We start from the raw sequence: 57,671 nt of genomic DNA on the forward strand, positions 1-57,671 counted from the left end.
CCAAAGAGTAGAGGTCATTTTTATTTATTATACGCGATGGTGGTCAGCACGCCAATTTTCCACCATTTGTTTAATTTGATCTGGAGTTACATTTTCATTTATTGCTTTTTCAACTAAACTTGGGAACTCTTCGTCGCTTGCAAAGCGTAAGGCAACTAATTGTTTAATAGAAAGTCTAGAATCTAGACGTTGCCCTGTTAATACAAAATAACGAAAGCTTTCTTCCGTTCGAATCAGTCGGTCCTGAAGCTTTAGCGCATAGAGTCTTAATTTAGCAATGATGAATACAAACAAAATGCCACCGATTACTAGTAGTACACTAGTTAATGAGAATTCACGTACAACTTGTATGATCCCAAGAATCACAGTAAGTAAAGCCAATGGAGCTAAAACAAAATGAAAAATTGGATCAATCATCGCATGTTTTTTATAATTCTGTTCCATCCTGTCACACCTTCCTTTCAAATAGTATGTATCTTTGATTCTATTATAATGAAGAATTCTTGAAAGGCATACCTTTAAAGTCCGTAGGGACGGTTCTATTGGTCCCATAATTAAGCAATGGAGCCGTTCAGGTGTAAAACCTACATTCTGACATTGTTCAATGATCAAGTTATGTTAGGCAAAACCCCGATTAAATAGAATAAAATCCTCCTCTTTTAATTCTTCTAATTTCACTATTTCTTTTTCTGCAAAAGGATAGGTTGGATAAGGTCCCTCCTTCTATTGAGCCTTTTAGATTATTATTTTTATTCTAAGAGACAATCATATGTTTATAAATGGTATAATGAATTGTAAAAGGAGGAATTCACTTTGGAGAAACTGTTAATTGAAATCTTAAGTAAATTAAATTCAATAGAAACAAAAATTGATACTCTTGAAAGTGGTCAAAAGGAAATTAAAGAATCGGTTCACCGTATCGAATTAAGTCAACCACAAGATATCGTCGCCTTATTAGAGAGAATGAATAAAACTCTAGAGAACAAAACCGAAGTGTTAAACAAACGTGTGTTCAACGTAGAAACTGAAATTGAGCGCTTAAATAGACAATAAATATATACTCACTGTATCTAGCATATATATTTTGTTCATATTTGCCCTCTGATAGACACGTAAGTCCTGCCTATCAATTAATAAAGGCGAATAAGGTAAAACCCTGAATGCCATCTACATCTACCTCATAATCCATATTTAAATTTCTACTTCTAAACCTTCCATTATTCCCTTTGGTTTTATAAGTATAAAAATCATTTTCTTTTTGGCACTTTTCTAAAAACTTCGTTGTTTTACAATCCTTTATTCTCATATCAACCGTGGTTTCTAGTTGGTCTTCTCTCCACAAAACATTTAATTCTAAAATATAAAAGCCACTTTGTTATTACTTTTCAAGTATAATGAACTGTATTCAGAACATGCATATAATTTTTTCTGTGAGAGGATTCTATACATATGACGAAAAAACAAACAAAAATCGAGGGTAAAAAATGAATAAAAGCAGTTTTGCGGATTATCATGTAAGCGAGGAAATTAAAAGAGCATTAGATGTACTTAGATACGAAACTCCAACAGAGGTTCAACGTCAAGTCATCCCTTTAGCACTTGAAAACCAAGATCTGGTTGTAAAAGCTCAAACAGGAAGTGGAAAAACCGCCTCCTTTGGTATTCCTGTGGCAGATCTGGTTAATTGGGAAGAAAAGAATCCACAGGCCTTAATTCTTACCCCAACTAGAGAGCTTGCGGTTCAAGTCCGTGAAGATATGACGAATATCGGAAGGTTTAAACGAATCAAAGCAGTGGCTGTTTATGGAAAAGAACCTTTTACGAAACAGAAGGATGAATTAAAACAGAAAACTCATGTTGTCGTTGGTACTCCAGGACGCGTTATGGATCATATTGAACGAGAAACACTTGTGTTGGACCAAATAAAGTATCTGATCATAGATGAAGCGGATGAGATGCTTAATAGAGGTTTCATTGATGATGTAGAAGCCATCATTAAAGAGCTTCCTACAGATCGTGTAACCATGGTTTTTTCCGCTACTCTACCTAAAGATATCGAAAATCTTTGCCATGCCTATATGAACAACCCTACTCATATTGAAATTGAATCCAACGGTATAACGGCTGAGACCATTGAACATTACTTAATTGAAGGAAGAGAAGAAGAAAAACTTTCACTTCTTAAAAACATTACAGTCGTAGACAACCCAGACAGCTGCCTGATCTTCTGTCGAACCAAAGAAAACGTGGATACTGTGTATAGCGAACTAGAACAAAGTGGATACCCGTGCGAGAAGCTTCATGGGGGACTAGAACAAGAAGACCGTTTTGCTGTAATGGAAGGTTTCAAGCTAGGGAACTTCCGTTATCTAATAGCCACTGATGTAGCTGCAAGAGGTATTGATGTTGATAATGTGAACCTTGTCATTAACTATGACGTCCCTATGGAAAAAGAGAGTTATGTGCACCGCACAGGGAGAACCGGCCGTGCTGGGAATAAGGGAAAAGCCATTACACTTTCAACACCTTCTGAAGAAAAATTCGTTAAATCAATTGAGAGATATATTGGCTTCGAGATCCCTACTATTGAAGCCCCAAGCCATTCGGAAGTAGCTGATCGACAAGCAGCCTTCGACGAAAAAATGAGCAACAGTAGACGAGTTGTAAGAAATAACAAAACAGCCCGCATTAATCAGGATATTATGAAACTCCACTTCAGCGGCGGGAAAAAGAAGAAGATCCGTGCTGTGGATTTTGTCGGAACCATTGCAAAAATTCCTGGAGTCACAGCAGATGATATCGGGATTATCACCATCCTTGATCATCTGTCCTATGTGGATATTCTAAATGGAAAGGGTTCCTTGGTTTTACAAGCTATGGAGAATGCAACGATAAAAGGGAAGAAATTAAAAGTGAGCAAAGCTATTAAATAATTCATCTTAAAGAAAAGAAACACCTTATCCCCTTAACAAAGTTAAGGGGATTGTTTCTTTGAGGTCATGGGGACAGGGACTTTGTCCCACCATGAGGTTGCGGTTTAAAAGAAAAATCACCTAGCACTTAAATATGCAGGTGATTCGTATAATAAACTCTTGTTATTGTTCAGAAATCTATTATATTCTTCCACTAAGAAACACTGTACCGGAAATTACTGATAATCAGCATCTCATGCTTTTGATATGCATGGTCAGTGTACATTTTTAACATGGGTTAATTGGGTTAAATTATGTTTGAAGGTTGATTTTTAAGGGAGGGTGGAACGAGTAGGTTCTCAAAACAATCTTCGACATGTACGAAGAACTGTTTGAAGGTCTTGAGGGTGGAGTATACCTAACTTACGATTTAACTCAGATCCGTGAATAGAAATGATTTTGGAAGTGCGAACCACTGATGGTTTATATAATCCAGCTTCTTCCCAATATTCTAACTCTACATCGAAATCACTTCTTGGGGACTTACTTGTTATTGGAGCAATAATAACATCAACATCCAATGCTAATTCATTTCCAACGATGAGGACTGGTCGTTGTTTATATTCATTTTTATCTTTGAAGAGTACATTTGCCAACCAAACATCCCCTTGCTTCAAAAGGTTACTCATTATAAATATCATCCTCCTCATTATTCCACCAATCAAAGGTTTTCCCCAAAAGGATGGCTTTGTCTTTGGAAATATATTTTTCAATTATTTTATGAAGTACTTTCTCTCTTTCTATTTCATCCAACATCTCAAGATCTTTAATGATTCTCTCTGAAATAGACATAAGACACCTCCAAGCTTTATTACATTTATTATACGTAAAATACTATTAAAGTTCCAAGGGAGTTTAATGTTTATCTAGCTTTTTCATTTATTTTGGATGGGAAATTTAGAGAAGAGTAATGAAATGAGTAATCGATATCATTGATTCTTAAAGTTATTTGGGTAGTATTTAGCACAAATAATTGGGACAAGGTTTCCTGTCCCCTTGTCCCCCATGCTTCCCTTGATTTAACTTGCTCCCCGACTAAGTACTTGTTCTCTCTTCCCAATAATTCTCATAAGTATATCTCGATCCATTACAAGTGGCTCTAGTCCAACCTCTGCTAACAGCTCCCTTGTATTTGCATCACTAAATTGTAAATCTTTCGTCCAATAATCATAGAACACACTCATTGGCTGATTGAAAGCTTGTTCCTCTGGTGAAAGTTGTCCAGGATAATCTGTTGGGACCATTACTACATTTGGTAGATCAAGATACTCTTGAATTAATTCAAAAATGAGTTGGTTAGTTGGTGGATTTGAATTCGTAATATGATAGATTGTGTTCTTCTTTGCATGTAACAAGGCAGCTGTTAAAACATCTATAACGTAATCTACAGGTACAAAGTTTTGAGTGACTTCTTGATTGCATAGGAATTTAAATGTTCTATTCTGTAGATCCTTTTTTCGTTCCATTCTTCTTTTTATAAGCTCTAAGCCCCTAATAACTCCATATAAAGCAAAGGTTGTTTCGGCTTCTCCCGTTTTAGAATCTCCTATAATAATAGAAGGTCTAAAAATGTTGACATTGAATTGGTCTTTGTATTCAAATACTAAGTGTTCAGCATAACACTTGCTTTCTTCATATGGGTTGATGAATTGATTGTCAACCGGGTGTAAGGTTTCAAATGCATGTAACTGCTGGCCAAGTGTATAGGCAGTACTCACATGGAAGAAATTTCGCACTTTGATTTCCTTTGCTAGCTCTAAAACATTTCGAGTTCCTTCAAGGTTAATCGCAAAGGTTTGTTCCCTAACGTTCTCATCAAATGATAAAAATGCTGCAACATGGTAAACCGTATCAATGTTCTCTTTTAAAAAATGGACTGTGTCTTCGGATAAACCAACATTCTTATAAATAACATCCCCTTCAAGAATCACAAGATTCTTTTGCAAGGATGGAGATACAGAAGAAATTAAACTTTCAGCCTTCTTTAAATTGCGCACAATGGCATAAACATGATGCCCTTTATCTAATAGAGCAGACGTTAACTTCTTTCCTACAAAACCTGTTGCCCCGGTTAATAATATATTCATAGTTTCCTCCAAGTTGTGTTTCATCATGATATTAAAATCATAACAAATAAATAGGTGATCTGAAATAATAACTATATAATCCAGAGCGGTACTATTATCCAATTCTTACTCACACTGCAAAATTCCCCCTAAAGGAGAGGAAAGTTCTAAACCTTCCACGTGTTTTTCCAATAAGTAAGGATTTTAAGAGCTCGTCCAAGCCTTGATTTAATCGTTGGGACGAGGGACCTGTCCCCTCATCCCGACTGAAAGCGACTCATGAGGCATAGCACTACTCAAAATTTAAATCTTCATTTTGCAAGGCTCTTTTCTAAAACTTTGTTGCTTTTCAAGCTAATACATCTAAATACCACCCTATTTTGTACGAACAAACAAACGAAGTAATAATTGTTAGAAAAGAGCAACCCTCTCTATTTTAAGGACTGGACGTTGTATTACCTAGTAAAAATCCGGCTATTGGGATTTTTACGAAGCAACAATCTTTACGAAAACAGCCTTTTGCAAAAAAATCACCTAACACATAAGTGTGTAGGTGATTTACTGATTAAAGAGTCCTTTATACATAAATCCTATTAATCTGAGAAGCACATTACTAAAGTTATTTCCTTCACCAATGCAACATCTTTTCTTTCTTCTAACAACGTAAAGAACTGATATTTAAATTTTATCCCCATCAGGCAATACCTTTTTACTCTCAACCCTGTTTCTTCCATTATGTTTAGCTTCATATAAGGCTTGATCTGCGGCCAATAGAAGTGACTCTTGTTTTTCATCTCGAACGGGACGCGCTGTAGCAACGCCAATACTTACTGTGATATGAGAGGAAACCTTAGAGTTCTTGTGTTCAATTTGCAATTGGTTAATCGTTGTCAGGAGTTTTTCCCCATAATGTAGTGCTTCATGGTAACTAAGCCCGGGTAGTAATATAACAAATTCTTCTCCTCCATACCTTGCTACAGTTGCTTTTTCGACTTCATTGAACATATGTTTAAAAGCTGAAGCTAGTTTTTTGAGGACATCGTCTCCATCAAGATGGCCATAGTAATCATTATAATCCTTGAAAAAGTCTACATCTATCAACATGATCGAGATGGTATCTTGAGTACTAATTCCTTTGTTCCATTCTTGTTCAAACACTTCATTAAAGTATCTTCTGTTCCTAACATTTGTTAGTCCATCAATAAATGATAGTTCCTGAAGTCTTTGATTGGCTTGTTCTAACTCGGATGTTCGCTCTTGTACCCTTTCTTCTAAGGCTTTATTCCACTCTTTCAATTGATAATGTACACCTTCTATATAGGTAAAGGATTTTGCTAATCTCACAGAATTAACAATGGAAATTCCGATAACAAGAACAAAAATCCCTAAGGACACTAACTCGCCTTGTTGAGTCTCCTTATTATAATGTATCATGTCATACACAGCTGTATAACCAAGGAAAATTCCACATACCCCCATTAATAAGAAACCGGGACGCCTGCTCAAGATCTCTCTAATAACATGGATGGTTAGGTAGATGATAATGAGCACAACCAAATAGTTATAATAGTTCATACTCTGTGTGAAAACATCCGGTGGTGTAACTATGACGAGAATTGAAAAAATGACCGTTAAAATTGTAATGACAGTAATGATCTTTCTTGAGAGCCTTTTTTCTGTTAAATAGTAAAAAAACAAAACAAATGAAGGAACTAGTAAATATAATGATAAATACATAAGTTTTATTTGCAGTAGCCAAGGGATATTCGGAAAGATTTTAGTAAAATAAGTTTCTCCTACAAGCAACGTTCGTAGGCAGATCAATAAGCATGTAATAGCAAAGAATAAGGCCGGCTTTTCGTTCCTTCTATATAAAAATATAACAAAATGATAGATACCTAGAAGTAATAAGCCCCCTACCATGATCATTTGAAATGTTAGTCTCGAGTCCCTCTTAGCCATCATTTGATCAGCTAAACCAATTTCAATCGCTCCTCTTATCCCTCCAGACTTATAATGAAAATTAGAGGTATGAATCACTATGTCTAATTTGTTATCTGTGACAGAGAACAACGTATACGCTGGTCCGTATGCAGGGCTTTCCGAATCAAGAGAATCTCCTATCTTTCCTTGAGATCCTACCAATTGACCGTTGATATAAACACGAAAAGCAGACGGTATCTTATAAATTCTAAGAAGATACTCTTTTGAAGGTTGTATCCCGTTAATAAGTAAACGATATGTCCCGTACCCTTTTGCTTCTAATCCATCTATTGACGACCACTGCTTTGGAACAGGTAATAAGGTACCATCTTTTACCTCCTCATTAGAGAAAGAAAGAGGATCTATCAGTTGGCTGCTGTAAAACTCCCACTCCCCAAAAAGGGATATTGGACCATCTTGTTGTAATGACCAATCTTCTAGGTCGAGAGAGCCGCTCTCAACCAAAGGAACTCGTGGATGATCACTATCACTAGCGAGATCAATCAGAAAAAAAGCAGCTATTCCTATTGAAAGGATAATAACAATCATCGGGGTTGTATACTTAAGTCTATTCATTTTTTCACACCACCTTTAAGACAAATCAGTCTTCTCAACATTCTGAACCATTTGTTTAAACTGGTAAAGGTACATTTGCATATTTAAGTGCTTCTTCAGGAGGCATCGGTTTACCATAATAATAACCCTGTATATAATCGCATTGTAAGGACTCTAGGAAAAGAACCTGTTCCTCCTCTTCAACCTGCTCTGCAACTATGACTAAATTAAGTGAGTGAGCCATTGACGTTATAGCTTTAATAATGACCGCTGCTTCCTTAGAATGTAGAATATCTCTGACAAATGATCCATCAATCTTGAGACAATTTAAAGGAATATCTCTTATATGAGATAACGAACTATATCCTTTACCAAAATCATCTATGCTTATTTTGACACCTAGTTGTTGTAGTTGTTTAGTAATTAATACGGTTTGCTGAAGATCCTTCATTGCCATCGTTTCTGTAATTTCTATTTGTAGAAAACTTGGTTCTAAGGAGTTTTCCGTTAAATAACTTTGTAGATTTGAAATAAAATCCTTCTCATAAAACTGAACTAATGATACATTTACACTCATTTTTAAATCATGATTTCCGGACGTATGCCATTGTTTTAATTGACTGCATGCCTCTCGTAAAACCCATTTTCCAATATCATTAATAATGAGCAATTCTTCTGCAATCGGTATAAAAATATTGGGCGGAATGTTCCCTTTCTTTGGATGTCTCCAGCGAAGTAGTACTTCGAATGATTCTACCCTTTTTGTCTTAAGCGATACTTGAGGCTGATAATGCAGTTCAAATTGTTTCTCTTCTAGGGCCTTTCTCAAATCGTTCTCTAATTCCAACTGCTCCAGTATATCCACATAATCGCTTGCAAGAAAGAACTCGTAATTATTTTTGCCTTTTTCCTTTGCACGTGTCATAGCTGCATCTGCTTGTTTCATCAATTCCTCAGCTGCAGCAACCTCACTAGTAAAATAAGTTCCTCCCATACTTCCCGTTATGTATAATTGATGTTCATCAATATAAAAAGGATCTTTTAAGCTGTTCATCATCTCAATAACAAATTTCTCAACTTTCTCCATAGGGTGATTCGTTACTAACAACGCAAATTCGTCTCCCCCTATTCTTGCAATAAATGTATCTTTGTCACTGAACATGTTCAGTCTTTCTGTTACCTTCAATAGAAGTTTATCTCCAGTTGGGTGACCTAGCACATCATTGATGGTCTTGAATCGATCCAAGTCCAAAAACAGCAACGCTAATGGTTTATTTTCAAGGATTAGCTCTTCTAATTTACTCAAAAAAAGATGTCTGTTCGGGAGATTTGTTAAGGAATCATAATGAGAAAGGAATTCAATTTGCTTCCTATTCTCCACCTCATGGGCCCTTTTTTTCTTATCCCTCATTTCTTCTAATATAATGGGTGCTAAATAAACCAATACCAACGATAGAATTGATAACGTCCAAGGTAGGTAAGCAAGATCAATATAAAGACCGTCTGTCAAAAGGATAGTACGTAATTCTTGAGATATAGAAGTGGACTCTATTGTAAAATATAAACTTCCGAAAGCAATACCTATAGCTAAGCTTGCAAATAATAGCGTGCTTAATTTAACATGCTCTAGTTCACGCAAATAACGTAAAAACCTAATCATCGCAATTGAGATCCCAATTGTAAGAATTAAGCCACTTGATAAGAGAGTTAAATTAATAGATTCGAAGTTTTTCACCATTATAAAGTCACGAAAAAAAATCGAAAAATACAATGAGGAACCAAATAATAAAGAGATAAGTACAAGTTTTGTGATTGAGATAGCACTGATCGTAATTGAATTAACCGTCAGTGTCACCATGAATATACTAATAAATAGAAGCAAGAAGAAAACGATAAAATGTAGTTCAATAACCCCTAGAAAAAGATTCACGATATATGGATAACATGCGAATATGCCAATAATTACTGATGGCCAGCTGTAACGCAAAATACTGTTGCTCGTTGGCAGCTTTTTGAGCATCAATAAACTTGTAAAAGCACAGACCGTTCCCACCGCAAAAGAAATATATAAATTGGCAAAATAAACGAAGGTCATAATTTATTTCCTTTCAAAATTAGTTTGAAATCTACTACAAAATCCCTTAGTTTTACTTGAATTTGATATAAAAAGAAATAGCCTATGACCAACTAGAAATAGGACATAGGCTTTTTGACTTACAAGTGCAACTGGCTAACATCTTTACATAAAGTAAATTTAGTCCCTTTAGCTTTGCGTCACTGTGTTTCCACAGCTTTGCCTATTATTAAATTTTATAATATTAGATATCTACTTATAGTAAAATTTTACTATATTCATAGACCTATGTAAAAGACTAATTACAGTCGTTTTTTTGAAACGAAGTAGTAGAAACACACAGATATATTCTTGATCTGATCTTCAAATACCATGGGGCGTTAATTCGATAATATGGTTTATAGAAATGAATACTTTGGTGCAACAATTGCTCTAACACTAAAACTCAACTGGTGCGGTTTCAGGTTAGTTTATACCCCTGGAGATGATGAAGCATAAACAACGTTATCAAAAAGGTTACGGAACCATCTTTAACCAAACCATTGGTAAGAAATCAAGCAATATATGCCCAATCGACAATAGGTTTATAGCGTTCATTAGCATAATAAAAAGGCTGTCCCTACCTAGAGACAGCCTTTCCCCATTTAATACCTATAAATAAAACCTGAGAACTAATGTTGTTTATTCGGCAATTTCTTCTCCGGATTCAAAAACTTGCAGTCCTTGGATTTTGGCTCAGACCAGAGGGATGATCGAAAAAACCGTCCCCTAGTTTTTTTCAAATGGAATATAAGGTTTTATTTAGATACTTCCACGAACTTTAAGAATAAACTTATATTTTAAACTTCTTCACCAAATTCTGTAGATTGTCTGCAATGGTTGCAAGGTTCATGGAGGATGAAGTAATTTCGTCTGACGTACCCGTCATTTGTTGGGCGGCAGCCGATACACTCTGTGATCCTGCTGCTGATTGGTCTGCAATTTGTGAGACGATCTTAATCGCTTCTTTTACCTGTTCTGTCCCTTCCGCCATTTGTTCAATGGCGACAGACACCTCTTCTACCTGCTTGGTGACATCCTGAATGGCCTGTTGAATGGAGGTAAAGGTTTCACCTACTGCTCCTACCACTTTAATTCCTTCGTTAACTTCTCCTGTTGTTTCCTCCATGGATGCTACTGCTTGATAGGTTTCATCCTGAATAACGGTGAGGAGGTCAGTAATTTGTTTGGAGGATTTAGCAGACTGTTCTGCTAGCTTACGAACCTCACTTGCCACGACAGCAAATCCTTTTCCATGCTCACCTGCTCTTGCTGCCTCGATCGCTGCGTTTAATGCTAATAAATTCGTTTGCTCTGCTATATCCGAAATCACCTTCACGATTAAGAAGATCTCGTTAGATCTACTGCCTAATCCTTTGATGACGGCAGACAGTTCACTTACATTTGTATAGATGTTATTCATTTGAGTAATGGAGGAATCAACCGATTTTCTTCCTTCTGACGATTGTTGATTCGTATGGACAGCCTTTGATACAACAGACTTAGTGTGAGTAGCAATCTGGCTAACTCCAGCGGTCATTTCATCCATAATCCTGGAGGTTTGGTCCGTGTTTCTTGCTTGCTCTTCTGCACCTGATGACAATTCTTGAATGGTCTTTGAGACATCATTAATTGTGGAGCTACTCTCCTTCGCCGTAACTGCCAATTCTTCTGAAGAAGCAGCCACCTGTTTAGATGTGAGATGAACACGTTGGATAATCTCTCGTAATCCATGAACCATTTGATTAAAAGAAGTGGTTAACAGACCTACTTCATCCTTATAGAGGTGAGTCCCTTTAACGGTAAAGTCTCCCTCCTCCGCTTTCTTCATAAGATACTGAAGTTCTTTAATCGGGTTTGTAATCATGCGTGCTAGAATAGCGCCTGTTAAAATACAAAAAATAATAGAGCCAAGTATAATAAGAACTAGAAAAACCGTAGCTCTCTTGAAACTCACTTGGTTTTCCTTTGCTAATTCCTCAGCAGCTTGGGCATTCATGTTCTTCAATTCAGATAGAACATCTTCTGCACCCTTCCTTACACTTTTTGCCTCAGTTACATAAATTTTATAAGCGATGTCCTTATTTCCAGCAACTGCTAAGTTAATTACATTTTGGCGAATCTCTCCTAGAAAAGCATGACTCATTTCAAAGGTCTGTATTTTCTCTTCCTCTGCAGGAAGTAGAGAAAGTTGCTTATATTGAGCAATTAACGATTCACTTTCTATTAACTTATCATTAATACTTTTCTTTAGATTCTCTTGGTCGGCCTCATTTGAAATGATAAGTTCTAAAATATATGAGTCAAGGTCACTATTGTTTGTATTTAGCTGGCCCATCCACATGATAGGCAATAAACGATCCTCATACATTTCCTCAGACTTATGAGACATCTCTCTCATTTGAGAATATCCTGTAAAGCCAACCACTAGTAAGGCTACAGTAGATATGGCCAATAACAGAATTAATTTTGCACTAATCCTCAAATTTTTAAACGCTTTCATAATACCGACCCCCGAATTTGTTTAATGAAGTTAATACTATATCTGTTAAAAATTCTAGTTCTTCTATGAAACTAGTTTAACCAAAGTTTTATTAAATAGGTAGTATTAATTTTCTTTGCTGAACACAATGAATAGTGCCCCACTTCCCCTACGTATTATCAACATTTAAAATGGTTACAAAGTGATTGAAAAAACTCTTTTTTCAAGTAAAATTAAACCAAGTTATCGTAAACGGGGGAAATTTCATGTCATAATTTGATATGTGTGATATGTGTCTGGAGATTACATGAATGAAAATCCATGGGGACAGGGACCTTGTCCTTAAAAAACAAAAAATCACCTAACACTTTAGTCTAGGTGATTCCTTTTGGAAGCATGCTTCCTTTATTTACTTTGACACAAATAGATTATCGAAATCGACCTCTTTCATCCGACTCGCAACGTAAGCATCTCTATCTGAATTAACATCCTTTTCGTTTAGAACTTGATTGACAACAGAAACAAAGAACTTTTCCATTTCTTTAGATACCTGTTCTTCTCTTTTTTCTATTAATGTTATTGGATAAGAATGATGGAAATATTTATTTCTTAATATTTTTGCGAATCTTCTAACCTCAGGACGATAAACGTGTTCTTTTTCAACTGCTTGCAAGGCTTTACAAAGGGAAGCTTTTAATCTTCGAACCGTGTCTTTTTTCTCAGATAGAACTAAGAACTTTCTAAAATACTCTGGTTTTGATAAAACATAAAAAACAAATACATTCCGTACTCGCCTATCTTTTATACTCTTTTTAAGCAACTCTTCAAAAGAATATTCACCATAAGCTAAGTATTTTTGTTCTTGTTCAACTCTAACAAAAAAGTCTTCCATCATATGTTGGTTCATTTCATCAGCCTCCTTTTTGTATTCTCTCCCACTTCTCTAAAAGACTATCTAAATCGTTATATCGACTCTTTTTAAAAAGCGTGTATAATAGGTATTCTTCATACAATTGTTTTAATTTCTCAATATTAGCTTTGCCAAGAATTTCAGATTTCAATATATCCTCTACATCTTTCTCAGTTTGTCTTGTGGTAAACAATTTAGATATGATTAAATGCTCAGTGGAAGGCAGATATACTTCTAAAAAGTTAAACTTTACATTAATACGTTGATACTCTTCTTTAACCTCCTCTAACGGAGGAAGTTCCATAACACCTTCTATACTAGAACTAACGGAATATCTGGCTAACAACTTCTAGTTATAGATAAAAGTGACTAGTTAACAAAAGGGTAAAAGAGAATGTAGCCAACAAACAGGCTGTCTTAGAGATACTTTAAGGGCTTCTTGATTTAATATCCACATGTAGCTTATTTTTATCTACTTAGCTACCTAATGTTATAAACTATCATTGAACCTTCATTTAACCCATATAAACTAATCTTAAGACTCCTTTCTTTTAATTTCTAAATTGTATTTAAAATGATGACTCTCACTGATATGATAAATAGGCTGTCTCCACCGAGCCAGCCTTTTTACATCATACCTGTAAAACAAATACAATCTCAGAACTAATGCTGCTTATTAGGCAGTTTCTTCTCCGGATGACCATGCCCTTGTTCTATTCTGCTCATCCTTTGCTTGCTTCTCCTGTAGCTGATCAACGAATTTCTTAGTATCCTCCATTACAACTCCTCCTTCACAACTGGTGATAGGAATTAATCTATCCAAATTCATGGGGAAAAGGACCATGTCTCAATAGGAAAAGACAAAGTCCCTGTTCCTCCTGTCCACAGAACAATCCTCTTGTTCTCTATCTTCTACTAAGGTTGTTTAATGGATTTTATTGTTGGGTTCATCATGAAAGATTTTTTGTTAACCTTTGTTTCTTTTTAGCCCATTCTTTTGTATTTTTATAACAGGGTTAAACCAAGAATAACTAATATATGAGTTCATACAGTTTCTAGAAAATCCCATATATATATTAGAAGCCCATGCTATAACCTCAAAAATGAAGAGAATTCACCACTTATACTCTACAAACAATAACATTCTGTTTCTCCTGAACTAATTGTCCTAAACAATTAGAGCAAAGATTATAGTTGAAATTCATTTTATTATCTGTAGATCGCTGACTCCATTTTATTACTTCATTCGAATTAAACGCTTCTCGACAATATCTACACTGATATTCCTTTAATAAACTAAAGTATTTTCTTAACCAGTAGTATTTATGTGTGTTGGAAAGTGTGTAATGTGCGTCAATGATTATAGGAACTAAATAGGTATCTTTATATTTAATCCTTTTATGTAATGTATATAAACTAGTTGGATAAATCTTTTGAATTACTTTATAAAATGCAGCATCAATTGTAGCAATATAATACTGATAATCCCGATGCCTTGCATAATCAATTATTGTAAGGAGGACTCTTTCTAAATTTTCTATGCCTCTTTGTTCCTTTATTATAGCCAGCTTATCAATTTCAATAATGTTATTTTTATTATTACATATAATTTGGTTTGTTTTAAATGGATAGACATCGTCAATTGGAGAATCGAAGTTATAAGCACGAAAACCGACTGTTCCAATAACCTCTTCATGATTATCCTTTATAAGATATCGATCTACAGGACCTAATAAACATTCAAGGTCGAACCCTTTTTCTTGCCAAGCTGGGATCCATACTGAATCAAATATTCTCAAATCTTCTTGTGTTACAACCTTTTTATACATGATTCCTCCTAAAAAAAGTATTAATAGTAATATTTTACTATATTAAAATCCAATTTCAGGAAGTATTGTTTCTCAAATTTCGACAATACAACATTATATTGTTAACTATTCATCTAGAACTGAAAGGAATAAAGCCAGTTAAAGAGGGACCAACAAGGATACCTCTGCTCTGAAATCAAGATAAGATTCAGAATCTAAATATAACTACAGTTATTCACATACTTTAAGCATGGTACTTTCACCTTATACAATCAATTTTTCCACTCTTTCTTATAAAAGGAGACAAGGGAATAGGGACCCTTTCTCTAGATATGTTTATTAAGACTGGATTAATGATCATATAAGAGCAAGAACAATTAGCAGTATGTGAATGAGGAATCCACGGTTTAGAAATCAACTTAAAGGCACAGTTGATGTTGAATAAGACCTCGTCCAAGTTGTGGATAAAGTCTTAAAGACTGATAATCAGGAGGGATTCGAAATGAAACCTACCGACCACGAACAAGAAATACAGAAGAAAATGAATAATTCTGGAAGTTGGTAAAAAAATGAGTAGAGAATCTTACAAGGAACTTTATGCGATTGCCGAACGTAGAAATGAAGATTGGGAAAGTAACCACTAACGGAAAAAATGATAATGATACAAACTTCTACTGTGGTATGACAAGTGGTTATTCCACAGTAGTTGGAGATTTATAAAGTAATATTCTAGAGAGAGCTACTTTAATTTTTCACTCCATTGTTATGCATGAAGTTCTGTAAAATCCAGTATATGATAATGAAGTTGCTACAAAAATAGCAACAGATGGTTATATGCGCTTATGTCCCTTTACGTTCCTTCAGTACATTTCCACACATACGACGGCTTCCTTTCTTGCAGAAGTAAAAGAGTCCATACCCAATGACTTACAAATAATCGATGTAAGATATTATTCGCGCTTCTAAAAAGTATTGATCCTGAAAAGCTAACTAATAAAATAGTTTACTCTTTTCAAATGCTCTTTCCCACCTGATTAGCCTTGGATCGCTTGGTCTCCTTTTTTTAAATTCATTTAATATAAATTCACCAAAATTCTTGTGAATTTTCCTTGGGTTTAGTTGAGTCCAGAGATAATAATCTAGTAATGCCAAACCTTTTTCTATACCTTCTACTAACCTACTATTTCTAACTAAATTATCTACAGACTCTTCCTCTTCTAGGAAATCTAGCATTGTTCCTTCGTTTGTCTTAAGCGTAAAATACCAATTCCCGTTCCTCTCAAATCCAAAAAGTGTTATGCTTCCTCCTTCTGCTCCTACTTCAAGTATAACTTCAGGTTTAATCTTATCCATTTACGTTTCCCCTACCTTTTAGTTGAATTCAATTCATAACCAACCTATATCTCTAACTCCCTTTCCTCATTTGTGTGACTATTTCTTTAAAATAACGATCCCGATCAGTTTGTTTTTGAGGATTTGGGTGATAAGTGAACAACTCTTTTCTTCTTTTTTGACTTGCATTTCGTTTAGGTATCTTAAATACAATTTTATTTTCAGGGATGGCATTTAATATTAGCTCTCTTCTTGCATTTAACAACACTACATCTTTGACAGTCCATGCTAACCATACCCATGGAAATAGATTGATATAGTTATTATCAATGTCTGTATGTAAGACATCTCTATATCTAGGATTGATGAGTGATGGAAAGTTAGAATTTAATTCACTTGTTTTTCTACTTACAAAGAATTGCTTATATTTGTCTAGTGCTGAAGATAGATCGGAATCTCTCAAGTTAAACAGATTCTGTATTATTAGTTCTCCTTCCAAATTACCAAAGGAGTGTTCTAAGATTCTAACAACTGATCTCATAGTTGGATCAAGTAATAACTTTCCATTTATTTGGACAGAATCTTGGTCACTGTCAACAAAAGTATTCCAAGCTTGTTCTTCTAACAATTTAGAACTACCTGGATTTAACATAATAATAAGACCTAGTTTTTTATTGGAGTTGCCCCATTTCAACCTTGCTTCTGTTCGAAAAATATGCCCCCCTACTTTTTTAAAAGTTCCGTATGCTTGAACTTTATCCATGCCTCTCCTCCAAAATTTAACATTTTATATATTATATTCAGAAGGGGGTTTATTCATACTACTGAGCAAGTAGGGAAATACATAATAAAAAAACTCGCCACTAAGGCGAGCGAGGTTAAACGCTATATACACAATCTCAGAACTAATGCTGTTTATTCGGAAGTTTCTTCTCCGGATGGCCATGCCCTTGACGCTTTCTATTTTGCTCATCCTTTGCTTGCTTTTCCTGTAGCTGATCAACGAACTTTTTAGTATCTTCCATTATGATTCCTCCTTCACAACTAGTGATAGGATTTAATCTATCCATTATTGTCAATAACATGCATGGTGAAAGGATAATGGATGACCGAATGGCTTCTAACGCCTTATTTACTTAGGTCTTAAATGAACCACCAGAACCGTCCCCTTGGCTCAAACCTTTATATTTCGCCCCTTCCACTTCACAGAATGGAAGACATTCACCCTAATAAACGAATACAGGTAAATCCCGACGAAAAACAAAAACAAGATTGGATAAAAAGCGAAAACGGCCCATCTGAAATTACCGACTCGGCTGGCAAACCATGCCGTTTGGATCATATAAAGGATATACAATATTCCACTGAACATGATTGCGGTAGGATTCCAGTCAATAATCGAAGAGATCAGTGCTCCCGAAGTGATGAAGCTACCGGTGATCCAGAAAATCACCATCAGCATGACAAGTGGATGAGTGGACTTAGAACCGACGGCAAAGCTTTTGCACCAGCCCTCGATGAGGCTACCTACTCCTTCTGGGTACATGCGCAAAGAGATAATCCCTTTCCCACCTAGGCAGCGAACCGGGAGATTTTGTTCAAGAAATGCCTCTCCCAGTGCTAGGTCATCCATGATAGCTCCCTCGATTTTTTTATGCCCTCCAGACAAGAAGTAGTCTTCTCGGTTACAGAGAATACATGGACCGAACGAACCTGCCGTTTTAAAACGCGATCCCCAAATCGTAAATAAATTCATCCCTACCACGACGATGATGTTGAATACAACGGAGATGTGTTCATATAAGCGCTCAACGGTATGAAAGGGCTGTAAGGCTGTGATGCCTTTAGCTCCCTTTTTCTGATAGAAATGCAGCAGATTAGTTAACCCATCCACACTTGTAAATTTCGTATCTGCGTCTAAAAATAATAACCATTTTCCTTTGGCCTGCTCGGCACCATGCCAGCAGGCTGATGATTTTCCTGCTCCTGGATTTCGCAAAACCTTTGCACCGTAGCTTTTCGCAATTGCCGCCGTATTGTCAGATGAATCATCATCCACAACCAGAATTTCAAATTGTCTGAAACGCTGTTCCTGCAATGATTGTAGTAGCGGTGAGATCCTGCCTTCTTCATTTCTGGCTGGAATAATGATAGAAAGAAACGGAAGACCGTCCGTAGACCTGGAGGAAGAAACGGGAATCGGCAAAGACCAGAACATGAGGACTCCAATGATCACTGCCGCCAATCCAATCGCGAGATGAATTAATTCTAAATCAGACATAACATCTTCCTCTCTGTGTAAACACAGCTTTTATAATCCGTTAAAAGTTGTTGCTGAATAATCATATAAATTGCCTGTATCGTCTTGTATCAGTTCCTGTGCGGTGATTCTGGCGGATAACAGCACAATTGGAACACCTGCACCGGGATGAGTACTGCTTCCGGTAAAGTACAAGTTATCACAGTGGGTAGCCTTGCTTTGCGGACGATAGTGGTTGCTTTGCTTCAGGATTGGCTGCAACCCAAACGTGGCACCATTATACGCATTGAACTTCGACTTAAAATCCAATGGTGTTGTATGCGTTTCTGTGACAATTTCATTTTCAATGTTTTCAAAACCACGGATTTTCTTTAGTTCATTTAAAAGGTAACTGCGATAATAAGAAATGGTTTCCTCATTCCATTCATAATTTGCTGTTGCGATATCTGATACGGGCATCAGGATATACAATCCATCTTTTCCTTCAGGTGCAAGGGAAGGATCCATTTTGGAAGCGATATATACATAAAAGGAAGCATTCGTTAGCTTCTTACCATCAAATATATCTTTAAGATTTTGGTCAAGGTTTTCGTTGAAAATGAAATTATGTACATGATCAATTTCTTCATATTTCCGGTTCATACCGAGATACATCAGAAAACATGAGCAAGAGTATTTCATACTGTCAATCTTATTATCCGTATATTTCCCTTTGGCAGCTTGATCTTTTACAAGGTGCTTCATCGCATGTGGAAAGTCTGCATTACACACCACATAATCTGAAGAGATATTCTGCCCATCTACGGTAATTCCTACCGCTTTGCGGTTGTGAATGGTGATCTCCTCCACGTCCTTGCCATAGTGAATCGTACCTCCAAGTTCCTTGAAGAGCCTCTCCATGCCTAATGCCATCGTATACATACCGCCTTTCATAAACCATACTCCATATAGAAATTGAATCATTGGAATCATGGTGTAAAAAGAAGGACTTGTAAGAGGGGAAATACCTATGTATAACGTTTGAAAGCTGATTAACTGTTTCAGTCGTTCATTCTTAATATACTTTCCTATAAACGTTTCTGCCGTGTCGTAAGGTTTTAGTTTCACTACTTTCTTCAACAACTGGAGGTTATAAAAATCACTCCTTTTGCGGAAAGGTCGTTGAAGAATGTATTGCTTGGCAATGGCAAATCTTTGGTAAATCTCATTCATATATTGAAAAAAACCGGCCGTATCCTCTTCGCTAATGGATTCAATTGTTTTTGTCAATTTGACAAGGTCAGAGGAGATATCATAAGGCTGGTCGGGAATATCACTGAAATAAGCTCGATAAATCGGGTCCAATTTTTCCATGGGAATGTAATCATCAGGATCGCGGCCGCATAGTTCAAATAGTTCTCGATATATATCCGGCATCATCACAATGGTTGGCCCCAAATCGAATGTGTAGCCCCCATCTAGTTCAATACGATTCATTTTGCCGCCGGGTGTTAAACCTTTTTCATAGATTTCCACTTGATAGCCCGCATGTTGCAGCCTGATCGCACTAGCAAGGCCCGCTACACCCGCTCCAACGACAATCACCTTCTTGCTCATGTAAGTACCCTCATTTCCAAAAAATATTCTGCTTTATGAACTTAAGAATTAAATACATCCACTACACTGATTCAAAGGACAAGAAAGGGACACAATCAACTTGTCCCTCCTTCTGTTTAAAGGCACAATGGCTTCAATTACAGCAGCCACTTTCTTAACTTTTTTAATGCTTTTCTATTCGTGTCGGAATACGGTGGGAATTTACCTTGAAAACGCAGGTAATGATGTGTCTGGTAATCTGTTTTTTCATAACTAAAAGCTAGAAAACCAGCTTTGCCGTGATAAGCACCGTATCCGCTTCTTCCAACCCCTCCAAAGGAGATATGAGGACTTGCGGCATGATGGATCACTTGATTGACACTGATGGTTGGTGAACGCATATGTTCCTTGAACAGCTGAATGTGATTCTTGTTTTTAGTGAATATATACCCCGTCAGTGAATCAGTCTGAAGCCTGCCACTGTATAATAACGTTTGTAAATCTGTATAAGGAATGACCGGAAGAACCGGACCAAAAATTTCTTCCTCCAGTATCGGACTTCCCGGTTTGATATCCGTAATCACGGTCGGAGCGATGAACCGATCGCTTCGATCATGTGCACCTCCATGCCGGACTGTACCCTGCTCAATAAACTCAACAATCTTCTGAAAATGTTCATCAGTACAGATCCGGCCAAAATCCCCGCTTGCCTGTGGCTGATCTCCGTAAAAAGCGGATATCGACGCGGAGATTTCTTCCAGCGCTTTTTCATAAACGGATTGATGAACAAACAGGGTATCCGGTGCAATACAGGTTTGTCCCGCGTTGAGGAATTTACCCCAGACAATTTCTCTGATGGCGGTTTTTGAGAAACCTGTTTCATCCACGATACATGGGTTTTTCCCACCAAGTTCAAGTATCACTGGTGTGAGCTGTTTTGCTGCCTGCTCTGCCACCGCTTTTCCAGTCTTTGTGCTGCCTGTAAAAAAAATCAGGTCAAAAGGGGCTGAAGTTAACAGGCTAGCTGTTTGGGCATCTCCTGTCACAACGTGTAATTGTTCGAGAGGGAATGCGTGATTGATGATGTCTTTTAGCAGTTCCGCCGTTGCCGGTGCATGTTCAGATGGTTTAATCACACAACGGTTTCCGGCGGCAATTGCACCAATGACAGGCATCAAGGAAAGCTGGACAGGATAATTCCACGAACCGATAATCAGTACACTTCCATAGGGTGCTCTCATCCTATTGATTGCTTCTACATATCCCATTTTAAGGTGATGGGACCGGACAGGCCGGTTCCATTTTGCTAGATGCTTACATACATGCTCGATTTCATTTAATAGAACCGCGATTTCAGATGAAAAGGATTCAAATGCCGGTTTTCCCAAATCGGAATGAAGGGCCTGGATCAATGCTGCTTCGTGCTCCAAAAGAATCGTTTTTAGCTTTAAAAGCTGTTTTTTTCGGTTTTCAAGTGAAGGTCTTCCCGTGGAAAACAGTTCTTCCTTCTGCTTTTCCGGTAGTGTCTTCAGAAAATCATTGTCATGCATGTAAGGAATCTCTCTGAACGATTTTATCTCTGACAAGTTGGCCGCTTAAGGTCACCATCGGCATTCCGCCGCCTGGGTTTACAGTTCCTCCGACAAAATATAGATTGCTATAGCGTTCACTCTGTTTCGGATGCTTAAATCCTTTATTTTTCTTACGGTCTGATACTGTTCCGTAAATGGCACCACGGTCAGAGCCATACATACGCCTGATATCTTCTGGTGTCCATATATCCTTTGTCACGATATTAGCGCGCAAATCGTGCAGACCCATTCTTTCTAATTTGATCAGGGTACGCTCAGCAAATTGTTCATAGTCCTGCTGCGTGAAAGGTTTGTGATCCCGAATATAAGGAATATGGGGCAGTACTTTTATATTTTCATGTCCTTCAGGAGCCTGCGCCGGGTCTGTTTTATTGACGTTAACCAAATAAATAACTGGGTCTTCCGGTAGTTCACGACGGTGGAAGATAGATTGCATTTGCTGCTTCATATTTTCTGCGAAAAAGAAGTTATGATGGCGCAGCTGTGGATAGCTCTTTTTCACACCTAAATGCATGACGAGACCGGAGCTTGCGGGTTCGAATTTCTTCTTTAATTTATTCACAAATTGGCTGTCTTCCTCCAGTAATCGTTCGTAAACCGGTATGACTTCCATATTGGAAACAAAGTAATCTGCTGTTAGCTTTGTTCCGTCTTCCAAAACAGCTCCTGTAACTTCGTCATTCTTTTTTTCAAGCTTGACGATTCCTTTGCCCAGGTTAAAGCGAACGCCCACTTCTTCAGCTAGCTTCACTAAGCCATCTGCCAGTTTATTTAAACCGCCGGGTACATACCATACACCTTGGTCATGCTGCATGTAGATCATCATGTTCAGGACAGCCGGTGCATCGTAAGGGGACGATCCCACGTACTTGATAAAGTAGGATAGCATATCGCGGAACTGTTCATTACTGATCCGTCTATCAATTGCTCCATGAACGGTAGAAAACAGGTCAAAGTTCTTAAGAGCCGTAAACAGACCCGTATGTTTCATAATTTCTCTAGTTCGATCAACGCCATGCTGAAAATACGTTTGATCCGTCATATCATATAGTCTTTTCGAATAGTTAAGCAGATCCTGATATTCACGTATATCCTTTTCACTTAAAGAAGGATTCTTCTCTTGCATATCCTTCAAATCTTCATATAAGTCTATGATATTTCCATCAGGGAAAAAGGAGCGCCATTGATGATCTAGCTTTTCAATCTGGACGTAGTCTTTCATAGTTTTCCCACTGGCAGCAAATAATTTTTCAAAGATTTGGGGCATGGTGAGGATGGATGGGCCCAAATCAAAACCGAAACCATCTTGATCTAGCCGGTTCAGCTTTCCTCCAATATGATTATTTTTTTCATATAAGGAGACATCGTATCCTGCTTGTGCAAGTGATATCGCAGCCGACAGTCCTCCGAGCCCTCCTCCGATCACTAGTACACTTTTATTTTTAATTTTCACCTGTTAATGCCTCTCCTTCCCACAAATCAAACCTTCTGATCACTGAAGTATTGATTTGGGCCATTTTTTCTTTTGTCACATAGTTCCGTTTCGTTAGACATTGGTAGCCATTGTTCCGTACAGCATCGAGTATGCCTCTGTATATATGAGCAGACAGATAAACAGGTACTCGGCTATCAGCATCCAGCATGTCTATGTTTACTAAAAATCCTTCATATAACGATTCGGCACGTGCCGCAAGCTTCTCCCATAGGTTGATGAAGTTCTCATTGATTAAGCTATTATGTAAATCATTCTGTGAGTAGTGAAAATAGCTCAATTCTTCTTGAGGTAGATAGATGCGATTTTTCTCATGATAATCCTCGCCAATATCACGCAGAATATTCGTGATTTGCATGGCAACGCCAAGATTGATGACGGCTACACGCAAATCTACCGAAGCTTTTGAAGCGATAATAGGCAAAAGCATTAAACCAACAGTTCCCGCTACATAGTAACTGTATTTTTCTAGTTCATTCATGGTGTTCGGGCTTATAAAAGCTAAATCCATGGATTGTCCAGTCAGTTGGTCATAAAAGGGATTGATGTCCATGTCATACGTATCAAAGACATGCCTAAGAGCCCGCCATAGTGGTTTGTCCACTTCAGCTCCTTCATGGAACAAATCTAGTTCTTTCTTTAATTGTCTCAGCATTCTAGTCTTTTCTATCGCCGAATGTTCTCCATCTGCACATTCATCTGCCGTTCTGCAAAAAGCATAGATTGCATAGACAGCATTCGCTTTTTCAGAAGGGAGTTGTGAAAAGGCATAGTAAAAGCTTTTAGAATGTTTTTTTATCATATTTTCACAATACGAAAAATCTGCTTGCCTTTGCTCTGTATCCATATTCATCTCCTTTTAAATCACCTTCTAGATCAATGAACTATCTTCAATTCCCATAGGATTCAGCCGCTTCCTTGATTTTCAATGCGATAAGTTTCCAAGCCTCTTCTGCTCTTTCTTTTGGGCCTAGATGGGTAAAAGCATGTCTACAGTCTCTAAATAACTCTACTTGCACGTTTACCCCAGCTGCCTTTAATTTCTCAGCATAGCATTCTGCTTCCGGCCTAAATGCGTCGTACTCCGCTATGAGAAAAAGGGCAGAAGCGAGTTTGTCACTCACCTCAGCACGAACAGGTGAAGCAAGAGGATGCTCCGCTTGTCCTTTGTCAGGTACGTAACACATGTTCAAGAAATGTGCTGCTTGAGGATATCGGGCACGCCACTTATCTGGTTCCGGTTTCTCTGCATGTGGTGTGGCAAAATCAAGCATCGGGCAGGACAGTATTTGGAGTAGCGGTTGTTTTTCGCCTTTCTCTTCAAGGTAGAGACAAAGGGCGGCTGCTATATTTGCCCCTGAACTCGATCCGCCAAGCATCATTTTTTCTACATCAATATTTAACTCATCAGCATTTCTCTTCACCCATTGAAAAATGTCATATCCTTGTTCAATCGGTTTTGGAAAAGGATATTCTGGTGCTTTTACATAATTGACATTCAGAACCACACATTTTGCCTGATTGGCTAGGTAACGGCAATAATGGTCATCCATCTCCTTTTCATGCATAATGAACGCTCCACCATGAAAATTGATATATACAGGAAACTTTTTCTGGTTTGCTTCCGACGGATAGTACAAGGAAATGTTGGTAGGTTGAACAGACGTTTCAACGACCCTATCTTTTTTCACTTTCACTTCCTGGAAGGGAATCATAGGTTTCTTTTTTGCTTGATTAGGGAGGAGGCGCAGCAATCTAGCCATCATAACCGTGAACATACGTGTAACCTCACTTTTTTTACCATTTTATCTGTAACGAAGCACATTTATACTCCATCTATCACTGCTACTTTCTAAGAAGCAAAAATCTTCCTCCGTTGTTTTGATTGATTATATGATTTGTCTTAAAAAAAAATCATTTTATTTCTAACATAGAATCTAGTGACCGAGTAAGTTTAATAAACTCTAGCTTTATATTACTCTTTGACATATATTCCACTGCCCCTGGTCCTCCAAGGTAGAAATCGGTATTCTTGCAGGTTCCTGCGAATTGGTCTAATTCGAGCAGGAGACTAGGAACCTGTTCAAACGGAGTCGTGGTGGTTGCTGATAGGATGACACGATCTGGGAGTAGCTTTTGAACGGTGTTTTCAATAGAATTTTGGGCGGGCGATGCGCCGATTAACACGGTTTTCCATCCCTTTACCATAGCCTGCAAAAGAATGAGCATGACCGGAATTTCATGCTTTTCGTGCGGCAGACATGCCCCTAGTAGGGTTGGCGCTTCTTTTCGCACCATAAAATTTCGACGAAGCTCGATTAGAAAATCTCTCAACGTCATACTCGCGATGGCTTCCTGATACTCCTGCCATACTCCTGTTTTCCATCGGTTTCCCATCTCTACTAGAAAAGGGATGGCGACTGAATGGATAAAATACTCTAGTCCTTTCTCATGATAAGCCTTTTGAAGAATATAGTTCATGCCGGCTTCATGACAACTTGTGGCTTCCTTTAATAGTTCCCTTACATACTCATTGGTCGCTTGAGGTTGAGACTTCGTTTGTCTAATAGGAGCTTCAGGTGTTGGTTCTGGTTCTGTCTCATTCTTGTCCACGAGAAAGGCAGCCTGTTTCACCGAATACCCTTGTTCGGTTAAACTTTTTACTGTAAGAATTTTGTTTACATCAGCTTCTGTGTAGACTCTATATCCATTGTCAAGACGTTTGGGAATGACGATTTGATACCGTTCCTCCCATTTCCGAATGACGAGCTTGGACAACCCTGTTATTTCAGAAACTTGCTGAATGAAATAGGAAGGTGTTTCTAAATTCATGGTTAACATACCTTTCTTCAACGCATCGGAAAGACCGGACATCTTTCTTATAAGGCTCTTTTCGTATAGAAAGAGCCTAGTTTATACACTCTCAAGCTACTCGGAGTGGTCTTTTAAAACGAGGATCCCACTCGCTTTATAGATGAAGTGTTCTTCAACTCGTTAATAGAAGCAGCCCCAATGCTAAACATCGCCGCCTTTAATTCGTACTCTATTTGAGTAAATCGCTCGATTAACGCCCTTTCTGACGTTACGGCTTCTGCAAGAATGGAGCGACCAAAGCCAGCAAGATCCGCACCTAGCGCAATCGCCTTGGCAGCCTCTACTCCATTGCCCAGCCCGCCACTAGCAATGAGCGTGCCGGTACCTTCATTTTGTTTAATATCAACAAGACACTCCGCCGTTGGAATGCCTAAGCCACTAATCGCATCAGCTACTGCTCGTTTTAACGGATTAGTGGAGCGATGTTTTTCGACCTGACTCCAGTTCGTTCCGCCTGCACCAGCCACATCTACAAATGAAATGCCCGACTCAAATAACCGTTTCGCCAATTGTCCATTAATTCCCCACCCTACCTCTTTCACACCGATTGGTAGGTGAAATGATCGACATAGCTCTTCTATTTTTTGAAATAACCCACGGAAGTTTGTATTGCCTTCAGGCTGAATTAATTCCTGCAAACTGTTTAAATGTAGGACTAAGGCATCCGCTTCTACTAGATCTACAATTTTTTTGCATTCGTCAATACCGAAGCCATAGTTAAGCTGCACAGCCCCCACATTGGCAATGATCGGAATACTCGGTGCGTATTTTCGAACTTGAAAGGTATAGGCTCTTTTGGGATCTTCGACTGCCGCTCTTCCTGAACCTACGCCAAATGACCACCCTTTTTCTTGTGCGGCGATCGCAAGGTTATGGTTAATGGTCATCGCTTTTTCGGTTCCTCCGGTCATCGAGCTAATGAGAAATGGGGTCGCCACTTTCTTTTCAAGAAAAGAGATATCTACCTTAATTTCTGTAAAATCGACCTCAGGAAGAGCTTGGTGGATAAATGAATAGTGTTCGAAGCCTGTTGTTATTCCTCTTCCATTCACATTATCATTCAGACAAATTTGGATATGATCTGCTTTTCTCTTGTTCACATCATCACGTTGATTCAATGATCTCCCTCCTTCTCACTATGAACATATAATTATGCTTCAATCGTCTGGACACCATCCTGTAAAACACTTTGTAGAGTCGTTAAGTAGATTGCTTTTTTCTTTTTATCACTCACAATGGCTCTCTTCGTATACACTTGATATTCATTATGTTTGACCACTTCCATAATGGCAGCGTAATAATTAGACGCAAGCTTAATCGAAAACGCGCTTTCAGATGGGTAGGAGTCAATGTCAGATAATCCTTCTTCAAACCAGCTCCATGCAAGGTCCATCAGTCCATTGATCATTTTTTTAAACGTAAAATTAACGTTCATCTCTTCAAATTCAGTATGACTATATTGATAGGTAGCCATCCATTCCTCTGGAATATATCGGCGGCCTCTATTTAAATCCTCCCCAACATCCCGAATAATGTTCACAATCTGCATCGCTTTTCCGAGCTGTATGCCTGCCTGTTGCACGGCGAGCGTCGGTGAATCATGAAGAACGGGTAGAAGCATTTCTCCTACAGAACCGGCTACTTTTTCACAATATACTTCTAATTGTTCCATCGTTTGGTAGTGTGTAAGCGTTAAGTCCATTCGCTGACCTGACATTTGCTTTAAAAAGGGTTCTTTACTAAGAGGAAAGCTGTCAAACAACCACCTTAAAGAGGGCCAAATAAAGTGTCCCTCTGCTTGTTCGAGATGTTGAAAATGATCCTCTAGCTCCTCAAGTGTAAAGGGTGAATGTTCAGGATCGTCCACAGCGTCATCTATTAATCTACAAAACGCATAAATGACATACACGGCCTCTTTTCTTGGCGAAGGAAGAAACCGAAAAGCCTCGTAAAAACTAGCAGAGCCTTTCTTCATTAAATTCTCACATTCTAGCATCAGTTTAGAGTGAATCATGCTCCCAGCTCCTTTCTTATTAATTCACTTAAAATTCGAGCCCCTTGTAGTACAATCGGCACCCCGCCTCCAGGGTGAACAGAGGCACCTACGCTATATAGGCGTTCAATGTTATAAGGTGATAGCTGAGGTCTAAATCCTCCTGATTGAAACAGCGTCGGAGCAATACCAAAGCTTCCGCCTTGAAATAAACCATCTTTTATCGCATCTTTTGGCGTACGAATTTCCATCCATCTGATTGACTCTCGTAATCCGGTAAAATGTCGTTGTTCTGCTTTTTCAATTACCTTCTCAACAAGAGCATGTGCTTCCGTTTCCCAATCAATCTCATCACCAGAAGGTACCGGAATGAGAACGTAAAGAACACTTTCTCCAGGAGGTGCTGCCTCTTCGTCTAAGGCGACTGGATTAAAGATGTAAAAGGAAGGATCCTCAGGTAGCTGTTTTGTTTTGAACACTTGGTTCATATTCTTGTCAAAGTCTTCGGGTAAGTAGAATTGATGAGCTTTCATAGTTGGAAAGCGCTTTTCCACCCCTAGATAAACGAGTACACAGCCTGATGAAGCCTTGTAGCTCTTCTTCCGTTCACGCGTATTGATCATGGGATATAAATGAGGAAAATCACCATTGAAAACGACTGCGTCAAAACCGTACTCTTCGTTGTTCACCACTAATCCTTTGCAGACATTCCGTTCAATTTGGATGCGCTCTACCTTTGCTTCTCGATGAATGGTGACACCCATTTTTTCACAGGCTCTTTCTAACACGGGTATAAGGTTGTAATAGCCACCCTTTAAATACCAGATTCCAAAAGCATGCTCACTATAGGCAACCAAACCATACAGTCCTGGTACCTCTAATGGAGAACCTCCAATGTAGAGAGATTGTAAGGAATACGCTTCTTGAAGCTTCGAATGGGAGAAATAGGAAGCATTAAAGCTTTTCAAGTCTTTATAAGCCTTTGAATCTGCTAATAGTTTCATATTTTCAAAAGTAAGGAAATCTCGTTTTCTTTTAAAGCTCTTACTTAGAAAGGCTTTCATTCCGAGACGATACACTTTTGACATATCAGAAAGATAACGAAGAAATTGATCGGACTCTCCCGGGAACTGTCTCTCTATTTCGGCTAGCTGGGTAGGTAGATCACGATACTTCGTATAGGAAGTTCCATCGTTAAAATGAATATCGTATAGTGGATCGCACGGAATGAGCTCCAATTCTTCATCTGGAATCCCAGCCTCGTGAAGGATTTCCTTCAATAAATCGGGCAGAAGGACAATGGTTGGCCCTTGATCAATTCGGTACCGGTCATTTCCTTGAGATGTTAGTCTACCTCCCAAGAAAGCTTCCTTTTCAAATATGGTGACAGTGTTTCCTTGCTTAGCAAGTAAAAGTGCCGTGACAAGGCCACCCACTCCTGCTCCTACAATTCCTATTTCCATAACGGTGTCTCCTCTTTTTGTAACGCTTGATCTTGTGTAAAGTACACTTCTTTCTTTCCATATTGCTTGTTGACTAAATTTGCGCTAATTCGGGCTGATTCAAAAATTGTCGGTAGACCACTTCCAGGGTGAGTCCCTCCTCCGACTAGATAACAATGACCAACATCTTCAAATTGATTATGTGGGCGGAAATACATCATTTGATCTAGGCTGTGCGCCAAATTAAACGTCGCTCCCTTGTATACATACAGTTCGTTTTGCCATTCAAGAGGCGAGATTATTTTTTCCACTTCAATATGAGCGCGTATGTCTTGTAACTCTGGTTCTTGCTCTAAGATTGATAGCATTTGCTCTCTTATCTTCTCTTTTTCAACGTTCCAATCAATATCCGCTGTTAAGTTCGGGACCGGCATTAATACGTATAAAGAGGATTTCCCTTTTGGAGCTAGGGTTGGGTCGAGCTTGGAAGGATTGTGCACATAAATGGACGGATTATCTGATAATCTCATCGTTTTCGTCATCTCTTCCACGTTCTTTTTATAGTCATCCGCAAAAAGAATCATATGATGTGGAAGATCAAGCGGTTTGTTCACACCTAAATACAGCATAAAGGTAGAACAGGATAGCTTTTTCTTTTCTAAATTCTCTTTACGGTATTTCTTCAAGTCTGCTTGATCAAAAAGGTTTGTAACGGCATGACCAAAATCGGCATTGATAATCACGTCATCGCTCATGACGGTTTCTCCATTTTCTAGCCTCACACCTACCGCTTTTCCTCGTTCAACTAGTACTTTTTCTACACCGGTACCTGTATGGATTTTCCCTCCATACTCTCTAATAACGGAAGCCATCGCTTCACACAGCTGATTAACTCCACCAATTGGGTGGAAAAGGCCGTACCGATGCTCAAGATAGGAAAGAATGGTAAAGGTACCCGGACATTCCCACGGGGACATTCCTAAGTATTTCGCTTGAAAGGAAAACGCCCATTTAAGACGTTCATCTTTAAAATATGTAGATAAACGGTTATACACTGTATCTAGTGCATGTAGCTTAGGCAACGCTCTTACCATATTTCTTGTAATAAAATCAGTTAACTTCGTAAAGGGTTGCTGAAGTAACGGGGTGACGCGGTCAAACTTCTCCCCTTCGATCTTCATAAATTGCTCATAACCGGAGAAGTTACCTGGGAACTTTTCTTCCATTTCCGCTAGCATCTTTTCCTTATTTCTCGATGGAGAAAAGGTCAAATCCCCAAATTTTAATGTATATAACGGATCAATTTCCTGTAGATCCATATAATCCTGCAAACGACGTCCACTCATCTGAAATAATTCTTCAAGAATGGAAGGCATCATAAAGAAAGTCGGACCAACATCAAAGGTATAATCACCAAGCGTGAGTTTTGACGTCCTGCCGCCGATATGTGGTTGCTTTTCATACACATGTACCTCATAGTCCCGTGCTGAGAGAAGCATAGAAACAGCTAAACCACCAGGACCAGCCCCAATCACTGCGACCTTTTTCCTCTTTGTCAAGTTAATCAATCCTCCACACTCATTATACAAACATTATACACACTTGTATAATGTTTGTATAATGTTTTCTTCTAAACCTTTGACAAATATTATTCTTCCAAAATTTAGGGATAAATTCTTTGCATGAGTTGTTGTCCTTAACATACTACCTTCACTTTATAGAATTAATATTCCTAGAATTACTCGAAATACCATTTATTCATATCAGCTAGTAATACTTGATTTATAGGACAAGGTGCTGGGAGTTTAAACGTAGAAAGATGACAACGTGGATATTAGTATAATATTGCGGATTAAAGACGTTCTTATACATTGGAAGATGTTGATTACCTAGAAGAACTGAAAAAACACTTAGGGACAGGGACATTATGTCCTTCTGTCCCTTATAGATCATGCTTTAATGAATGAAACCAGCTAAATGTAGAGTGCAAGTACGTTGCTCATTATTCAATCAATGTAAAGTTGATTCCGAATAGTTTCCATAAACTAAAAGAGAAGATCATTGAGATGATAATAGCCAAGATGGGTCGCTTGTAGTGGATAGCTAAGATTGAAAACATAGCAAAATCAAATACCAAGGACCATATTAAGTTCCAGCCATGATGATAACTAATCATACCTAGCATTCTTGAAACTTTCTCAATCAACCCAAATACAATGGTCCAAAAAATAATATACAATATCTTCTTAACTCTGTTTTTTTCCTCTGGAAGATAGGATAAAAACAATAAGGTTAATAGCGGAAAGGATGTAAATGTTTTGACTAAATCTATACTCTTCCTTGTCGGAAGGATCTCCTCTTCAAATGTATGTTCAAACCTCCACATTGGATAATCCACGAACAAAAAACTATAAACTAAATTGCCCACAATCATAAACAAGATAGTAGGATAATAACTGTTAAAGTTTTTCCATTTCACAAATTTCAGAGCAACGATCAAAAAAATAATGGGATAGATAATCTGCATAATTAGAATCCTTTTATTTTTATTCTTTCAAAATAATTGCGATTCCATTCATGGTAAAGCTTTTTTATACTTGCAGAGAGAGGGTTGGTTGTTTCCGTATCATCTAATAATTAATATTCTAAAATTGCTGTTGGAAAAATCATTTTAAAGTTAATTATTTTCCAATTGAATTAAACCTCTATATGACAAGGGAAAACCAAATGTTTAATTAAACGTTTGTTTAAAAGGGTATGATATATTGCTGTTTTAAAATACTAAATCTATAAAAATGATTGACGAATCTAGCACTAAAAAATCACCTAGCACATAACTGTGCAGGTGATTTTTTGTAGAAGCAAACTTCTATTTTATTTATATGTCACGATCAGCTGAGGTGTGAATAAACTTTCTTCTCCACCATAAATCTCTAGTACATCTGACTGAAAATCAGCGGTTGTTGTCGCTCTTAGACGAATTTGCGTTTTCCCATTCGTATGAATGTGAGCAAATGCACTTGCTGGTAAACTGACCTCTGCATATGCTCCATTTGCAGTAGGTGCCGTCATTGTCGCCACTCCAAAACCGGATGCAGTTGCATTATAATCACTTTGTTCTAAAGTTGATGATGTACCAAAGCTTCCTTTTTTCATATCAACGCTTATTGAACCAATGCTACCAGTTTGAGATTTACGATAAATACGCAAAATTACACTTTCTATCGTTTTGTCTGAAGGGATGACTGTATTGAATGACAGGATGGTTCGGTACGTATCTAGATTGTACATCCCTTTGTCACCTAGCTGATGAATCGTTGTGCTTTTACCATCCGCAGTGTAAATCCCTACATATCCGTCTTCAGATGCAACAGAGGTAAACGTATCAGATTGAGGCGTAGGAGTTGTAATCGTATAGTTCTCTGTTTTGGTTCCTTCTTTATTTCCACTTGCATCCACACTGAAAAATTGTAAGCTTGTAGTTTCTGTTAGTCTAATAGATTCCGTATAGACAAGTGACATTGTCGTTGGTGTACTTCCATCTGTCGTGTAATACGTTGTAGCTGTTTCATTTACCTCTAGAGTTACATCCACATAATTGTTATACGTTCCACCAGTTGGCGTGGCTGTAGTGACCGGAGCGGTTGTATCTTCTCCTCCGGCTGTTGTGATGGTATACACTTCGGATTTAACAGCTTCCTTATTTCCACTTGCATCGACACTGAAGAATTTAAGGGTTGCACTGTTATTAATACGAATAGCCCCATTGTAAACAGGCGAAGTAGTTGTTGGCGTACTTCCGTCAACTGTATAGTAAGTAGTAGAAGCCTCGTTTGAAGAAAGCGTAACGTCAACAAAGTTTGCATACGTTCCAGCTGAAGGATTTGCTATAGTAACAGGGGCTTCTGTATCTACATTTTTACCAGTAAGGGAATGGCTGTTAAAGAACGCCCACGTTACTTCAGACTGATTAGGACCTTTCGTATCTGTGTAAGACCCTGCAGTGCTTCCTCCAGACCATGCATGCCCCATTCCATCAATCATGTATTTCGTAAGTATAACCGTTCCGTTCGGATCCTTATAATTTGTTTTCGTAAAGGTACGTCCATTTGCACTTCCATTCTCTGTTGTTGAAGGGGTGTCATTAATATCATTATTGTCTACTCCGTCAAAAGCTAAATCGTTCGTTTGTGCCCATTGAGACAATACTTGGTGTCCGTTTACGGGATACACTGTATAATCTGAGGTGCCGTGAAACACAATCGTTGGAACAACTCGAGCATGAGTCCCCATCGCATCATAGGCTTTAACACCCTGCCCATCAGGATTTGGGCCTCCACCACTCATCGCAGAAAACGCACTTGATGTAGAAGTAGCCGCTTTGTACTCAAGCCCCGCTCCTACCCCAATTGCGGCAAACGTATCCGGATAGGTAGCTCCCATAATCACACTCATTGCAGCACCAGCAGATAATCCCGTTACATATACTTTTTCTGAATTGACTCCGTAATTTGATTTGATATGATTGACGACTCCGTTAATGGATTTCGGTTCTCCATAACCACGAGATTGATGACTCGTTTCAAACCAGTTCCAGCATTTATTTTGATTCGCACTTGATGGTTGGTTTGGATAAGCAACAAGGAATTTCTGTTCTTCCGCTACTATATTCATTGTTGTACCCGCTGCAAATTGATCTGGATCTTGTGTACATCCGTGTAGCATCACGACCAACGGAAGTGGATTGCTGCTACTATACCCCGAAGGGACATAAAGCTTATAAGTCCTTCCATCAGGCGCCGTTTTATTCGTAAAAGTGCCAGCAGCCTGAACAGACGGCATATACGTACTAAAAAAGAGCGCAAACACAGTCATGAAGACAACAAGAGTGACAAATCCTTTTGAGAATTGACGGTTTACAATATTAATACTCTCACCTCATCTTATTTTTTCTTGTACGATGAAACTTTGTATCACCTCACTAAAAAAATTTAACAGGTTGGAATAGTGGATTGTCATAATGGAAGTTAGGGGAAAAGTTAACTAGAACCGTAGCTAGGATATGTTATAGGTTATCAGGGGGAAGTTGCAAACGAGTTACAAGTTGCAAAATGTAGCCTTAGCAACCGGGACGTCAATGACCCTGGCTCATCATAGCAAAAAAAGAGTAACCCATAAATGAGTTACTCTTTCGTATACAATTTAACGCCTCCACATTTTCCCCGTCATCTTCTTTTAACAGAATCAATTACAAGAATAAGAGAAAAAAACAATAGGGCTGAGACAATCCCTACATGAACATTGCCTCTACATCAACCTTTAATCCTTCTAGGAACTTGGAAGTGATGTTTCCTCTTTCTGTTTTCATATCAAATTGCTCATACATGCCTTCATTATTAAGGGTATAGACCGTGATGGAATGTAACATGGGATTTATGATCCAATACTCTCTTACACCATAGTTCATGTAAAGATTAAGTTTGGTAATGAGATCGTGGGATTGATTGGATGGACTTAAGATTTCTACAATCAGATTGGGAACTCCGATATAGTTAGCTTCCGTAAAACCAGATTTATCGCAAATAATACTAATATCAGGGATCACAATCTTTGTCCCTGCCATTTTTTCATTTTTTAATTCAATGTCATATGGAGCGGCAAAAACTTCACAAGACTTACCTTGAAGAAACTTAGAAAACTCGAACTGAATTTTGTTTGATATCCTTTGATGCTTAGTAGATGGAGAAGGTGTCATAAAAATAGTTCCATCTATGTACTCAAGTAATTCCTCATTGCTTTCGCGGATTTTCAGGTATTCTTCTAACGACACATATCCACCTGACTTGTCGTCCATACTTTTACTCACTCCTATTAGAAGCTTTTCTTTATTTAATCTATTTTTTATATTCTTGTGGCAAGGAAAGACAAGTGCAGTGACAAGAATCTCCACCGCAATAAGGGACAGTCCTCTCACTTCCTCAGTAAGCTTACTGTAACTATGTTTGACTTCTAGTTTCTTAGCTTTTCTATTTCCTCTATGGTTAAACCAGTTGCCTCAATAATTGCTTCCAAACTGACATTTAACTGTAACAACTTTACCGCAGTTTCAATCTTTTGTTCTCTTCTTCCAAGCTCTCTACCTTGCGCTTTACCTTCTTCTCTACCTTCTTCAATTCCCTCTGCTCTACCCTCTTTTTTCGCCTTTACTCTCGCTTCATTTAACAGGTACTGACCCAGGACTGTATCTTCAATTGATAAACCCACGACTGAACCCTCCCTTTCAATAATTGGTTTCATTTCTCGAATCAAGGCAATCTCTTCCTTCATTTTATCTTGAAAAAGAATGATCATCAAATGGCGTTTAACATAATATTTTCTTTACTCTTTATGACATAAAATCCTGATAAAAGACCTCAAATTATACTATATACATTTGTTTTATATTCCCATAAATCACCTAAACTCAATTCTTTTAAATAATATGATTGAAAAAATCCTTTTTTAAAGTAATATTGAACCAAGTTATAGGTAAATAAGGAGGATGTTCATGTCATTATTTGATAAGTGCCAAGAAGTTACACGTAAAAGCACTGAACTCATGGATAGTGGTCTATATCCCTATTTTAAAAGAATTGAGGGTAATGATGGACCAGTTGTCCAAATGGAAGGTCGCCCTGTCATTATGGCGGGGAGTAATAATTATTTAGGTCTTTCTGCCGATCCTCGTGTAAAGGAGGCTGCAAAACATGCAATCTCCAAATATGGTACGACCAACTCTGGATCTCGTTTCATGAATGGGACGCTAGATTTACATGAAGAACTAGAATATCAACTTGCTAGCTTTCTTAATAAAGAGGCCTGTATTACATTAACGACTGGCTTTCAAACAAACCAAGGAGCCATTGTCCCTTTAATTGGAAAAAATGATTTTATTATTAGTGATAAGGATAATCATAACTCCATCGTTCAAGGTACACTTATTACAAAGGGATTGATTGGAAAAGACAAGGTTTTCCGCTTTAAACATAATGACATGAAACACCTAGAATCAATCTTAAAACGTTTACCAATGGAAGCTGGAAAATTAATTGTAGTAGATGGTGTTTTCTCTATGAGTGGAGCCATTACCGACCTCCCCGTTATTAGAGAATTAGCAGAACGGTTTAACGCACATATTATGGTAGATGATGCTCATTCTACTGGTGTTTTAGGGGTTGGTGGAAGAGGAACAGAAAGTCACTTTCAACTAGATGATTCTGTAGATCTTATAACAGGTACCTTTTCAAAAAGCCTTGCATCCATTGGTGGCTTTATAGCTGGAAAAAGAGAAGTCATTGAGTATATCAAACACTCCTCTCCGGCATTTATCTTTTCTGCATCTATTTCTCCAGCGCAAGCAGCTGCTGCCTTAAAAGCTCTTGAAATAATAAAAACCGAACCTTATTTAATTGATCGTGTTCACCAAAACAGTTTTAAACTAAGAGAGGGCTTAAAGAGACTTGGGTTTCACGTCTTAAATGGACAAACCCCCATCATACCAGTTGTAGTAGGGGATTTTACGCAGACCATGGTTTTATGGAAAACTCTCATGGAATTAGGAATCTTCACCAATGCCATCATTCCTCCAGCTGTTCCTTATGGAATGGAAATGCTAAGGGTTAGTGTTATGGCATCGCATGAAGATATTCATATTGAGCAGATTTTAGCAGGGTTTGAGAAAGCAAGTAAGCAGCTAAGCCTTCAGGTTTAAGGAAGGCTTTTCTTTTTTGTTTCTATACTACTCAACTACTAGTTGAAGTAATAAAATCGTTAGGTTAACTTGGTACACTTCTATTTGTTTAGGTTTAGCTTTTCTATTTCCTCTTTAGTTAAACCAGTTGCCTCAATAATTGCTTCCAAACTGACATTTAACTGTAACAACTTTACCGCAGTTTCAATCTTTTGTTCTCTTCTTCCAAGCTCTCTACCTTGTGCTCTACCTTCTTCTCTACCTTGTGCTTTACCTTCTTCTCTACCTTCTTCAATTCCCTCTGCTCTACCCTCTTTTTTCGCCTTTACTCTCGCTTCATTTAACAGGTACTGACCCAGGACTGTATCTTCAATTGATAATCCCACGACTGAACCCTCCCTTTCAATAATTGGTTTCATTTCTCGAATCAAGGCAATCTCTTCTTCCATTGGCATGGTTAAAATCTTGTCTATGAATAATAATAACTTACGAATGTTTTCTCTATTTATGCTCTCTTCCTTCATTTTATCTTGAAAAAGGATTGTCATCAAATGGCGTTTAAAATAATAGGTCAAATTCTTTTCTTTCTTACTCTTGATGGCATATAATCCTGCTAAAACGACCAATGCAAATGGGTTATGTGATTGTAAAAGTGTGGTCTCTGATTGAGAGGCAATACGGTAGGTTTTGTAACTGTAAGTTACTTTTGTTTCGAGGAATTCGTAGAAATACTGATCCTTGTTGTAAGCAGCACGTTCACCTGTGAATAGCGCCATCGCATAAACTGGCTTTTCATAAAAATCAATTATACGATAGAAGGATTGAAACATTCGTTTTGGAAAATCTCTCTTGTAATCACCTTGTACTTCAATATGAACGTAAACCCATTGTTCATTTCCATCCTTTAATTGAAGCTTGACTAATTTGTCTGAGGTTCGCTTGTTACTTGAAGACTCGGGAAGTATGGTTAGGAGTTCTTGTTCGAGAAACTCTGGCTGGACCGTAAAGTCTACCATCTCGTACAAATCTGGAGAGAAAAACAGAAGAAATTCTTCAAATAGTGACGTAATGACATCCTTCCACAGATAGTCATAATCCGGATTATTCAATGGATCAACACCTTTCTTTTGACTTCCTTTTTATATTCAATATCGTTATATGAATTCCTTTTCAATCTACAAAAATTCTACAATCGCTGGAGACAGGAACCTTATCACTAGAGACATAGTTCCTATCTCTACTTTCCTAATATAAAAGAAACTACACTAGGGTTCCACTTTAATAGTTTTGGTAGTATAATAAATAAAATTTTGAATTACATTGGAGATATTGATATGGAAAAACAACTTACCACTACCACACAAGAAAAGGAAATGCAGCTTCAGTTAGACGATTGGCTGTCGAGGAACAAGCTCTATACGCAACACGGTAAATGTGCCAGTTATATTCCTGCTTTACAAAAAGCAAATCCAACTGATCTGGGTATTTGTATGATTTCACAGGATGGCACGATATTAAAATCTGGTCATGTGGATACGCCATTCACACTACAAAGCATATCTAAGGTGATTAGTTTTATACAGGTTTGTATCGATCATGGGATTTCTGAAGTGTTAGAGTATGTAGATGTTGAGCCGACTGGGGATGCTTTTAACTCTATTATTCGATTGGAAATGAGTCAGCCTGGAAGACCCTTTAATCCTATGATTAACGCAGGAGCTATTACGGTATCTTCCATGTTAAAAGGAGACTCTCCTACAGAAAAGCTCAACACGATTCTTCAATTAGTAGAGAAGATGATTGGCAAACGCCCAACGATTAACCACGAAGTATTTCAATCTGAGTGGGAAACCTCCAATCGAAATCGTTCGTTAGCTTACTGGCTCAAGGAAACGGGTTACTTGAAGTCAGAGGTAGAAGAAACATTAGAAGTCTACTTAAAGCAATGTGCCATTGAAATGACTGCACATGATTTAGCAATTATAGGACTTGTGTTAGCTCAAGATGGGAAACATCCTTTTACACAAGAACAAATAATCCCTAAAAAAGTAACACGTTTAGCTAAAACCTTGATGCTCACTTGTGGCATGTATAACTACTCTGGAAAGTTTGCTGCCTTTGTCGGTATACCGGCTAAAAGTGGTGTGTCTGGTGGAATTATGGCAGCTGTCCCACCTCGCTCTGCAGAAAAAACGCCATTCTCGAACGGCTGGGGTATTGGAGTCTATGGACCAGCCATTGATCAATATGGAAATAGTACTGGTGGCGTTATGTTGTTGAAGGAACTTGCTGAGAATTGGGATATGGGGATATTCTAAAACTATTGAGAAAGATTTAGGGTGATTGAAGTGGTGGATAAACTACCGCTTCAATCACCCTTTTACATAAACTTTCAAATTTCTTTTTACTTCACTCAGAATCCATAGAGAACTACAAACTAGGTACAATTAAATAGGATATGGTTCTTTAAATCTAATAGTTAATAATAAATTAGTTATTCACCAGAATATCTTTTAGTTTTTCGCTCTCTTCTTTGTCTAATGTTCCTATAGCATTCTTTTCTCTGTCAATAATTGTTGCTGATGCATCGCCTTGATTAAACCATATAAAATATTCAAATAATCTTTCTGGCATGTTTTTATCATACGTGAAGAAAAAAGTGGCTTTTACATCTTCTTTTCTTGTCATTTCAGCCTTTACGTTTTGTTCCCACTCAATTCTTTCAAATAATCCTCTTAAAGCTTTAATCTTTTCTTCCTCTGTAACGATTGTTTCATTGTCATAGTTGTCACCTGTAAAGTTTTGAACATCTACTCTAGTTAGTTGGCTCAAATCAAACTCTTTAGGAACTTCATTTGTACAGCCAATAAGAGTTATTAAAAGATAGAAAAAAAAGATAGAAAAAAAAGATAAAAGAACAAGACTTCTTTTCATTTAATTACCTCCGAAAATTTCACTCTTATACGTACATTCGCCACCTGTCACATAATCCCTCTTAATCTAGCTCAGTATGTAAATAACATTTCAACCCCTTTATTAAGATCTTTCCAAGGTTACTCTGACTTCAATATACATCTATCAAAATCCCCTCCACTTCCTAACAATAAAATTCATGACATTTATCATACCCAATACCGTTTATCTGTCACTATTTACTAGATTCCTAATTTGTCATAATAAATATAAACAATAAACAAATGCTAAGGAGTGATTTGATGTTAAATTCTGATCTAGATATACGTTTAGAACCACGTATTAAGGAATTATATGAATTACATAAGGAACGTTCTGCCAATATCGACTGGAGCTATCATGAGTTTATTCCGTGGGACAAGGCTATGTCGTTTAAACGAGTTCCTTGGGATGAGAGTCAAGTAACCTTACCTGAGGGAGTCATAGTAGCGATCGAAACTGCCCTACTGACAGAAGTAAATTTACCTTGGTATACGTCGCATTTGGATTATACATTTAAGAACTCTATGGAAGTGATTAGTGATTTCGTTCGTACTTGGACCGCTGAAGAGGACCAGCACTCTAGTTTGCTAGAAACCTACCTATTAGTCACGCGTAACGTGAATCCGAAAAGATTACATGCGTTGAGAAAAAGAATAGTAGAGAGCGGTTGGTTTCCAGACTTTACGAACCCGCTAGCAACGATGGCCTATACATCATTGCAAGAGTTAGCCACACTCGTTTTCTACAATAATGTAGCGAAAGTTGCAAGTCCGCATGACAAAGATTTAGCAACCTTACTTCGACGTCTGGCAAAAGATGAAGCCCTTCATTATGCCTTCTATCGTGACACAGTGAAGGCGCACCTAGAACTAGATCCGAATTTCATCGTTTATTTTGAAGATGTGATTATTAATTTTTCTATGCCAGGTGCGGTTATGCCTGACTTCAATGAAAGAATGAAAACCATTGCGATTGATGCCAATTATGGACCACTTCAATACTTTGACCAAGTACTAGATGTCATTGTAACCTATTGGGATATCGCTAACTTACAACCTACTAGTGATGAGGCCAAACAATCACAAGAGAATATCTTAAAATACCACGGACGCCTAAAAAGAATTAGAGATCGCCAACTAGCCAAAAAATAAACGAAAGGAGCTGTTTATCCATGAAGAAAGCCTGTGAAATATGCGAAAAAGAAACAAAAGATAAAGTAAGTTACCTTGAACTTGAAACGTGGGAATTTGATTTCTTGAAGAAAGAACAGAAAGAATTCTATTCTATTTGTTTTGATTGCTTTGACAAACATACCAATCAGTTTATTGACAAAGAAATGGATCTTGAATTAAGAAAGAAACGTGCACAGTCAGTGAGTAGAGAAATACAAGAAGAAATAGAGGAAATCCTAGGCGTGGTTTAATTTGATAAGGCTCTTTTCTAAAACGAAAAACACGTAATTTCGTTGTTTAGAAGAGGCTTAACTTCGGATAAAGTAGGTTAAAAAAACAACAAAGTTTTAGAAAAGAGCCTTTGATAATGACTGAAGTTATGAAATAACCAGTAGAAGGAACTGAGGCTCAGTTCCTTCTACTGGTTATTAATGATTTTAAGGTGAAAATTTACTCTTTATCTTCAAAACTATTTCAATGCCCTCATTGTTTCAAAATATAAATATTCTAGAATGATTGTTTCAAGACACATCTTAAAGTTATATTAAATATTTAACAAATCAAACCTTATGTGACCAGTTAAAGTGAAACATTTAATCAAACGTTTGTTTAAAACAAGTAGAGATATTCCTATTTTAGAAAACTAAGATAACGAAAAAGACAGTGTCCGTATAACCACTGTCTTCATCATCTACCGGTCTGACTCTATCTTTTTTTCAATCATTAGTTGGCTTACTGCAGATATACATCCTTCTAATCTACTATTCACAAGACATAACGAAGTTGTTCTTGGAAAGATTTTAACTCTCTTCCCCTTCCACCGGATTAACCGTCTCATAAACCAAGTCTTGTAACTCTTCTCTATATTCCTTCTCTTGCTCATCTGACCACGCAAATTCCTTTTTCATACATGTCATAACTGACTCCATATGCTCACGAACCCAATCAATGGCAAAGAATAAGGCTCCTGTCCGTCTTATAAAGAAGTCAACTGGTTTATAAATTAGTTCATGGTCAATTGCATATCTTAACGTTGCGTACACAACTGGGTCAAGATTCTCCGCTTTCGCCTTTTCTTTCCCAGTAAGGAAATTATTAAAAACCGTTTCTACATTTGAACCGTATCGGTAGACAAGCTGATGCGCTACTTCTTCTGTTAATCCTATTTCCATTCCCACTTTCGTTTGATGACGTAGGAATGTTTTAAATCCCTTAGAACCACCAACATCTCCACCGGACATTGGTAGATGCTTGGTTTGGGAGTGTGGATATTGCTTACCTTCTTCTTCGTGAAGCTGTTTGATGACTAGATCGATGACGCTTTCTGCCATTTTGCGATAGCCGGTTAATTTACCGCCAGCAATGGAAATAAGTCCTGAATTTGAAACGAAGATTTCATCTTTACGGGAAATTTCCGATGGTGATTTTCCGTCTTCATGAATTAAGGGTCTTAATCCAGCCCAGCTTGACTCGACATCTTCTGCTTTAATCTTAACTTCAGGGAACATGAAGTTAATCGATTCTAGGACGTAGTCACGATCGGCCACCGTCATTTTTGGATGGGCAATGTCGCCCTTATAGACAGTGTCGGTTGTTCCTACATAGGTTTTCCCTTCTCTTGGAATCGCAAATACCATCCGGTTATCTGGTGTATCAAAATAGATTGCCTGTTTTAAAGGGAATCTTTTGCCATCAAAGACTAAGTGAATGCCTTTTGTTAATTGCAAAGTCTTGCCCTTTTTGGATTGGTCTATTTCCCTTAAAGTGTCTACCCAAGGTCCAGCAGCATTAACGATTTTTTTCGCGCTTACTTCTTGAAAGGATCCATCCGTTAGATCTTCCACCTTTACGCCGACTACCTTCCCGTTTTCATACACTAACTCACTAACCTTCATATAATTAAGCGCATATGCTCCTTGTTCAACAGCCTTTTTCATCACCTCAAGTGTAAGGCGCGCATCATCTGTCTTATACTCAACATAATAGCCGGCTCCCTTTAAGCCTTCTCGTTTTAATAGAGGCTCACGTTCCATCGCTACTTCTGGCTTAAACATTTTTCTTCTTTCACTCTTTTTCACTCCAGCCAGAAAGTCGTATACCAGTAGCCCGATATTGGTTGTAAACGGTCCAAACGTTCCACCCTTGTAGAACGGAAGCATCATCCACTCAGGTGTCGTCACATGCGGCCCATTTTCATACACAATGGCACGCTCCTTCCCGACTTCTGCCACCACTCCAATTTCTAATTGCTTCAGATATCGCAACCCACCATGAACGAGCTTGGTTGAACGGCTTGACGTACCTGCAGCAAAATCCTGCATATCGACCACAGCCACTTTTAATCCTCGCATAATGGCATCTAATGCAATGCCAGCACCTGTAATTCCACCACCTATTACTAAAAGATCTAACGCTTCACTTTGGATTTTTTCTTTAATTTCTGATCTGTTTAGATTTGAAAATATCATGATGACCATCCTTTCGATATCATTGGTTATGCACAAAAATGGCGACAAAAAAAGAGACCACAACAGCTCTCTTTTCGTTTTTACTCGAAAAAAGAGTGAAGTGGTCTCTCGATATCTCCAGCCAATGTATTAACTTATCTTTACTATATCATATTACACATAGGATATAAAGCATTTACCCCATAAATGGGCGTTACTTAAATGCTCGTGTAGCAGCTACTGCCTTTTTCCATCCATTGTACAGCTCTTCACGTTTTTCGTCTTCTAATTGTTTAGTGAAGGTTTGTTGGATTTTCCATTGTTTCCTAATTTCTTCTTTTCCGGACCAATAGCCCACTGCCAGGCCAGCTAAGAAGGCCGCACCTAATGCGGTTGTTTCATTAATGACTGGACGATCGACAGGGACCCCTAGGATATCACTTTGGAACTGCATTAAGAAGTTATTCTTTACCGCTCCACCATCGACACGAAGTGATTTTAACTCAATCCCTGAATCGAGAGTCATTGCATCTAATACATCACGCGTTTGATACGCTAACGACTCAAGCGTTGCACGAATGAAATGCTCTTTTGTTGTCCCACGTGTTAAACCGAACATAGCTCCTCGTGCATCACTATCCCAGTAAGGTGTGCCTAATCCAACAAACGCCGGAACGATATATACACCGTCTGTTGAATCTACTTTCGTTGCGAAGGCTTCACTTTCTGGTGCGTGATCTATCATTTGTAAGCCGTCACGGAGCCATTGAATGGCAGAACCTGCTACAAACACACTTCCTTCTATTGCATACTCTACTTTCCCATCAACACCCCAAGCCAAGGTGGTTAAGAGACCGTGTTCGGATTTCACGCCTTCTTCCCCTGTATTCATGAGCATAAAGCAGCCCGTTCCATACGTATTTTTTGCCATTCCTTTTTCAAAGCAGGCCTGACCGAAAAGCGCTGCCTGTTGATCACCCGCAATACCAGCAATCGGAACATTGTGACCAAAGAAATGATAGTCTACTGTATGTGCATACACTTCTGAAGATTGACGCACTTCAGGTAGCATGCTCTTTGGAATGGTTAAAATATCTAGTAGGTCGTCGTCCCATTTTAGTTCATAAATATTGTACATTAATGTCCGTGAGGCATTTGAGTAGTCGGTGACATGCGTTTTCCCACCAGATAATTTATAGACTAACCACGTATCAATGGTCCCAAAGAGTAGGTCCCCGTTTTCTGCCTTTTCTCTCGCACCTTCAACATGATCTAGGATCCACTTTACTTTTGTACCAGAAAAATAAGGGTCGATTAGCAGTCCTGTTTTTTCAGTAAAAAGCTCGTTATAGCCTTTTTCTTTTAGTTCACGGCAAATAGCTTCTGATTGACGAGATTGCCATACGATTGCTTTATAAACAGGTTTCCCTGAGTGTTTATCCCATACAACCGTTGTCTCCCGTTGATTGGTTATCCCAATGGCTGCAATATCCGTTGGATCGGCATCTGACTTACGTAGCACATCCGCGATACAAGCAAGTATGGACGTCCAAATCTCATTGGCATCATGTTCTACCCAACCAGGATTTGGGAAGAACTGTTCAAATTCTCTCTGTGCGGTTTTCACGATTTCCCCGTTTTTATTGAATAAAATGGCTCTAGAGCTTGTCGTTCCCTGGTCCAGTGCTAATATATACTTTCCCATTCGTATTCCTCCCCAAATACTCATATTACCTTTTAAAAAAGAGCTAAGGACCAAAGTCCCTCGCTCTTACATTCTTAATTCTATTATATCTTATTAAAAGATTGTATAAAGCGTTGTATTTGCAACTGCAATTAGTGTCATTAACAACGTGTTAAGGAATGCTGCTACATACACATTACCTGTCTTTCTAAAGAAATAGCGATTAAAAATAGCCGCCGTTAATAATGCTGGAATCAGACCAATTACGATTATAGATGAAAGTGCTTCTGCTGGATAACCTGCTGTACCTGTTCTGAAAAGTAATCCATAGTGATAGCCAAGGTAAAGCACGAGACCACCGATGAAGTGTGCAATGGAGATTAGATACCCTCTAAATCCATCGTAATTAGCATTTGCTGTATTGATGTTAACCGATAGACCTACAATGAAGTAGTAGATGAAGAAGAGTGGTGCATATTTTAGTAATGCAATCACATGCTGATCTTCAAACGTTTTTACTGCGAATGTCCAAATACGGAAGTCTACCTTGAATACTGCATCCACTAAGTAAAGCACACCATATCCAATGACTAGAGCCAGTACGGCTGTCACTAGTGAAGCAATCACCGTTTTAGGACTTGCTTTTACTCCATAATGAGCAAGAGTTGCCCCCTCTGTTTTTCTCCAAGCATAGTGTAACGTGACCATAATAATTAGCGTTAGTAAGGCAACATTCACCGCCCAGAACATAATTGGATTAATAGTTGGTGCACCAAAGAACTCTGTAGTAGCTGTGATTTTCGCTTGATTTCTTAACACAATATACTGAATGATACTTAATGCAAGAACGATCACAGAACCCTTTTTGATATGGCTTCCTAAGCCTTTCACTAGCGAGTAAATGAGAACGATCGCGGATAATGCAATAAAGATCATAATACCTTGTCTAAAGATGGTCATTCCCGGAACATTTCCACTGTATAACGCTGGGAAGAAAATCGCTGGGAATAATCCACTAAATACAGCTATTATTAAGCCTACTAGTCTTCCTCCATCTGTTTTTGCCTCAGGAAGAGCTTCTGGTTTTTTCGTATAGATGCTGTTTAAGAATGGTAATTTTGATAACAGCGTCACAACTGGAATGAATAACATAAAGAATCCGATTAGTGCCACAAATGAGAACCACTCTTTGTACATCCAAGTTTGACCTGTTTCACCTATTGTCACTAAGTCACTATAATCGGCAAAAGCCGTATCATAGAAATCAATCGCATTTGCTGTTGATTCTGCTGAGAAGTGATTCCATGGGTGAGTTTCGTTTGGTTGGTAAACGATACGTTTTCCACCATTTACTTCGTAAAACTTACCAGCTTCAGGATTTTCTGGATTTCCTAAGAATCCTGCACCTTCAGGCGTCCCTACATAGTTTTTCTTAATAACAGTAGCACCTGCTGCCTGTGACTCTGCATCGAAGAAGAATTCATCATATTGACCAGCAATTTTACCTGATGTTCTTGGTCCGTATGCATTGTTAATATCTTCAGCCGTTAGTTCTAAGAAGTAAACCCAACGATAATCAGAACCCACTGTTAAATCTGCAAAGATTTTTCTAACTCCAGATTCTTGGAAGTCTTTTTCATCAAGAATGACTGCATTTGTTGAAGAGAATCCTCCCATAGAGTGACCGGTAACGCCGATAATACCATTCCCTTTTTCATCCTTTAGAACATAGTCTTGCTCATACATATACTGAACTGCATCGTAAATAGCAGTCGGCCAGAAAGAGAAGAACGGAACAGGTTTCTCCATTTTCCCAGTTGAATGTCCATGATCATATTGATCAAGTGCTAAGACCACATATCCTCTCTTAGACATTTCAATGGCTTGCGCATCTTGCATTTCACCAGAGTTGAGGTAACCATGAGTCGCGACAATGGTCGGTCTTGGTTGTTCATCCGCACCATCTGGTTTGTATAATAGACCAGATAGCTCCCCTTTAGGTGTATCAAAATAAATGCGTGATACCTCTACATCCCCACTAGAGCTATTAAAATTTGAAGCTACTAAACTACCAATTAAAACCAGTACTAATGAGACCACCAATACAATGAACGGTTTTTTCTTCATAAAATCCTCCCCTTCCTTAACTTATATCCAATAAATTAAAACAAAAAATAATGGCCAGAAATCTACAAATGGTAGGTTTCAGCTTCATATTCCGAAGACACAAAAGAAGACACATTCAATACGTCCTTAGATAAATTATCCAAAGAATATAAATGTGTCTCCGTCGTCTCTTCACGTATTATTAACTTAATTTTTAGTATATATTACCTTGAAAACGTTGTCAAACCCTATTCCAATGTTTTTATGGTGACAATCACCATAAATCACGATTGGAAGTAGTAACCGCAAATGCCCCACCATTTAGTGCATGCTGTACTTCCTCTTCTGTACGGATGAGTCCTCCTGCAATGACGGGAATTTTTGTTTCCTCACTAATTTCTTTTATAAAATCCGGAATAATGCCAGGCAACACCTCAATGTAATCCGGTTGAATTTTTTGACTTACTTTCAAATTACGTTCTAGCGCATGGCTATCCAGGGCAAACAACCGTTGAATACTGATCACTTTATGTTTTTTAGCAAAGTCAATCACATTCGCTCTAGTTGAAACGAGTCCATCCACCTTCACATTATGTATCAAATATTCCAAACCATATTCATCCGGTTTTAAACCCTGAATCAGATCTGCATGCATAAACACTTTCTTATTATGTTGCTTCGCATACCTCACGATTACTTCAACCTGTGAAAGACGTGTCTCTAAATAGATAATCTGTTCATGATCTGTCTTCAACACTTTCTCAAAATCCTTCATTCGACGAATAGCTGGTATAACTCGTTTAAACAAACAATCACCCTGCAATCTATAGTGTTTATAGTTCCATCATAGCAACCGCTAAATAGCATGTAAAAAATTCTGTCTGATAGTAGATAAAAACTGAAAAATTTGCTATGTAAATGGTAAAATTGTGTAAAGTAAATTCAAAAGGCTCTTTTCGTATAGATTGTTGCTTTAGTAATAATCCCAAAAGCTGGATTTTTACTTACTAGTATAATGTATTCTACTTTTCATCTAGAAAGCCGCTCTTTTCTAAACGATGAATACGTCACTTTATCACTTAGAATAAGCTTAACTTCAGATAAAGTATGTTAGAAAGTAACAAACTTTTATAAAAGAACCACTAAAAGAGGAGTAAGGATATGAATTTTTTTGAAGAAGTACGTAATTCTATTGTTGGAATTAACCATACGCTTACCACTTCCTATGGGGAAAAACCACTTATTTATTTAGATTGGATCGCTAGTGGTCGTTTATATCATCCTCTTGAAGAAAAGATGCTACATACTTTTGGACCAATGGTTGCAAATACTCATACTGAATCGAATTCTACTGGGGCTTTTATGACAAATGCCTATCATGAAGCTCTGCAACTATTAAAAATACATGTAAATGCTGATTCTAATGACGTTATTATTACTGAGGGATCAGGATGTACGGGTGTTATAAATAAGTTTCAGAGAATACTAGGATTAAAAGTTCCAGAGAAATTTAAAAGTTATATAAACTTGGATGAAGATCATAAGCCTGTTGTATTTGTCACTCATATGGAGCACCATTCTAATCATACTAGTTGGTTAGAAACCATCGCGGATGTAGTGGTAGTCGAACCAAACGAACTAGGTGAAGTAGAACCGAATCATTTAAAAGCTCTCCTAGAAACATATAAAAGTCGTCCACTGAAAATTGGTTCTTTTACTGCCTGTTCTAATGTAACAGGAATCATGACTCCTTACCACGAATTAGCGAAAATTATGCATGAGTATGATGGTTTTTGTTTTGTTGATTTTGCTGCCTCAGCCCCTTATGTTGAAATAAATATGCACCCTGCAGACCCTATGGAAAAATTGGATGCTATATTCTTTTCACCACATAAATTTTTAGGAGGTCCAGGGTCTTGTGGTGTGTTAATTTTTGATTCTACCTTATACAAAAATACAGTCCCCGATCATGCTGGGGGTGGGACGGTTTTATGGACGAATCCGTGGGGAGAAAAGAAATATTTCGATGATATTGAAACAAGAGAAGATGGCGGTACACCTAACTTTTTACAAACCATACGTGCCGCTCTCTGTATAAAGCTTAAAGATATAATGATGGAAAACAACATGATGGAGAGAAAAGATTCTTTGTTTTCATACCTTTGGCATCACCTATCCTCGATTAAAGAGGTTAATATATTGGGGCATAAAAGTAAAAATGCGAAACGACTAGGAATGATTTCTTTCTATATCGATAACATCCCTTACAATTTGCTAGTCAAACTCCTTGATGAGAAGTATGGGATTCAAGTTCGTGGAGGATGCTCTTGTGCCGGTACATATGGTCACTATCTATTAAATATTGACCAATCGACTTCCAAACATATTACAGATGAACTTAGTCAAGGTAATTTAACTTCTAAACCTGGTTGGATACGAGTTTCTATTCATCCTACCAATACCTTTGAAGAATTAGAGACCTTTATTACTGCAATAAGAGAAATCATCCATCACTATGACCAATGGAAGAACGATTTTATCTATGATTCGGTTACAGGTGAGTACGAACATAAATCAAAGGTAGACCAATCTAGTTATAATCTTTTTGAATGGTAGGAAGTATTTTAATAGTGGCTCTTTTTAAACGATACATACGGCATTTATCGTTTAAAGTGAGTTTAACTTCATTATAAAACAACAAAGTGTTAGAAAAGAACATTAATATTTTAAAATAAAGAAGGGACAGTATAGGTTAGATTAACTTAACTGCCCCTCTTGTACCACATTTTTTATAGATTGACTATCAGCCCTTCCTCCACTCTTCCAAAGCCGAATCAACAAGTTTTGTTATTCTCTCCATACAATGTAACAATTGTTCCTCAAACTCTCTTACCGTTGTATCTTCATTTAATTGCATTTAGTATATGTTTCCGGAATTTCGGCGTCACCTATGAAGCCGTTCCAGGATTTATCATGGCTCTTATCGTAACAGTGGTTGTCAGTTTGTTCACACAGAAGCCAGCAGATGCAGAGGAAACGGTTAAGGATTTGGCTTCATAAGCATCATAACTATTGGGCCAAAGGAACGGTTATAGCGGTTCTGTTTGTTAACAAACGAGAGAAATCGAGTTCCTTTGGCTTTTTAGCATGTAAAGAATTGTGTTTGATGAATCCTCGAAACAGGGACATTTCCCCAACAGTTATTGGAGTTTAACTAAATCTCTATGAATAGTATCCATTTGTTCTGTTGGCTAATTTCGCTCTCTTAATGACTCCTATTGACTGACCACACAAATCCCTAGTGATTTTCTTTTCTTCTTCAAAAATTAAAAAAATCACCCAGCACGACTCTCCAGGTGATCTTGTACAAAATATATTAAAATCTATTCCTCCACCCTAGGCAAACGAAAGAAATCCTTATTCTCACTGTAATTCCCAGCCAACCTTCCTAGTGGCTGTAGCTTATCCAGATTAATTTTGTAGTTACCTAAGTAGTAGTCTTCTTCGATATGATATCTTACCATTCTCCCGATAATTAAATGGTCACTACCTAACTGGATGATTTGTTCGAGTTGGCATTCCATTTGGATTGGCGCTTCTTTTACTCTTTTAGGTTTGACGACGCTGCTATCTATTGCCGTAACGCCTGCTAGTTCAAATTCATCAACAGTCGTTGGGACGTTTTCAGCGCTCTTCTGCATTTCGTTACCTAAAAAGGTTGGAACTACGTTGATGACAAACTCTTTTTGAGACCTGATATTGACTAATGTATCCTTCTCCGTACCTTGTCGATCTCCTACTCCAGGTCCCACTGAAATACATAGCATGGGTGGATTCCTAGAGGCTACTGTAAAAAAACTGTAGGGTGCTAGATTCAAGACTCCTGTTTCTGATATGGTGGATACCCAGGCAATCGGTCTCGGCACCACAGAACCACTTAATAGTTTATATACTTGATTCACTTCTAATTTTGATGGATTAAATTCCACATGAACATCTCCCTTCTATAACACCTACATTATATGTTAGGATGAAAATTTACTAGAGAAATGCGAGAAAAGGAAATCCCAAAAGTTATTTCCTTTCATCTACAATAAAAGCTACCACCTACCCTAAGGGAGCTGGTAGCTACTATTCTATAATAACTCTAGCTTATGCCTTTACATCTAAAGAAATAACTTCCTCGACTTTAGAAGCTTGATCCTTCGAGACTTTGAAGATATACGAACCTACGATACAAATAAAGAAGTTTAGTCCGAGACCAAGTACGCCCCCGTGAATACCATAGATTGTTTTATTCCCTGTCCATGTTAAAATTCCTGCAAGTAAAGCTCCTGCTAACATCCCCCAGAATACAGATCTCTTCTCTAGACCTTTCCAATAGAGACCTAATACAAAGGCTGGGAATACTTGAACTAGCAATTCAAACTTTAAGATAAAGATTTCATATAGCGTTCCTGGTGGGTTCCAAGCAATCCATAGTAGAAGGAATACAGCAATAATACCAACGACTTTTCCGACCATTACTTTTTTATGCTCGGTGGCACTTGGATTGATAAACTTCCCGTACACATCGTTTGAGATCATAGACGAGAAACTAAGTAATACAGAGTCAGCTGTAGAGACAATCGCAGCTACAATACCACCGAAGAAGATAATCATCATCCAATAGTAGAACGGGTTGATTGCGGCAATATCATTTGCCATCATACCAACTAATTGCTCTGATCCCGCTTTATCAAGACCTGGATACAAGGAAATACCAATGATACCAACTAAGAATACTAGTCCCGTTGTAATCGGTGGCATCCATGCCATTCTTGAAAAAGATCGTTTTAACGTGCGCTCACTTTGAGCAGAATAGATTCTTTGAACAGCGTGTGGGTAAATACTAGCACCTAATCCAACTAATAGTAGGATACTGAACCAGTTAACCGAGACATCCCATGTAGGTACAGCCGTTTTCACAGGTTCCATTTCATGAATATAACGAGTAACATCCGCAAAGTTGCCACCTACTAAATATAATCCTCCAATAAGGAAAACCACAATTCCTACCATTAAAATAATACCTTGCATGACGTCGGTGAAGGCAACCGCCTTCATTCCACCCATCCACTCATACACTAGCATAACAAAGATAAAGGCGAGAACTGCAACTTGATAGGGAATCGTTCCACCCGTCATACCAGAAACCGCCTGACCAATTGCTACTAACTGTTCTAATAAATAGTTTCCTAATCCCCAAAGCATTAAAAAGATACTTAATATCGTAACAGCTTTAGAATTAAATCGGTGTTGAATCCAGTCAGTTGGTGTGACAAAGTTTCTACGTTTTGCCACTACATATAAGCGTGGAGCAAATAGTAGATAAACCCCGATAATAATGGTCATAAACGAAATAGATTGCAACCAAGGAAAACCAGTACGATAGGCAGCTGGGGCATACCCTACAATCGTGTTTCCACTATATTGAGTCGCATATAGTGTGAAAAATAAAGCGATGAATCCTAGGTTTCTTCCAGCCAGATAATAGCCTGATAGACTATGGTGAAGATCTTTTTCTCCACGCCCTGAAAGATACCCAATAACAAGCATCACAATCGCAAAAACTGATAAAATAATAATACCATCTATACCTGCAAACGTAAGATTCATCGTTATTTAACCTCCTTGGCTCTTTCGGCTTCCTCTTCATCCTCTACGATATTCCAATGTGATATGCACAACCAGCTTAAATACCCACATAATACAATGGAAAATACGGTAGAAATAAAGGCCCACAAAGGAAACCCAAGGATGAATGGCTCCACTGCACTCTGCGGGAAGTACCACGGTACAATCGCAAGGACGATGAGGACAAGGACAACCCAAATCCATTTCGTTTGAATCGGTTCTTTTACCTGCTTATTCTTCATTTAAATCCTCCTATCACTTATTATCAAATCATTCTTTTTCTTGCGTTATGCCTCTAGTTGATAATGTATGGTGTGATGTTTTTCAAAGGAGTGAATCTTATCTTCATGTTGTAAACTAGCGTCAATTTCATCTAAACCTAAGATGAAGAGTTCTTTTCTGTATGGATCAATCGTAAAGGTTGCTTCAAATCCTTGGTCATCTACTATTCGTTCATACTCTAAATCAATTGTCAGTTGATACCCTTCTTCTTTTACTCTTGTAAATAGTTCATCCACTTGTTCATCAGATAGAATAATAGGTAGTAGTGCATTTTTAAACGCATTGTTATAAAAGATATCTGCAAAAGAGGGAGCGATGATTACTTTTATACCATAGTCAGAAAGTGCCCAAGGCGCATGCTCCCTTGATGATCCACAACCAAAGTTCTTTCTAGCAAGTAAAATAGGGGCATCTTTATATCTTTCCTGATTGAGTACAAATTCTGGCCTTTCCTTTTCATTCTCATATCGCCAGTCGTAAAAGAGAAATTGACCAAATCCTGTGCGCTCAATTCTTTTTAGGAACTGCTTGGGTAGAATGGCATCTGTATCAACATTAGGTACATCAAGAGGTGCAACAGTTGCAGTAAGACGAGAGAAGGACATCTTATTGTCTCACCTCCTTATTAGACTTGACGTCCCATGTTCTGACATCTACAAAATGCCCTTTAATGGCGGCAGCTGCTGCCATTTCTGGACTAACTAAATGGGTCCGCGCTTTCCTTCCTTGGCGACCTTCAAAATTCCGGTTGGAGGTAGACGCACATCGCTCCTCTGGCAGTACAATATCTTCATTCATGCCTAGGCACATGCTGCATCCTGCTTCACGCCACTGAAATCCTGCCTCGATAAACAGTTGATCAAGCCCCTCTTCTTCAGCCTGTCTTTTTACAAGCTGAGAGCCTGGAACGACCAACGCCTCTACAGCTGGAGACACCTTGTAACCGCTTACGATTTTTGCTGCTTTTCGAAGGTCTTCTATTCGACTGTTCGTACAGGAGCCAATAAACACTTTTGTTACCGGAATATCTGTGATGACTGTTCCAGGCTGTAGTCCCATATATTCTAATGCTTTTTCTGCTGCTTTCACTTGATCTGCAGGTAACTCAACTGGTACAGGAACCCGGTCTGTTATCCCGGTCACTTGCCCTGGATTTGTCCCCCATGTCACTTGTGGAATGACGCTAGAAGCATCGAATTCCACAGAAAGATCAAAGGTTGCATCAGCATCTGTATAAAACTGCTTCCAATCTGTTAATGCTTGTTCCCACTTTACACCTTTAGGTGCGTATTTTTTCCCTCTTATATAGTCAAATGTTTTTTCGTCTGGTTGGATTAGTCCAGCTCGCCCACCCATTTCAATAGACATATTACAAACGGTCATCCGTTCTTCCATGGAAAGGTTGCGAATGGCTTCACCACGATACTCAATAACATAGCCAGTTGCAAAATCATGACCAAACTTTCCAATAATTGAAAGGATTAGATCTTTAGCTGTTGTACCCGTTGGCAAGGAACCGCTTACATTAATCTCTAACGTTTTTGACTTAAATTGTTTTAACGTCTGAGTGGCTAAGACATGTTCCACTTCACTCGTTCCAATCCCAAACGCAAGTGCCCCAAATGCACCATGTGTAGACGTATGACTATCACCGCAAACGATGGTCTGTCCTGGTTGGGTTAAACCAAGTTCAGGAGCAATGACATGGACAATCCCTTGGTACTCACTATGCAAATCGAATACTTTTATACCAAATTCTTTACAGTTATTAGCGAGTGCATCGACTTGGTTCTTTGCTAACTCATCTCTGAAGGGCAATAGCCTACTAGTCGTTGGTATCGCGTGATCCATTGTGGCAAGTGCTAAATCAGGTCGTCGAACTTTACGTTTTTTCATTCGCAAACCGTCAAATGCTTGTGGTGAAGTCACTTCGTTGATTAAGTGAAAATCAATATAAAGTAACGAAGGTAGGTTTTCCTCCTCAACGACCACATGCTGATCCCAAATCTTTTCATAAAGTGTCTTTCCCATTGACTCACCTCCTAAATAATGTTCGCTTTCTCCAACTCTTGTAATCTAGCTGTCGTTAATCCTAATAGTTCTCCATATATCTCAGTATTGTGTTTACCCATTCGCTCTGCTCCAGGCTCTTTTACCTGACCTGGTGTTCGACTGAGCTTCGGTACAACTCCTGGCATCGGAAATTCACCTAGTTCAGGGTGATCTACTTTTATAATCATTTCTCTTTCTTGGTAATGTGGATCTTCTAGTATGTCTTTTGCCGTGTAAATGAGTCCAGAAGGTACCCCTTTTTCCGCTAATACTTTAAGAGCATCTTTTGCTGTCAGTGACTTCGTCCATTCTTCAATTAACGAGTCTAATAACTTCATATTTTCCCCTCTTGCAAGATGAGTAGAGAATCTCGGATCTTGCGCTAGTTCTGGTTGCCCCATTGCTTCACATAATCTAGTAAATACTCCGTCTGCATTTGCACCAATAACGATATATGTCTTATCAGCCGTATAGTAGATATTTGAAGGAGCCACACCAGGCAACACGTTGCCCATTCGCTCTCGAATGTAGCCCGCAAGCAAATAATCTGGAATGAGACTTTCCATGATAGAAAACACAGATTCATATAGTGCCGTATCGACTACTTGACCTTTGCCAGAATGCTCTCGTTCATGAACAGCAACAAGACAACCAATCGTTGCGAAAAGTGCGGTTAACGTGTCTCCGATTGAAACGCCAATTCTAGTAGGTGGTCGATCAGGAAATCCAGTCACATTGCGGAGTCCTCCCATCGCTTCCCCAACACTACCAAAACCTGCTCGGTCTTTATATGGTCCCGTTTGACCATATCCGGAAGTACGAACCATGATTAGCTTGGGATTAATCTCACTCAATTGTTCATAAGATAAATTCCACTTTTCCATCGTTCCTGGCCTGAAATTCTCAATAAGAATATCAGCTTCTTTCACTAACTCCTTTAGGATTTCTTGTCCTTCTTCCATTCGGAGATTTAATGTAATTGATTTTTTATTTCTAGATTGAATGGGCCACCAAAGTCCAACCCCATCCTTTGATTTTCCCCAATTTCTCATTGGATCTGATTTTCCCGGAGGTTCAACCTTGATGACCTCTGCTCCAAAATCTGCAAGTAAACGCCCGCTGAAAGGGCCAGCCAGTAAGGTGCCAAGTTCTAATACACGTAATCCTTCTAAAGGGAGTCTAGTTTCTGTCATGGTTTTCCTCTCCTGTTTAAATTTTCTTAATCTTGTAACCAATTTAATACTTTGTATACAATAAGTCAATAACAATTTATTTTTTATGTTTTTTCACTCAAAATAACACTATTTAACCGCTTTCATTTATAAAATATTGCTGTTTACATATTTTTTGTATACAATAATCATGAGGTGTTTATATGGATGCATACAAATATATAAAAGGCGCTATTATTGATGGTAGATTTGAACCTGGCATGAGGTTAGGTGAAGAATCTCTCGCAAAAGAACTAAATCTTAGTAGAACTCCTGTTAGAGAGGCCATTAAGCAGTTAGAAGCAGATGGACTGGTAGTCCCTCTGAAACGTGGAGTGAGTGTGCGAAATTTTACAACGGAAGATATACGTCAAATCTATGATCTTCGAACTCTTTTAGAAGGGTATGCTGCTAGTCAAGCAGCCATATACCGAACAGAAGAAGATTTAGAGAGAATGGAAATTGCAAACCTTCATTATGAAAAGGCCATTCATAAATGTAAAGCATCGGATCTAGCTAGTATTAAAGAAATTGTTGATGTCAACCAACAATTCCATGAAGTCATTGTGGGTGCTGCTAAAAACGCACACATTCATTTTCACCTATCTAAGGTCGTGGTGGTACCGATCGTCTATCGATCCTTTTATTGGTACAACCAGTTTCAGTTACAGCAGTCCCTCGAATTTCATAAAATTATCCTTCAAGCAATACGTCATCAAGAACCAGAAAGAGCTAGAATTGCCATGCATGAACATATTTACCAAGGAAGAGATCATGTATTAAGGCATTTAGAAAATATAAAACATAACCACCCCCAAGAGGAGGAAGAATGATGATTGAAATTTGCGAAGTTGGTCCACGTGACGGGTTACAAAACGAATGTAAACTGATTCCTACTGCTCAAAAGG

The 57,671-nt window shown here is 38.2% G+C and carries 51 protein-coding genes, 1 pseudogene and 1 riboswitch (1 of these 53 running past the window's edge); of the genes and pseudogenes, 10 read left to right on the forward strand and 42 right to left on the reverse strand.

Going from position 1 to position 57,671, the window contains the following annotated elements:
• Positions 1-27 precede the first annotated feature (27 nt).
• Positions 28-444: a DUF6526 family protein gene (locus LT143_RS17060; RefSeq protein ID WP_246944971.1), complete on the reverse strand. Its 417-nt coding sequence runs from the start codon at positions 442-444 to the stop codon at positions 28-30.
• A gap of 369 nt (positions 445-813) precedes the next feature.
• On the opposite strand from LT143_RS17060, the gene LT143_RS17065 reads away from it, so the two are divergent.
• Together LT143_RS17065 and LT143_RS17070 are read left to right on the forward strand one after the other, a co-directional pair.
• Entirely contained in the window at positions 814-1,053 is a 240-nt protein-coding gene (locus LT143_RS17065) for a hypothetical protein (RefSeq protein WP_246944973.1), read from the forward strand.
• Positions 1,054-1,484: 431 nt separating this feature from the next.
• Entirely contained in the window at positions 1,485-2,933 is a 1,449-nt protein-coding gene (locus LT143_RS17070) for a DEAD/DEAH box helicase (protein ID WP_246944975.1), read from the forward strand.
• 338 nt (positions 2,934-3,271) lie between these two features.
• Here the strand turns inward: LT143_RS17070 and LT143_RS17075 are convergent, their stop codons facing one another.
• From LT143_RS17075 to LT143_RS17210, 29 genes and pseudogenes are all read right to left on the reverse strand, one after another.
• Complete coding sequence (locus tag LT143_RS17075; protein WP_246944977.1) at positions 3,272-3,601, reverse strand: type II toxin-antitoxin system PemK/MazF family toxin; 330 nt, start codon at positions 3,599-3,601, stop codon at positions 3,272-3,274.
• On the reverse strand, positions 3,594-3,764 hold the full coding sequence (locus LT143_RS17080; RefSeq protein ID WP_163180929.1) for a hypothetical protein: 171 nt from the start codon (positions 3,762-3,764) through the stop codon (positions 3,594-3,596). The genes LT143_RS17075 and LT143_RS17080 overlap by 8 nt, the downstream gene beginning before the upstream one ends.
• Before the next feature lie 227 nt (positions 3,765-3,991).
• Complete coding sequence (locus tag LT143_RS17085; protein ID WP_246944979.1) at positions 3,992-5,059, reverse strand: SDR family oxidoreductase; 1,068 nt, start codon at positions 5,057-5,059, stop codon at positions 3,992-3,994.
• Positions 5,060-5,716: 657 nt separating this feature from the next.
• On the reverse strand, positions 5,717-7,597 hold the full coding sequence (locus LT143_RS17090; RefSeq protein WP_246944981.1) for a sensor domain-containing diguanylate cyclase: 1,881 nt from the start codon (positions 7,595-7,597) through the stop codon (positions 5,717-5,719).
• A gap of 55 nt (positions 7,598-7,652) precedes the next feature.
• Positions 7,653-9,596, reverse strand: a complete 1,944-nt coding sequence (locus LT143_RS17095) for a putative bifunctional diguanylate cyclase/phosphodiesterase (RefSeq protein WP_246944983.1) — start codon at positions 9,594-9,596, stop codon at positions 7,653-7,655.
• Positions 9,597-9,794: 198 nt separating this feature from the next.
• Positions 9,795-9,884, reverse strand: a riboswitch (cyclic di-GMP riboswitch).
• 598 nt (positions 9,885-10,482) lie between these two features.
• A complete protein-coding gene (locus tag LT143_RS20800; RefSeq protein ID WP_418909851.1) occupies positions 10,483-11,430 on the reverse strand; it encodes a methyl-accepting chemotaxis protein in 948 nt (315 codons plus the stop codon).
• A pseudogene (locus LT143_RS20805) lies at positions 11,422-12,192 on the reverse strand (MCP four helix bundle domain-containing protein); the annotation flags it as partial. The pseudogene LT143_RS20805 and the gene LT143_RS20800, both read right to left, overlap by 9 nt.
• Before the next feature lie 388 nt (positions 12,193-12,580).
• Entirely contained in the window at positions 12,581-13,078 is a 498-nt protein-coding gene (locus LT143_RS17105) for a hypothetical protein (RefSeq protein WP_246944988.1), read from the reverse strand.
• A 4-nt stretch (positions 13,079-13,082) separates the two neighbouring features.
• Positions 13,083-13,427: a DUF6036 family nucleotidyltransferase gene (locus LT143_RS17110; protein WP_272495851.1), complete on the reverse strand. Its 345-nt coding sequence runs from the start codon at positions 13,425-13,427 to the stop codon at positions 13,083-13,085.
• 330 nt (positions 13,428-13,757) lie between these two features.
• Positions 13,758-13,859 carry a DUF4023 family protein gene (locus LT143_RS17115; RefSeq protein ID WP_246944993.1) on the reverse strand — a complete coding sequence of 34 codons (102 nt, stop codon included), beginning with the start codon at positions 13,857-13,859 and terminating at the stop codon, positions 13,758-13,760.
• A 343-nt stretch (positions 13,860-14,202) separates the two neighbouring features.
• Entirely contained in the window at positions 14,203-14,910 is a 708-nt protein-coding gene (locus LT143_RS17120) for a hypothetical protein (protein WP_246944996.1), read from the reverse strand.
• 969 nt (positions 14,911-15,879) lie between these two features.
• Entirely contained in the window at positions 15,880-16,242 is a 363-nt protein-coding gene (locus tag LT143_RS17125; RefSeq protein WP_246944999.1) for a hypothetical protein, read from the reverse strand.
• A gap of 52 nt (positions 16,243-16,294) precedes the next feature.
• Positions 16,295-16,984: a hypothetical protein gene (locus LT143_RS17130; protein WP_246945001.1), complete on the reverse strand. Its 690-nt coding sequence runs from the start codon at positions 16,982-16,984 to the stop codon at positions 16,295-16,297.
• Positions 16,985-17,126: 142 nt separating this feature from the next.
• A complete protein-coding gene (locus LT143_RS17135) occupies positions 17,127-17,246 on the reverse strand; it encodes a DUF4023 domain-containing protein (RefSeq protein ID WP_246945004.1) in 120 nt (39 codons plus the stop codon).
• Positions 17,247-17,395: 149 nt separating this feature from the next.
• Positions 17,396-18,502 carry a glycosyltransferase family 2 protein gene (locus LT143_RS17140; RefSeq protein ID WP_246945006.1) on the reverse strand — a complete coding sequence of 369 codons (1,107 nt, stop codon included), beginning with the start codon at positions 18,500-18,502 and terminating at the stop codon, positions 17,396-17,398.
• 30 nt (positions 18,503-18,532) lie between these two features.
• Positions 18,533-20,077, reverse strand: a complete 1,545-nt coding sequence (locus tag LT143_RS17145) for a phytoene desaturase family protein (protein WP_246945010.1) — start codon at positions 20,075-20,077, stop codon at positions 18,533-18,535.
• Between the two features lie 137 nt (positions 20,078-20,214).
• On the reverse strand, positions 20,215-21,606 hold the full coding sequence (locus tag LT143_RS17150) for an aldehyde dehydrogenase family protein (protein WP_246945012.1): 1,392 nt from the start codon (positions 21,604-21,606) through the stop codon (positions 20,215-20,217).
• On the reverse strand, positions 21,599-23,101 hold the full coding sequence (locus tag LT143_RS17155; RefSeq protein WP_246945014.1) for a phytoene desaturase family protein: 1,503 nt from the start codon (positions 23,099-23,101) through the stop codon (positions 21,599-21,601). The genes LT143_RS17150 and LT143_RS17155 overlap by 8 nt, the downstream gene beginning before the upstream one ends.
• Positions 23,091-23,987 (reverse strand): phytoene/squalene synthase family protein, encoded by an 897-nt coding sequence (locus LT143_RS17160; RefSeq protein WP_246945016.1) that lies wholly within the window; start codon positions 23,985-23,987, stop codon positions 23,091-23,093. The genes LT143_RS17155 and LT143_RS17160 overlap by 11 nt, the downstream gene beginning before the upstream one ends.
• Before the next feature lie 43 nt (positions 23,988-24,030).
• Complete coding sequence (locus tag LT143_RS17165) at positions 24,031-24,918, reverse strand: alpha/beta hydrolase (RefSeq protein WP_246945018.1); 888 nt, start codon at positions 24,916-24,918, stop codon at positions 24,031-24,033.
• 136 nt (positions 24,919-25,054) lie between these two features.
• Positions 25,055-25,972, reverse strand: a complete 918-nt coding sequence (locus tag LT143_RS17170) for a MerR family transcriptional regulator (protein WP_246945019.1) — start codon at positions 25,970-25,972, stop codon at positions 25,055-25,057.
• A 113-nt stretch (positions 25,973-26,085) separates the two neighbouring features.
• The gene (gene fni / locus LT143_RS17175) at positions 26,086-27,132 is read right to left on the reverse strand and encodes a type 2 isopentenyl-diphosphate Delta-isomerase (protein WP_246945020.1); all 1,047 of its coding nucleotides are present in this window, start codon (positions 27,130-27,132) and stop codon (positions 26,086-26,088) included.
• Between the two features lie 32 nt (positions 27,133-27,164).
• On the reverse strand, positions 27,165-28,028 hold the full coding sequence (locus LT143_RS17180; RefSeq protein ID WP_246945022.1) for a phytoene/squalene synthase family protein: 864 nt from the start codon (positions 28,026-28,028) through the stop codon (positions 27,165-27,167).
• On the reverse strand, positions 28,025-29,470 hold the full coding sequence (locus tag LT143_RS17185) for a phytoene desaturase family protein (protein WP_246945024.1): 1,446 nt from the start codon (positions 29,468-29,470) through the stop codon (positions 28,025-28,027). The genes LT143_RS17180 and LT143_RS17185 overlap by 4 nt, the downstream gene beginning before the upstream one ends.
• The gene (locus LT143_RS17190; protein ID WP_272495852.1) at positions 29,461-31,008 is read right to left on the reverse strand and encodes a phytoene desaturase family protein; all 1,548 of its coding nucleotides are present in this window, start codon (positions 31,006-31,008) and stop codon (positions 29,461-29,463) included. The genes LT143_RS17185 and LT143_RS17190 overlap by 10 nt, the downstream gene beginning before the upstream one ends.
• 443 nt (positions 31,009-31,451) lie before the next feature.
• Positions 31,452-31,976, reverse strand: coding sequence for a CBO0543 family protein (locus LT143_RS17195; RefSeq protein WP_336296631.1), 525 nt, complete (start codon positions 31,974-31,976; stop codon positions 31,452-31,454).
• Positions 31,977-32,323: 347 nt separating this feature from the next.
• Positions 32,324-34,324: an extracellular catalytic domain type 1 short-chain-length polyhydroxyalkanoate depolymerase gene (locus tag LT143_RS17200; RefSeq protein ID WP_246945029.1), complete on the reverse strand. Its 2,001-nt coding sequence runs from the start codon at positions 34,322-34,324 to the stop codon at positions 32,324-32,326.
• Positions 34,325-34,739: 415 nt separating this feature from the next.
• Complete coding sequence (locus LT143_RS17205) at positions 34,740-35,303, reverse strand: Uma2 family endonuclease (RefSeq protein ID WP_246945032.1); 564 nt, start codon at positions 35,301-35,303, stop codon at positions 34,740-34,742.
• 155 nt (positions 35,304-35,458) lie between these two features.
• A complete protein-coding gene (locus LT143_RS17210; protein ID WP_246945035.1) occupies positions 35,459-35,800 on the reverse strand; it encodes a hypothetical protein in 342 nt (113 codons plus the stop codon).
• A 196-nt stretch (positions 35,801-35,996) separates the two neighbouring features.
• On the opposite strand from LT143_RS17210, the gene LT143_RS17215 reads away from it, so the two are divergent.
• Entirely contained in the window at positions 35,997-37,199 is a 1,203-nt protein-coding gene (locus tag LT143_RS17215) for an aminotransferase class I/II-fold pyridoxal phosphate-dependent enzyme (RefSeq protein WP_246945038.1), read from the forward strand.
• An 80-nt stretch (positions 37,200-37,279) separates the two neighbouring features.
• Here LT143_RS17215 and LT143_RS17220 read toward each other — a convergent pair whose 3' ends face one another.
• Positions 37,280-38,287 carry an RpnC/YadD family protein gene (locus LT143_RS17220; RefSeq protein ID WP_246945040.1) on the reverse strand — a complete coding sequence of 336 codons (1,008 nt, stop codon included), beginning with the start codon at positions 38,285-38,287 and terminating at the stop codon, positions 37,280-37,282.
• 225 nt (positions 38,288-38,512) lie between these two features.
• Here LT143_RS17220 and LT143_RS17225 point away from each other — a divergent pair, with 225 nt between their 5' ends.
• Entirely contained in the window at positions 38,513-39,496 is a 984-nt protein-coding gene (locus LT143_RS17225) for a glutaminase (RefSeq protein WP_246945043.1), read from the forward strand.
• Positions 39,497-39,668: 172 nt separating this feature from the next.
• Here the strand turns inward: LT143_RS17225 and LT143_RS17230 are convergent, their stop codons facing one another.
• Positions 39,669-40,112, reverse strand: a complete 444-nt coding sequence (locus LT143_RS17230; protein WP_246945046.1) for a hypothetical protein — start codon at positions 40,110-40,112, stop codon at positions 39,669-39,671.
• A gap of 281 nt (positions 40,113-40,393) precedes the next feature.
• Between LT143_RS17230 and LT143_RS17235 the strand changes: the two genes are divergently transcribed.
• Together LT143_RS17235 and LT143_RS17240 are read left to right on the forward strand one after the other, a co-directional pair.
• Complete coding sequence (locus LT143_RS17235) at positions 40,394-41,284, forward strand: acyl-ACP desaturase (protein WP_246945049.1); 891 nt, start codon at positions 40,394-40,396, stop codon at positions 41,282-41,284.
• Between the two features lie 20 nt (positions 41,285-41,304).
• The gene (locus tag LT143_RS17240) at positions 41,305-41,556 is read left to right on the forward strand and encodes a hypothetical protein (protein WP_246945050.1); all 252 of its coding nucleotides are present in this window, start codon (positions 41,305-41,307) and stop codon (positions 41,554-41,556) included.
• A 549-nt stretch (positions 41,557-42,105) separates the two neighbouring features.
• On the opposite strand, the gene LT143_RS17245 is transcribed toward LT143_RS17240, so the two are convergent.
• The 4 genes from LT143_RS17245 to LT143_RS17260 all read right to left on the reverse strand — a co-directional run bounded on the left by LT143_RS17245 (position 42,106) and on the right by LT143_RS17260 (position 48,350).
• On the reverse strand, positions 42,106-43,773 hold the full coding sequence (locus tag LT143_RS17245) for a glycerol-3-phosphate dehydrogenase/oxidase (RefSeq protein WP_246945053.1): 1,668 nt from the start codon (positions 43,771-43,773) through the stop codon (positions 42,106-42,108).
• A 193-nt stretch (positions 43,774-43,966) separates the two neighbouring features.
• A complete protein-coding gene (gene glpK / locus LT143_RS17250; RefSeq protein WP_246945056.1) occupies positions 43,967-45,457 on the reverse strand; it encodes a glycerol kinase GlpK in 1,491 nt (496 codons plus the stop codon).
• Between the two features lie 93 nt (positions 45,458-45,550).
• Entirely contained in the window at positions 45,551-47,563 is a 2,013-nt protein-coding gene (locus tag LT143_RS17255) for an alpha/beta fold hydrolase (RefSeq protein WP_246945059.1), read from the reverse strand.
• 253 nt (positions 47,564-47,816) lie between these two features.
• Positions 47,817-48,350, reverse strand: a complete 534-nt coding sequence (locus LT143_RS17260) for a glycerol-3-phosphate responsive antiterminator (protein ID WP_272495853.1) — start codon at positions 48,348-48,350, stop codon at positions 47,817-47,819.
• A gap of 353 nt (positions 48,351-48,703) precedes the next feature.
• On the opposite strand from LT143_RS17260, the gene LT143_RS17265 reads away from it, so the two are divergent.
• Both LT143_RS17265 and LT143_RS17270 read left to right on the forward strand, forming a co-directional pair.
• Entirely contained in the window at positions 48,704-50,158 is a 1,455-nt protein-coding gene (locus tag LT143_RS17265) for an aminotransferase class V-fold PLP-dependent enzyme (RefSeq protein ID WP_246945062.1), read from the forward strand.
• Between the two features lie 159 nt (positions 50,159-50,317).
• Positions 50,318-50,602 carry a hypothetical protein gene (locus tag LT143_RS17270; protein ID WP_246945065.1) on the forward strand — a complete coding sequence of 95 codons (285 nt, stop codon included), beginning with the start codon at positions 50,318-50,320 and terminating at the stop codon, positions 50,600-50,602.
• 323 nt (positions 50,603-50,925) lie between these two features.
• Here the strand turns inward: LT143_RS17270 and LT143_RS17275 are convergent, their stop codons facing one another.
• The 6 genes from LT143_RS17275 to LT143_RS17300 form a co-directional block, all read right to left on the reverse strand.
• Complete coding sequence (locus LT143_RS17275) at positions 50,926-51,531, reverse strand: flavin reductase family protein (protein WP_246945066.1); 606 nt, start codon at positions 51,529-51,531, stop codon at positions 50,926-50,928.
• A gap of 163 nt (positions 51,532-51,694) precedes the next feature.
• Positions 51,695-53,200 carry a sodium:solute symporter family protein gene (locus LT143_RS17280; RefSeq protein ID WP_246945069.1) on the reverse strand — a complete coding sequence of 502 codons (1,506 nt, stop codon included), beginning with the start codon at positions 53,198-53,200 and terminating at the stop codon, positions 51,695-51,697.
• A 2-nt stretch (positions 53,201-53,202) separates the two neighbouring features.
• A complete protein-coding gene (locus tag LT143_RS17285) occupies positions 53,203-53,460 on the reverse strand; it encodes a hypothetical protein (RefSeq protein ID WP_246945072.1) in 258 nt (85 codons plus the stop codon).
• A 45-nt stretch (positions 53,461-53,505) separates the two neighbouring features.
• A complete protein-coding gene (gene leuD, locus LT143_RS17290) occupies positions 53,506-54,105 on the reverse strand; it encodes a 3-isopropylmalate dehydratase small subunit (RefSeq protein ID WP_246945076.1) in 600 nt (199 codons plus the stop codon).
• 1 nt (position 54,106) lies between these two features.
• Entirely contained in the window at positions 54,107-55,531 is a 1,425-nt protein-coding gene (gene leuC / locus LT143_RS17295) for a 3-isopropylmalate dehydratase large subunit (RefSeq protein ID WP_246945078.1), read from the reverse strand.
• An 11-nt stretch (positions 55,532-55,542) separates the two neighbouring features.
• Positions 55,543-56,745 (reverse strand): CaiB/BaiF CoA transferase family protein, encoded by a 1,203-nt coding sequence (locus LT143_RS17300; RefSeq protein WP_246945080.1) that lies wholly within the window; start codon positions 56,743-56,745, stop codon positions 55,543-55,545.
• Positions 56,746-56,927: 182 nt separating this feature from the next.
• On the opposite strand from LT143_RS17300, the gene LT143_RS17305 reads away from it, so the two are divergent.
• Entirely contained in the window at positions 56,928-57,596 is a 669-nt protein-coding gene (locus tag LT143_RS17305) for a GntR family transcriptional regulator (protein ID WP_246945081.1), read from the forward strand.
• On the forward strand, positions 57,596-57,671 hold the 5' end (the start) of the coding sequence (locus LT143_RS17310; protein ID WP_246945083.1) for a hydroxymethylglutaryl-CoA lyase. 809 nt of this gene lie beyond the right edge of the window; only the first 76 of its 885 coding nucleotides appear in the window; the start codon lies at positions 57,596-57,598; its stop codon lies beyond the right edge, outside the window. The genes LT143_RS17305 and LT143_RS17310 overlap by 1 nt, the downstream gene beginning before the upstream one ends.

Source organism: Bacillus pinisoli, assembly GCF_023036475.1.
Classification (GTDB): Bacteria; Bacillota; Bacilli; order Bacillales; family SA4; genus Bacillus_BS; species Bacillus_BS pinisoli.

Excerpts from the sequence above, each read along its gene's own strand:
- LT143_RS17060 (WP_246944971.1), bottom strand. The coding sequence starts at position 444 with ATGGAACAGAATTATAAAAAACATGCGATGATTGATCCAATTTTTCAT.
- LT143_RS17070 (WP_246944975.1), top strand. The coding sequence starts at position 1,485 with ATGAATAAAAGCAGTTTTGCGGATTATCATGTAAGCGAGGAAATTAAA.
- LT143_RS17075 (WP_246944977.1), bottom strand. The coding sequence starts at position 3,601 with ATGAGTAACCTTTTGAAGCAAGGGGATGTTTGGTTGGCAAATGTACTC.
- LT143_RS17080 (WP_163180929.1), bottom strand. The coding sequence starts at position 3,764 with ATGTCTATTTCAGAGAGAATCATTAAAGATCTTGAGATGTTGGATGAA.
- LT143_RS17085 (WP_246944979.1), bottom strand. The coding sequence starts at position 5,059 with ATGAATATATTATTAACCGGGGCAACAGGTTTTGTAGGAAAGAAGTTA.
- LT143_RS17090 (WP_246944981.1), bottom strand. The coding sequence starts at position 7,597 with ATGAATAGACTTAAGTATACAACCCCGATGATTGTTATTATCCTTTCA.
- LT143_RS17095 (WP_246944983.1), bottom strand. The coding sequence starts at position 9,596 with ATGCTCAAAAAGCTGCCAACGAGCAACAGTATTTTGCGTTACAGCTGG.
- LT143_RS20800 (WP_418909851.1), bottom strand. The coding sequence starts at position 11,430 with ATGGTTCATGGATTACGAGAGATTATCCAACGTGTTCATCTCACATCT.
- LT143_RS17105 (WP_246944988.1), bottom strand. The coding sequence starts at position 13,078 with ATGAACCAACATATGATGGAAGACTTTTTTGTTAGAGTTGAACAAGAA.
- LT143_RS17115 (WP_246944993.1), bottom strand. The coding sequence starts at position 13,859 with ATGGAGGATACTAAGAAATTCGTTGATCAGCTACAGGAGAAGCAAGCA.
- LT143_RS17120 (WP_246944996.1), bottom strand. The coding sequence starts at position 14,910 with ATGTATAAAAAGGTTGTAACACAAGAAGATTTGAGAATATTTGATTCA.
- LT143_RS17125 (WP_246944999.1), bottom strand. The coding sequence starts at position 16,242 with ATGGATAAGATTAAACCTGAAGTTATACTTGAAGTAGGAGCAGAAGGA.
- LT143_RS17130 (WP_246945001.1), bottom strand. The coding sequence starts at position 16,984 with ATGGATAAAGTTCAAGCATACGGAACTTTTAAAAAAGTAGGGGGGCAT.
- LT143_RS17135 (WP_246945004.1), bottom strand. The coding sequence starts at position 17,246 with ATGGAAGATACTAAAAAGTTCGTTGATCAGCTACAGGAAAAGCAAGCA.
- LT143_RS17140 (WP_246945006.1), bottom strand. The coding sequence starts at position 18,502 with ATGTCTGATTTAGAATTAATTCATCTCGCGATTGGATTGGCGGCAGTG.
- LT143_RS17145 (WP_246945010.1), bottom strand. The coding sequence starts at position 20,077 with ATGAGCAAGAAGGTGATTGTCGTTGGAGCGGGTGTAGCGGGCCTTGCT.
- LT143_RS17150 (WP_246945012.1), bottom strand. The coding sequence starts at position 21,606 with ATGCATGACAATGATTTTCTGAAGACACTACCGGAAAAGCAGAAGGAA.
- LT143_RS17160 (WP_246945016.1), bottom strand. The coding sequence starts at position 23,987 with ATGGATACAGAGCAAAGGCAAGCAGATTTTTCGTATTGTGAAAATATG.
- LT143_RS17165 (WP_246945018.1), bottom strand. The coding sequence starts at position 24,918 with ATGTTCACGGTTATGATGGCTAGATTGCTGCGCCTCCTCCCTAATCAA.
- LT143_RS17170 (WP_246945019.1), bottom strand. The coding sequence starts at position 25,972 with ATGAATTTAGAAACACCTTCCTATTTCATTCAGCAAGTTTCTGAAATA.
- LT143_RS17180 (WP_246945022.1), bottom strand. The coding sequence starts at position 28,028 with ATGATTCACTCTAAACTGATGCTAGAATGTGAGAATTTAATGAAGAAA.
- LT143_RS17185 (WP_246945024.1), bottom strand. The coding sequence starts at position 29,470 with ATGGAAATAGGAATTGTAGGAGCAGGAGTGGGTGGCCTTGTCACGGCA.
- LT143_RS17195 (WP_336296631.1), bottom strand. The coding sequence starts at position 31,976 with ATGCAGATTATCTATCCCATTATTTTTTTGATCGTTGCTCTGAAATTT.
- LT143_RS17200 (WP_246945029.1), bottom strand. The coding sequence starts at position 34,324 with ATGACTGTGTTTGCGCTCTTTTTTAGTACGTATATGCCGTCTGTTCAG.
- LT143_RS17205 (WP_246945032.1), bottom strand. The coding sequence starts at position 35,303 with ATGGACGACAAGTCAGGTGGATATGTGTCGTTAGAAGAATACCTGAAA.
- LT143_RS17210 (WP_246945035.1), bottom strand. The coding sequence starts at position 35,800 with ATGATCATTCTTTTTCAAGATAAAATGAAGGAAGAGATTGCCTTGATT.
- LT143_RS17215 (WP_246945038.1), top strand. The coding sequence starts at position 35,997 with ATGTCATTATTTGATAAGTGCCAAGAAGTTACACGTAAAAGCACTGAA.
- LT143_RS17225 (WP_246945043.1), top strand. The coding sequence starts at position 38,513 with ATGGAAAAACAACTTACCACTACCACACAAGAAAAGGAAATGCAGCTT.
- LT143_RS17230 (WP_246945046.1), bottom strand. The coding sequence starts at position 40,112 with ATGAAAAGAAGTCTTGTTCTTTTATCTTTTTTTTCTATCTTTTTTTTC.
- LT143_RS17235 (WP_246945049.1), top strand. The coding sequence starts at position 40,394 with ATGTTAAATTCTGATCTAGATATACGTTTAGAACCACGTATTAAGGAA.
- LT143_RS17240 (WP_246945050.1), top strand. The coding sequence starts at position 41,305 with ATGAAGAAAGCCTGTGAAATATGCGAAAAAGAAACAAAAGATAAAGTA.
- LT143_RS17245 (WP_246945053.1), bottom strand. The coding sequence starts at position 43,773 with ATGATATTTTCAAATCTAAACAGATCAGAAATTAAAGAAAAAATCCAA.
- glpK (WP_246945056.1), bottom strand. The coding sequence starts at position 45,457 with ATGGGAAAGTATATATTAGCACTGGACCAGGGAACGACAAGCTCTAGA.
- LT143_RS17255 (WP_246945059.1), bottom strand. The coding sequence starts at position 47,563 with ATGAAGAAAAAACCGTTCATTGTATTGGTGGTCTCATTAGTACTGGTT.
- LT143_RS17265 (WP_246945062.1), top strand. The coding sequence starts at position 48,704 with ATGAATTTTTTTGAAGAAGTACGTAATTCTATTGTTGGAATTAACCAT.
- LT143_RS17280 (WP_246945069.1), bottom strand. The coding sequence starts at position 53,200 with ATGAATCTTACGTTTGCAGGTATAGATGGTATTATTATTTTATCAGTT.
- LT143_RS17285 (WP_246945072.1), bottom strand. The coding sequence starts at position 53,460 with ATGAAGAATAAGCAGGTAAAAGAACCGATTCAAACGAAATGGATTTGG.
- leuD (WP_246945076.1), bottom strand. The coding sequence starts at position 54,105 with ATGTCCTTCTCTCGTCTTACTGCAACTGTTGCACCTCTTGATGTACCT.
- leuC (WP_246945078.1), bottom strand. The coding sequence starts at position 55,531 with ATGGGAAAGACACTTTATGAAAAGATTTGGGATCAGCATGTGGTCGTT.
- LT143_RS17300 (WP_246945080.1), bottom strand. The coding sequence starts at position 56,745 with ATGACAGAAACTAGACTCCCTTTAGAAGGATTACGTGTATTAGAACTT.
- LT143_RS17305 (WP_246945081.1), top strand. The coding sequence starts at position 56,928 with ATGGATGCATACAAATATATAAAAGGCGCTATTATTGATGGTAGATTT.